The organism is Pseudomonas sp. DrBHI1 (assembly GCF_002205115.1).
GTDB lineage: Bacteria > Pseudomonadota > Gammaproteobacteria > Pseudomonadales > Pseudomonadaceae > Aquipseudomonas > Aquipseudomonas mosselii.
This window is the reverse complement of sequence record NZ_NIBE01000130.1, coordinates 1-57671: the sequence shown is the minus strand read 5'-3', so window position 1 is coordinate 57671 and position 57671 is coordinate 1. Positions and strand designations below refer to the sequence as shown.

Below are 57671 nucleotides of genomic sequence, written 5' to 3'. Positions count from 1 at the left end.
TTCAACGGACCTTCGGCCGCAACCTTCAGCAGCGTGTTGACCTCTTCAGCCGTGGTCTCGCGTTCCACTTCGAATACGCAGTCGGTCAGCGAGGCGTTGGCCAGCGGTACACGCACGGCGTGACCATTCAGCTTGCCGCGCAGTTCGGGGAAGATCTCGGCGATCGCAGTAGCCGAACCGGTGGTGGTCGGGATCAAACTCATGCCCGAGGCACGGGCGCGGCGCAGGTCCTTGTGCGGCGTATCGAGGATGCTCTGGGTATTGGTGAGGTCGTGGATGGTGGTGATCGATCCGTGGCGGATGCCCAGGTTCTCGTGAATCACCTTGACCACCGGGGCCAGGCAGTTGGTAGTGCAGGAGGCGGCGGTAACGATGCGATGCTGCGCCGGGTCGAACAGGTGCTGGTTGACGCCCATCACCACGTTCAGTGCGCCTTTCTCCTTCACTGGAGCGCAGACCACCACACGTTTGACGCCCTGATCCAGGTAGGCCTGGAGCACGGCTACCGACTTCATCTTGCCGCTGGCCTCGATGACCAGGTCGCAGCCCGACCAGTCGGTGTCTGCGATGGTCTTGTTCGCGGTGACCTGAATGCGCTTGCCGTCGATCACCACCATACTGCCCTCAGCACGGGCTTCACGGTGCCAGCGGCCGTGGACCGAGTCGAAGTTGATCAGGTGGGCATGGGTCTCGGCGTCGCCGGCCGGGTCATTGATCTGCACAAACTCGAACTCTGGCCAGTCCCAAGACGCGCGCAGCGCCAAGCGACCGATGCGGCCAAACCCATTGATGCCTACTTTGATTGCCATGTTGTTGTTCTCGCGTAGCGGTCAGGGGACGGTCAGAGGGTATTGGCGAACTGGTTGATGTAGTCGGCGTGCGCAGGGTTCTGAATTGCACGTGGGCGCAGGGCCCGGACCTGAGTAACAGCTTCCTGCACGGGAATGCCGCACTCGATCATCAGACGGGCCGCAAACAGGCCGGTGCGGCCGGAGCCGCCTTTGCAGTGAATGGCGATCGTCTTGCCAGTCATCACCAACTCTTTCAGGCGTTCCCGGTGGATCTCCCAGGCGGCAGCAAAGGGCTCGCCGGGTGCCTGGTCGTCTTCCACCGGCAGGTGGAACCATTCGAGGCCCAGCAGTTGGCACTCCTCGGGAAGCAGATCGATCTCGTTCTGCAGCAGTTCTTCACTTGGCATCAGGGTGACCAGTGCACTCGCACCGGCTTCGCGCAGCGTTGCCAGCGCCTGAGATACCGAGGTGTCCTTGGTACCTGGGCACGGAGTGAAGATCAGCTGGCCGACCAGTTCGGAATTGGCCAACACGGAATACGGGTGCAATTGCATGCTCACAAAGCCTCAAATGGATCGTTGATTGACACGCTTGGATAGTTCTTCAGCCGACTCTTTACGTTCGGAGTAGCGGTCGACCAGGTAGTCGGAGCGGTCGCGAAGCAGCAGGGTGAACTTCACCAGCTCCTCCATCACGTCGACGACACGGTCGTAGTACGCCGAGGGCTTCATGCGGCCGGCCTCGTCGAACTCCAGGTAGGCCTTGGGTACGGACGACTGGTTAGGGATGGTGAACATGCGCATCCAGCGGCCGAGGACGCGCAGCTGGTTGACCACGTTGAACGACTGGGAGCCGCCGCAGACCTGCATCACCGCGAGGGTCTTCCCTTGCGTCGGGCGCACGGCGCCCATGCTCAGTGGAATCCAGTCGATCTGCGACTTGAACACGCCAGTCATCGCGCCGTGGCGCTCTGGCGAGCACCAGACCATGCCTTCCGACCACAGCACCAGGTCACGCAGTTCCTTGACCATGGGGTGGTCATCGGGCACGTCATCCGCCAGTGGCAGGCCGGAGGGGTTGAAGATCCGCGTCTCCGCACCGAAGTGTTCCAGCAGGCGTGCCGCTTCTTCTGTCAGCAGACGGCTGAAGGAGCGTTCGCGTGTCGACCCGTACAGCAGCAGGATGCGCGGTTTATGGGTGGACTGCTGCTCGATCGCGAGCTTGTCGGCGGACGGCAGGTCGACCAGTTCGTTGTCGATGTTGGGGATGTGGTGTTCGGTCATGATTTTACTCCTGAGACAAGGCACCAGAGGGTTGATCAAACCAGCGGCGTTTGAGCCACCAGGCCACACCCACCAGTGAGATCAGCACCGGCACTTCCACCAAGGGCCCGATGACGGTGGCAAAGGCAACCGGCGAAGCGAGGCCGAAGGTAGCGATGGCCACGGCAATGGCCAGTTCGAAGTTGTTGCTTGCTGCGGTGAACGCCAGCGCGGTGGTGCGTGGGTAGTCGGCCTCCAGCAGCTTGCCCATCCAGAAGCTGATGAAGAACATCACCACGAAGTAGATGGTCAGCGGGATGGCGATGCGCAGCACATCCAGCGGCAGTTGCAGCACCATGTCGCCCTTCAGACTGAACATGGCCACGATGGTCAGCAGCAACGCCACGAGTGTCAGCGGACTGATCTTCGGAATGAAGCGTTCCTGGTACCAGGTCTCGCCCTTACTACTGATCAGGATCTTGCGGGTCAGGAAACCGGCCAGGAACGGGATGCCCAGGTAGATCAGCACCGACTGAGCGATGTCGAGGAAACTCGTCTCGATGACGCTGCCTTCAAGACCAAACAGCGGCGGCAGCAGGCCCAGGAAGATCCAGGCGTACACACTGAAGAACAGGATCTGGAAAATGCTGTTGAAGGCGACCAGGCCCGCCACGTACTGGTTGTTGCCACCGGCGATCTGGTTCCACACCAGCACCATGGCGATGCAGCGCGCCAAGCCGATGAGGATCAGGCCAGTCATGTACTCAGGCTTGTCGGGAAGGAACACTACTGCCAGCCCGAACATCAGCACCGGGCCGATTACCCAGTTCTGAACCAGCGACAGCACGAGGATGCGCTTGTCCTTGAAAACCTGAGGCAGTTCCTCGTATTTCACCTTCGCCAGCGGCGGGTACATCATGACGATGAGGCCAATCGCGATGGGGATGTTTGTCGAGCCTACCGACAGGCTGTTCAGCCACGCGGGCAATCCTTGGAACAAACTGCCCAGGGCGATACCCAGGCCCATGGCCAGAAAGATCCAGACCGTCAGGTAACGGTCGAGGAAGGACAGTCGGCTTTTGCTCATGGTGGATCTCCCTAAACGTCAGAGCGTTCCGATGCGGGCCAGCTCGACCTTGAGCTGCGCGGCATCCAGTTGTTCAAAAGGCAGTGCGAGGAATGCCTTGAGGCGTCGTTTGATCTGCTCAAGCGTGAGGTCGAAAGCCGCGTCCAATTCGGCGGCGCTACCTTGCAGGTCCGACGGATCGGAAAGCCCCCAATGGGCTTTTACTGCCGGCCCGAAGAACACAGGGCAGGCTTCGCCGGCGGCCTTGTCGCAGACGGTGATGACGAAGTCCGGTGCCAGCTCGGCGTGTGCATCGCTGGATTTGCTGCTGAGGCCATCGGTGGAAATACCGGCGCGCTGCAGCGCGGAGATGGACAGCGGATGTACCTCGCCTTTGGGCTGGCTGCCGGCGCTGTAGGCCTTCATACCGGCCGGGGCCAGGTGGTTAAACACGGCTTCTGACAGGATGCTGCGGCAGCTATTGGCGGTGCAGAGGAACAGAACTTTCATCGGTTTTGCTCGGCAATGATCAGCAGCAGGTGGCGACGCGCTGTGGGCGGTCACCCATGGCGTCCAATCGAGTGGAGCTGCTGTTCAGCCACTCGCTATTGGCCTCCAGCGTGGTTTGCAGGATCTCGCGTACCCAGGCGGGCAGCTCTGGATGCAGCCGGTAGTAAACCCATTGGCCCTGGCGGCGGTCTGCCAGCAGGTCACACGTGCGCAGCTGCGCCAGGTGGCGGGAAACCTTGGGCTGGCTTTCTTCCAGCGCACAGGTCAGCTCACAGACGCAGAGCTCTTCCTCGCGGGCGATCAGCAGCATCATCCGAATGCGGTTCTCGTCGGCGAGGCATTTGAAAACCTTGGTAGGGGTCAGTGGATCAGTCATAGCGATTCTCAGTGTTTGGTTTTCACGAGGACGAACATCTTGATGCGCTCATGGATCTCGTGAAGCGTGTGGCGGAAGGCATCGTGTTTGTCGCTGGTGATCGGATCTTCGAAGTGCCACGCCAAGCGCTCGCCCAATGCCGGCAGTAACTGGCATTCCAGCGCCGCCTTGTCGCAGAGGGTGATGACATAGTCGAAGTGTTCATCGGCGAACTCCTCGATGGACTTGCTACGCAGGCCGCTGGCATCGATACCGAGGTGCTCAAGCGCCGCGAAGGTACGGGGATCGACCTGGCCAGGCTCAGTGCCTGCGCTGAAAGCCTCGAAGCGCACAGGGTCTGTATGTCGGAGCAATGCTTCAGCGAGCTGGGAGCGAGCAGCGTTTGCGGTGCAAACAAACAGGACGCGGATCTTGCCAGTCATCACGAGGTACTCTGCGCATATGTGATTTTTCGAATATACGCTTTTTCGAATGTATCGCAACCCCTCTGAGGATGGGTGGCTTTACATGTGCATATCTGTGCACATATATTGGCGACATGACGACCAACCTGAACCTCCGCACCCAAGCCATCGACGCTGCCATCGAGTCGCTGGATGAGGCCTTCTTCAAAGCGCTCTGCGAGCCCTCCAGGGTCGCGGTGTTCAAGCGCGTGCTCCTGCTGGGCCGGGCGGATGTCGGCGAAATCGCCAAAGAGCTGCCGCAGGAGCGCTCGGTGGTCTCCAGGCACCTACAGGTGCTGCACGACGCCCAGATCGTGAAGGCCACCAAGGTGGGTCGGCAGGTGTTCTACGAAGTGAATGGTGGGGCGATCGTCGAGCGCCTTGAGGGCTTGCTCCAGCGGACCAAGGGTCTGGTGTCGCTGTGCTGCCCGTAGCTCGTGCCCTTTTTTGCTCTTATATATGCATGAGTGCGCACACATGAATAAATCGAGTCGTGCGGTGGATGTGATCGTCATCGGTGGTGGGCAAGCGGGTTTGGCGCTTGGCTGGCATTTGCAGCAACACGGCTTGGACTTTCTGATCCTGGATGAGCAGCCACGCCCGGGCGGAAATTGGCGCAACTACTACGACAGCCTGCAACTGTTCTCCCCGGCAGAGTATTCAGCGCTACCGGGGATGGTGTTTCCCGGTAATCCCCAGGGCTACCCGCTGCGAGACGACGTAGTGCAATACCTGGAGGCATACGCCGCCAAGTTTCAGCTGCCTTTTGAGGGCGGCACCCGAGTGGTGGAAGTCATGCAGAAGGAAAAGACATTCGAGGTTCGCGCGGCCAACGGATCGACCTTCACGGCGCGTGCGGTGGTCGTGGCATCGGGGGGCTTCAGCCGTCCATACACGCCAGACATTCCTGGCCAGGAAAGCTTTTCAGGTACCTGTCTGCACAGCTCGGGATATCGAACGCCTGAGGCCTTTGCTGGCCAGCGTGTCGTCGTGGTCGGCGCGGCGAACTCGGCGGTTCAAATTGCCTATGAGCTTGCCAGCGTTGCGCAGGTAGTGTTGGCGACTCGCGAGAAGATCCGCTTCTTCCCCCAACGAATCCTGGGCCTCGACTTTCATGCCTGGCTGAAACTCACCCGGTTGGAGCACACGCGATGGCTGAGTGACCAGAGCACGCCTGTGCTGGATACAGGCAAGTATCGAAAGGCCCTGGATACCGGGCGGTTCCAGCGTAAAGCGATGTTCCAGGAGGTGTTGCCCGATGGCGTTGTCTGGGTGGATGGAACCACCCATCAGGCCGACGCGCTGATTTTCGCCACGGGCTTCCGGCCGAACCTGGCGTTTCTGAGACAGCTTCCAGTCGCCGACCAGCAAGGTCGTGTCCTGCAGCGAAACGGCGTGGCAGATCAGGTGCCAGGCCTGTATTTCGTCGGGCTGCCCAAGCAGAGGAACTTCGCCTCGGCAACCCTCAGGGGTGTAGGGGCTGACGCAGGCTATCTCATGCCCCGGCTGCTTCGTCATCTGGACCGGGTTGGTTCGATGGAAAAACCCGCTCAACGATCACGCAATCCAGCCACCGACCTTCAAGACAAGCATGCTTCTCATAGACGCCAACCGTCCTGAAGCCGCAGGCCTGGCAGAGCGCGAGGCTCGCCTCGTTGAAGGTAAAAATGCGGGAGAGGACTTTCCAGAAACCACGTTCCTCTGCCTCACCGAGCAATGCTTTGAGCAGCGCCTTGCCGATGCCACGTCCGCGGACGTCACGGTGCAGATAGATCGAGAAGTCGGCGATGCCGACGTAGCACGAACGCGCGCGGTAGCTGCTCAGGTTTGCCCACGCCACTACCGCGCCGTCGACCTCAACGACCAGCACCGGATGGCGAGACATGTCGGCCACCCAGGGCTGCACATCCATAGAGGTGCGCGGCTGGGTCTCGAACGTAGAGCTGCGGTCTTCGATCCCCTGGTTGTAGATCTCGGCAATGGCCTGAACATCACCGAGTTGAGCGAGGCGGATGTGCATCTGGCTTCCTTTTCGATTGGTACGAACAACGAGCTGGATGGAGGTATCAGCTGGAGCAGATCACCCTGACCACGCCCCTGAGCTGAACAACCTACTCCATTAAGGCGATGAAGGGGATGAGCAGCGAGTCGCTAGCTCTGGTAGTGGTGCTGAAAGCAACATTGTGCGACACCCGTCCTTGAGAACGCTTCAGGAAAGCCCCGTCATGATTGCGCTGCTTCCCTGTCAAACCGTACGCTCCGAAGAAGATTACGGGATGCAGGAAGAGACGTGAATCGGGCAGCTATCGAACACATGACGGATCTGAAGAGGATGATCCAGTCGGCTATCGACGCCGGCGAGATCAGCAACCGAAGTCAGTTGCTGGCCTTAGCAGCAGAACAAGGGCTGACCGTGACTCGAAACGGCCGAGACTATGCCGGCTTCATGACGAAGAGCGAGAAACGTTTTCGTGTCCACTTCGACTTCAACGATTACGTTCCCAAGAAGCCGAAAGCAGCCCGGTTGTCTTCTCACGTTACCGAACCTGAGCAGAGCGACATTCGGGTAGACGGACCAGATGAGATCACGCCCGAGCAGCCTCACAAGGCGGGAGCAAAGGCCGTTGGCTCTCAAAAAAAGATGCCGAAAGCGCGGAGGAAAGCACGCAATCCAACGACTGGTTTCTGGATCTATGCGCTGATCGCTCATAGCAAAGACGGCAGGAGAAAAGCCTGCTACGTAGGCCAGGCCGCCCGACTGGCAAAACGCTTCAGGGAGCACTTCAATGAAAAGCGAGAGGGGCATTGCTCCTACGCTTTGCTCCGCTGGGCGGAGCACGAGCAGGTAGATGTTCAGGCTGTGGTGCTGACTTGGGCCGAAGGAACTCAAAGCAATGCAACTTATTTTGAGGGCTACTGGCTTCAGAGAGCACTCAATGCGGGCTTCCAAGCACCTGACGTCCACAACTGGGGAAACCTACCTAGGCCAGACAGTTTGCCTGGGCAACCCAAGCTCTGGCCCACTGAGCTGGTTCAATCTCGATCGCTCTCTCTGGTAGAGGTAGTCATGCAGAGAATCACCCCCAAGGCCCTCTACTTGGACGCGGTGCCGACAGGCATGGTCCAGCTCGGCCTGTCCCTCACCCTTCACGCGGATAACGCGGTTGATCGGTTCGCCTGACCATATTGATCAGCACGGAGAGGGCTAGAAAAGCCCATTTACCCTTCAGCCGCCTACGCACAGATTGCGCGCAAACGTCCAATGGTGACATCGATGATCTACGCACCGTTCCCTGGGGAATTTATTGCCTCAGCCTTACGCCGAGGAAAAGAAATCCTGGGAATACGCTGTAGGCAGAGTGATTACCAAATTACTAAAGTAAGTCCACGCTCATCCAAGGACCGCTGGCAGATTGTACTGCCGCCAGTATTTCAGGATGACGACATTGCCAAGCTGGCTTTGTACGAGAACACGCTATACCCGCTATTTTCCGTTATGGGACGTACAGTTTACTACGGCAATTACACGCCTAATCGAAACTGGAGAATATGTTTTCATTGTGTCGAGGAAGATTCAGAGACATACGGCTCGCCGTTCATTCATGTCGCCCATCTAACTCGCTCAGTGACGCTCTGCTATAAGCACGCCGTGCGACTTGCAGAAAAATGTCCATCTTGTGGAGCCTACATACACTCGCACGATCTAGCATCTATCATCGACTGTAGTGTTTATTTCCCTGACGTTTCAAACGCTGCAGGATCGCAGCATCATGATTATGCAATTTTTGTTAATTCACTTTTAGACTTTAGAGATTCGACTTACAGCCAACCCTGGGTTAATAGCACGCTTTCAGATAAATATATTCAAGTTTTACATAGCGGCGATCATTTCACGGGATATACTTCTTACAGACAAGAAATTGGTCAATTCCTAGGCATGCATTTCAATGAGACAATGAGTGATTACCTCTCACTGGATTTTTGCCTAGCTCTCGCATTTTTAGGGTTCAGGGACGCAGAGTCGCTCATGTCGATCTTGAAGCGCCCGTCCGAGGGCCCGCGTGAGCCAGTAATACGTGCGCATCCGCGCTGAGCGTCGGCTGTATGCGACAATTGGAGCCCCCTCACGAGGCACTGGGATCACGATGATGAGCAACGACGTCGGGCATCGGTCATCAACGGCTCTGAAAGTGGCCTTGCGGATCATCAGCGCTTGGCGGGCAACGCCGCATCAGGCATGCCGAATCCTGCGCATTTCACCGTCGACCTACCGACGGATAGTTCAAGGGCATACCGCTGGAAAAAGGCTCGACCTTGACCAACTACAACGCATCGGGTTCGTGCTTGAAATCCACGCAACGCTGCGAACCGTCTTCGACAGCCAGTACAACGTCCAAGGATTCCCTGGCTTCAAGAACGGCAACGAGTTTTTTGAGGGCCGCAGTCCTCTGGAGGTCATGGCTCAGGGCGACATGATCGCGATCTACGAAACCTACAAGCGCATCGAACAACTAAAGAGCTTCGCCACGATCGCCTAGGTTTGATGCAGTTCGGTCATCGCTATAGGCGCCAAACGATACGAGCCGGCGCCCCTCGTCCATTCCTCTACCGTTCGGCATTCCGCAATTGACATCATCGTCATTTCTGACGATGCTCCGTCCATGAAATATCCCGGCGGAAAAGGCAAGTGCTATCAGCGCTTGATCAACCTGATGCCACCGCATCAGACCTACATCGAGTCGCACCTCGGCGGAGGTGCAGTCATGCGCAACAAAAAAGCCGCGAAGCGCAGCATCGGATTGGATATCGATCCAGTAGTCATCGAGCGCTGGCGAAGCGAAACTTCAGCTGTCTGCGAGCTGCACCAGGTCGATGCGGTCACCTTTCTGAGCAGTTTTTCCTACGTCGGCGACGAGCTGGTGTATGTTGACCCGCCGTATGTTCCTGAAACGCGCCGCCGCTCAAAGGTCTACCGGTGTGATTACACCCAAGCCGACCACGTGAAACTGTTGGGTTGCCTGACCAGCTTGCCCTGCAAGGTGATGCTCTCAGGCTACGACAATGACCTCTACAACGAGGCGCTTCGGGGGTGGCGAAAGGTGCAATTCTCGGCCAAAACTCACGTAGAGGTACGAGAAGAGGTGGTTTGGTTGAATTTTGACCCACCAAACCAATTGCACGACTCTCGGTACCGTGGCGAAACGTTTAGAGAGCGGCAGACGATACAACGTCGCCAAGCTCGCCTACGCTCACGGATCGATGAGATGGATCCAGTAGAACGCACAGAACTGCTGCAGTGGATGCAAGAGCACTACGGAAATACAGGGGAAGCCGCTTGAGATAAGCGGATCACCTCTGAAAAAGTGACCGGCGGCTTCGAATTAGAAGGCGTCGTCAGGGAAGACGCAGGGTCACAACGTTACATCATCGAATCTGAAGGTAGGAATATCATGGCCAGCGGCGAGCACCTCAAAGCCCTTGTGCGTTCACACATCAAAGGCGATGACAGCCACTTCCTGGCTGTGGCTATGCAGATGGCCGCGCACGAGGCAAAGCAGGGACACGGAAAGCTTGCCCAGGATCTCCGTACCCTGATTGACGCTGCTCATTCAAAAAAGAGCCAGATGCCTTCTGCGAACCCGGTACCGATCGGTTTGCCCCGTGGCGAGCTCAGCAACCTGCTGGCGGTGGGTGCAGCTGGAACTCGACTGTCGGAGATGGTGTTAGACGAAAACACCCAGCAGCGGCTCGCCCGGATCATCAGTGAGCAGCGCAACTTCGAGAAAATCCGCGCGCATGGCTTATCCCCTCGTCGCAAGCTCCTGCTGGTAGGCCCGCCCGGTACCGGTAAAACCATGACCGCCTCCGCCTTGGCTGGGGAGTTGGGGATCCCGCTGTACATCGTCCGTCTCGACAGCCTGATCACCAAGTTCATGGGCGAGACAGCAGCCAAGCTTCGCCAGGTCTTTGATGCTATCCGTGATACGCGGGCCATCTACTTCTTCGATGAGTTCGACTCCATCGGTTCTCAACGGGGGCTCGCCAATGACGTTGGAGAGATTCGCCGTGTGCTTAACAGTTTCCTGCAAATGATTGAGCAGGACCAATCCAACAGCCTCATCCTCGCGGCAACCAACCATCCAGAAATTCTCGACTACGCCTTGTTCCGCCGCTTCGATGATGTTATCGAATATGGGCTACCCAACCAGAAGCAGACTGAAGCGGCACTCAAAAGTCGCTTGGCCAACTTCTCGAAGTCGATCAAAAGCTGGAAACCTTTGTCCCTGGCGGCAGATGGTTTGAGCTATGCGGAGTTGGCAAAGGCAGCGGACGACGCCATCAAAGACGCAATTATTGATGACCGTGCCTTGGTAGAGGCTGAGGACGTGGTGAGGCACCTTGAGGAGCGCAAGGCCTTCCACCAACGAAAACGAATATGAGCCAGTAGAGCTTATCGATGACGGAACATAACGCAGGACAGCGGCCACACTTTCACTTCAAGGGATTAGGAAAACCGGAAAGGTTCCAGTCCACAGCATCAGCCACACGGGACCCGAAGTACCCTCAGCGCGACCGGCAGGGTCACGCAAAAATGCTGCTGTCGCAACTGGGCATAGCCCGAGAGCAAATGACGCAAGCAGTCATTGCCCAGCGCCAAGCAGGACAAGAAAAGGGCTTTGGACTGCAGCTCGAGTTCATCAGTGAGCCAGGCTTTGAACTGGCATTTGAGAGCCTGGCGCGAGGCCCCCAAAAAATCGAGCTGTTGAACGTTCGTTACGACGAGCCAACCAAAACTAATTTCGCTACGGTGTTCGTGCCAGACGGCAAACTGAGTGCCTTCGAAAGCCTGGTGAACCAATACCTTCAGAGCAATTCGAAGAAGGGGCTGCCCAGGAACACGCTTGTTCTGAACCCCATCCAAGAAATTCGAATCGCCACCTTCGACGCATTGTGGACGGATGATCCAGCGATGCTGCCGGCCAGGGATGATGAGGCCATATGGTGGGAGTTCTGGCTTCCCGCCCGCGATGACCAGGCAGCTGTCATCCAGCGCTTCAAAGCAGTCGCGAATGTCCTGCAATTCCTGACGTCCGAACACCTGCTGACTTTCCCCGAACGAACCGTGATCAACGTATATGGCTCTAAAGCAGCCATCATGGCCTCGATGGTACTGCTCAATGAAGTTGCCGAAATTCGTCGAGCCAAGGAAACCGCCGAGTTCTTCGATGCCCTTCCGCCGATAGAACAAGCCGAGTGGGCTGAAGAGCTGGCTGGCCGCGTGACAGCGACCGAAGACAACAATCTTCGTGTATGCCTGCTCGATACTGGTGTGAACCCTGGCCATCCTCTGCTAGCCGCTCACATCGAGATGGACGACTTACACTCTGTGGATGCAGCATGGGGTGTCGATGACACCGTTGGCCACGGGACCGGACTCGCCGGCGTCGCGCTGTACGGTGATCTAGTAGAACCGCTCCTCTCCGGTGGCCCTGTCTCCATCTCACACCGGGTTGAGTCGGTGAAATTGCTTCAGGCTGCCCACGGCTCCCCCAGCGAGCCGTACGGCTCTCTCACCATGCGAGCTGTCGCATACCCTGAGATCAAAGGTCCAAACAAGCAGCGCATCTTCAGTATGGCGATCACCAGTATCGACGACCGCGACCGGGGAAGGCCTTCAGCTTGGTCCGCCGCAGTCGACATGCTCACCGCCGACTACCTAGGTGAACGCGCCAATCCGCGCTTGATGATTGTCTCGGCCGGCAATGCAAAAGCGGCTGATTACCTCCGGTATCCCCACAGCAACCTCACCGACGGTATCCATGATCCTGGGCAATCTTGGAACGCAATCTGCGTGGGTGCCTACACATTGAAGGACCGTTTGGACCCACCGAGTGCAACGTCTCATCCCTTGGCCGCACACGGTGGTTTGAGTCCCTACAGCACGACATCTCGCACCTGGACAAAAACACCTTGGCCGCTGAAGCCTGACGTCGTCTTCGAAGGGGGCAACCTCGTCCGTGATGCGCATGGCGCCTTCGAACACACTTCACTGTCCCTGTTGACGACATCGCATAAGCCCGCGGCGCGACTCTTCTCGACCACCTGGGCCACGAGTGCCGCCTCCGCTCTCGCCGCTCGAATGGCTGCTCAGATTGCGGCAGCCTATCCCGAGCTCTGGCCCGAAACCGTCCGCGCGCTGATGGTCCATTCTGCGGAGTGGACGCCACAGATGAAAGCGGATTTCCTCGCGGGGGCGTCCAAGGCCGACTATGAGGGACTGGTCCGCGCATGTGGTTTCGGTGTACCTGATCTGGGCCGGGCGATCTGGAGCGCGGCGAACTCGCTGACACTGGTCGTTGAGGACAAACTCAGGCCATTCGGCCGGCAAGGTACAAATCCCGCCACCGCAAAGGACATGCACCTTCACCAGTTGCCTTGGCCCAAGCAGTCGCTACTGGATATGGGGGATGCTGAAGTCGAAATGCGGGTCACCCTCTCCTACTTCATTGAACCCAACCCTGGTGTCCTCGAGCGCGGTGTGAGCGGGCGCTACCGCTACGAGTCCCACGGCCTGCGTTTCGAAGTTAGTCGCGAAAGCGAAGATGTGACGGCCTTCCGACAGCGCATCAACAAGAAGGCCCGCGCTGAAGAGGATGGTCTCCCCTACGTCGGCAGCGCCTCCGATGACAGGTGGTGTATCGGCGTGCGCGGCCGTCACCGCGGCTCACTGCACTCGGACATCTGGCGCGGCCCAGCTTCCGCGCTCGCAGGTCTGGGATTACTTGGCGTCTACCCTGCACCAGGTTGGTGGAAGACCTTGGTGAAGAAAAATCGGTACAACGAAGACGTGCGATACAGCCTGGTCGTGTCTATCAAGACCGAGCAGAACGAGGTAGACCTGTACAACGCAGTGTCGACGGAGATCGCAAACCGCAACGCGATCGTTACCTGAGGGTGCGGTGAAGCCTGGCGAGAGCTGGGCTTCATCCCCTAGCCCTGCCGAGATCAGACGACCCCATTGACCAAACGGCGAGCGTCGATTAATTCCTGGAGCTCGCACCTGTCAAAGCGGCTTACACGGATACCGGCAAGCTTTATCACGAGCCAATGCTGGAGAAACTTTGGGTAAGGTAAGTTTTCAATCGCCCACTGGAGCTTCCGCAGCTGAAAGTCATGCTCGTTTTCAATAAGTACAGGCAACATCTCCGAGCTTTTCTTGAGTTTGGCAATATTTCTCAGTAACCCGGATCCGCCGGGAATAGTTCTTGCTAGCTCCGACTTGGTTATTTTAGATGGTTTACCTACCCGCAATAGAATCAGGTGGCGGGCAGCGAGCATCCGGGATAAAAACTCTTCATCACGCTTTCCCCAATCAGCACGGCAGGTTCGTGCCCGCGTTGGCGGAAGCGGATGTACATTGTCAACGAGCCATGCTCTGTCATAACGATAGAGCCAGTTGTAACCAGCCCTTTCGTGGCATTTCTTATCTTTGTCCCGTTGATAATCCGCCCGGTGACTGTTGGTTGTTATTGAAGGCGATGTATGAACAACACAGCTGCCGGATTTATCCGGTCGCGGAGTATATCGAGAGTCAGAGCGTTGAAATGCCTTGAGAGAGGCTACATTTTGGCCAAGTAAAGAAAGCGCAAAAAAGAAATGAAACGGCTGAATAACCCTTTCGCGGGGGCGAAGCAACCTCAAGACCCAATCGTGGCCAATAACTAGCTGTTCGTATGGACCGTGAGAGGGCCCCATAGATAACCGATGCTTTAGGTACTGCGATAGTGCACGCTCACATAACCGGCCATTATTTATGAAGCCAAGCTCTGCCAGACAGAAACGGAGTATGCCTCGCTCAACGATTTCGCATAAAAGATCAGGGTTGCGGAGGCCCCAATTTTGCAAGTGCGACACGGTATTGCTAACCTCGGCAGGAGAATCCGTACATCGTGGTTTTGAATTCCCTTCGCCAGGAAGCACCATATAACGCCAGTCGTTACTATATTCGAATTTATAGGATATAAGCAGCTGGTCATGGAGCGGACAGGTCAACACGCCAGGAGCCACATGGATACGGTGCCAATACGGTACTCCGGAGGATCGTAAATCGTCTAAGACGCACGCAGGACAGTAACGCAATGACGAGTGCTTCAACAAACCTGACGCAGTTAGGCCGAGCCTCATCATCACTCCGCTTCCATTGTTAGACATCATGCTCTGTACCGTGGCTGAGTAGGCGCGCTCACTCAGAAATGGGCGGTATAAGGGTAAAAGCGTGTGATGCAGAATGAGATCGCTGGCAGTAATCATGCCACCTAAGCGATAAGCCAGCGCCTTTAGCCCGCACGGGAACATCGAGCCGCATGTTCGAGAATAGTAACCAAAGAGCTCGTCACTGGTTCGACGGTAGCTGGAATTTCCGATTATTCGATGATATCTCACAGCCAAGCTGTACATGGTCTCATCTGGTAATGGCTCAGGGAAGGTTAAAATTCTCTCCATCACCATTACTCCAGTTCAATCGCGGCTACCAGACCGGATCTTCATCAATCCAGCCGCGCGATAAAAGCTCCTCTTCCAAATCAGCCCCCGACGGCAAGTGAGCATCACTCGGTTTGTTCACTGCAACGACAGTTCTGCTTTTTGGTTTTGGCCGCGGCTCCTCTATTACTAATGGCTCATTCAAAAATAATTTTAGGTCGGCACGCTTTGCCCTGCGGGTGAGATCATAGTTCATCATTTTAGAGATCTGATCTTTCGTGGGCATCATGTCCTCAAAGTCATCGATCTGTTGAGGATCACCACTACGCAGGGCCTCAATCGGCTTATGAAGCATGCGCATTTGATTGTCATAGACACGCTGCAAAACACGCGTGGTGATCCCAGGAAGATTTTCAGTGATGACATAGCGCTGAGCCAACATCAGCAGCTTTACAAGAAAGTCGGTATTGCCCTGGGTAAGATCATAGATCTTAGCGCTGAGTTCATCGGTTAACGGCTCGCCCGAACCCGTCCAGTCATACTCCCAGAGTCGTTGAACTAGATGCTCCCAGAACGGAGACGTTTCACTGAATCGATCGAATGAGATCTCGCCCATGCCGACGGCCCGCCTAGCGTTACGTAGAACGCCAGAGAAAAGTGGCAACATGGCATTCGTGCCCACATAAACCAGAGGGACACCAGCATCATTTGATAAGGTGACAAAAAAATTCAGAAGCTTTTCTCTGTCATTGCCTTTATGAGAAGACTTCAAGTGCTGCATTTCGTCGATGATAATTGCACCGATATAAAATGCCTTGCACAACTGAATAATGCTGTTCAGCATCACACTGATACTTGGACGCCTAGCTACTGAGTCAGAATACTTGGCTATGCCTAGCGCGTTGTCCAACGAGGAGAAAAATGCCGCACAGAAGCCCCCAAGCGAGCCATCATGAGGGGACTCAATCTTGAGCCAAACCACTTGTGTTTCGATGAATATCCGATTGCCGTATTTGCTATGTCGAATCACTTGCGGATAGAGCTTAGCAATCGAGTCTAGGGCAGTGGTCTTCCCCATTCCACTAAGACCAATCAGCGTCATAATATTAGCCGAAGACTTGAAACCACCTCGCTCAGCACCACTCTTTTTTGGATGGCGATAACGTACAGTTTCAGGGCTAAACGGGTTTCGCCCCGTATAGCCGTACCGAATCAGCTGGCTGAAGCCGTCTTCAAGCTCTAGGTGTATCTCGAGCGGCACGACAACGTCCCTGAGCCTGTTGATACCGTGTCCGCGCAGCTTAGGCTCCAATTGAAGCTCAGCAGCATCGGGCTTTGGCGGCATGTGGCCAATGCCTCGTACCACTTCAACATCCGAAAGAATATGCGGCAGTGCTTCGATTAGCGGATTGCCATCATACTGCGGCATTCCGGTTTTGTTATAGCAGGCTTTCTCATAAGAAGGCTTCATGGGTTCGGTTCCTGAGACTCGCTTACTACCAGTTTCAAAAACGCTGCGCTTCGCGTGGACAGATGTTCTGTTACAGCATTCGTTGATTCTATACTTCGAGCACTGGGGGATTTAACTAGGTGTAACCGACCAAGCTCTGCTGTTTCAGCATTCCGCTCTACTGCGACTTCAGTACTACGCTTTTTTTGCTTGTTACTTTTGTGATCTGCTTTAGACGTAGGGCGCCCCGCTACTTTCTTCTTAGCTTTGGCCCCATCGATAATCTCATTGTGTAGACCTTTAAGCCGAACCGAATCGATCAATTCATCGTGCTTAGAATCCGGAGATTGCTGACCAGTGATGCTAAGAAAATCAACAACCTCTTCTAGACGATACCCTGCAAACTTCTTGCTCAAATATGGAACAATTGTAAGCGACAAAAATTCAGCGCCAACCTTTATCCAGCAATTCTCAATAGAGTTAGGGTCGTACCAAACCCGAACGTATTTGGTCGAGAAATTATGAGAGCGTGCAGCCCAATTTTCTCTTTCCGCTAACTCGCATGTATAAATGACGCCTTTAAACTGAATACCTGCTCGGGTTATACGACACTCTTGCGAGGGTAACAACGCGATTTTCAGCTCGGAAGGAGTGACGACTTTTGAATGAACCATGTTATGGTTCATGCCCCAATTCCATATATTCAATGGCGTCGGTTCAATCCCCTCCCTTACCATCTCTTTAGTCAAAATATGCGGAACGCGCAAATGCTTGTTGTGATGCAGTACCGCGGAGATCATCATCTGAGTAAACTCATCCAGATCCAAGATGGCATCCAACTGATAATCACGATCGCCGCGCTCCTGGCGACGTGCGTCTACGCCACCTGGAACAAACCTAATATCCACCTTATTATTTAGCAAACGAAAACGACTTTCGACAATAGCCTTCCAGTCGGGTCGGTACGGCGGAGGAATATTTAGTATAGTCCCAAGCGTATTACTCATAGTTTCGCCTGCATTGCTTAACAACTCTGCTCGGTCAGCTGTCAGCTCAACAGGCAAATGGAAGCATGGCCATTCTGACGACTCAATGGTTACACCGTACCGCGCACAAAAATCAACTTTTGGTGTATAGGCGTTATAGAGCGCATGGCGAGCTCCATTCCAGCTGGGTCCTTCTAGCCCGACGTGTAAACCAACGATCATTCGGCTGTAATTATCAACTACTACATAAACCACCGGCCGACCAATCAACCAATTGCGATTAATTCTATGCACTAGATACACATCAGCTACAGTCGAATCGATCTCGTAACGGTGACAGGGCCCTGTAACGCCTTGTGATGCGATACCGACTAATGGCCTTAAGTCTTTATTCCAATTCTTATTCCCTCGCCTTCCTTTAAGCACATACAAGTCATCATAGAATTTTTTTCCCTGATATTTGAACTGATCTAGGTTAGGGTGCGCACCTCTCACCAAGTCTCCCTTGGTACCATCTGAATTTACTGAGCAATAGAATTTATTCAACATCCAGAGGTAACAATCATTAAGCGTACCGCACTTCCGGCTGACAAATCGACCATAACAGAGGTTGATTCTACTTACATGCACTTGGTCAAGCATGATCGCTCGATCTTCAGTAACTACTCCCAAATACTTTGGCTTACGTCCAGGAACGATCCCTGACTCCCGAGACTTACTCTTTCCTCGCCCTCCACATTTAGAGGTATTCCAAAGAAAGGCATTTTTTACTTGACCTAAACTCCAGTACCTATAGAGAAGACGATAGACAACCTTTCGATCAATACCGAGAAGCTCGGCATGTCTCTTGACATCAGCACCAAAAGTTGATGTCAGCACATCCAAGGGATTCTTATTTTCGACCAGAGCCCTGATTAGCGACCAATTTTTGTCACGACTTAGCTTCTCACGCTCGCTAATCTCAGCATCAGTGCGGATCATAAAGTCCGCCGGGCTCTCTACGTTTACAGCCACTAATGCTGAGTCGATTTCTGAGCAGAGCGAGGCCGCGTCAATCAACCAAGGCTTCTTGGGATTTGCGGTCATGTCAATTACGACACATTGATCACCTGTATGACCCAGCACTCGAACTGGACCGTCGATTAGTTTAGATCCCTCTACCGGTGACAATATAGAATTGCATGAAATCTTATGCATGCTGGTCAACCTTAATATCTGCCATACCTACATCAGGGACTTTGACACTCAGCGGTTCTGCCAAACTTATCAAGCTTGCGCTCAAATCCATTTCTAACGCGCCGACCCACAGCATATGGAAGAACAAAGATTTGACCCCCACGTACTCCATGTATAAAAACCTTGCTAATTTTTGCAAGTATGACTTTAAAGGCATCACGTCGGTTGGCCCAGCAGCAATTGCAATCAGCGCTTTTCTTATATTTTTCTCATTGGCTATGAGAGGTGATATCTTGGCGTGGCTTCTAAGAACCAGTAAATTAGCGATGCGTGTCTGGGAAAGTCGCTCATATAGAACCAACCTCCACTCCACATTTCTCCGCTCCCAATAGACTCTTTCCAAATCAAGCTTATCGAGTATCCAATTTTTCTCTTCCGGCGAAGCGTCGTGAAATTCCTTAGCGTATTTCATAGAGCGCGCTACCAGCCGTTCACTTCCATCTGTGGTCAGCTGGGTTATCAGAAAATCTGTAGTCATCACCAGAGGCACTTGTGTTCCAGGATACACAGGAGGCCGAATATTCAAACTCGTGGCAATAGATTGAATTTCAGCTTGCGGGAATAACGGATATTGCTCTCGAATATCTATTATTGACTTATCGTGTTCAAGGATGACGTGATAGTGAAACTCGGCATTTGAGAGCAGGTGATGAACACGTTGAATATTAACGCCGGGGACGAGATGGGATGTCCCTCTCGATGGGAACGAACGCACCTTGATCCAAGGTACGTACTCCTCACGGACGCCTTGGCCGTCGCCGGCCGCCACCCGCTTGTCGATCTTCTGCTGCGTGATAACCCGTGGAGATACTGGCTTAGGACGCTTTGCTTGAACCTTGCTCATCGGTTAACCGGACTACCTTTCAGACAGGGCAACGCCAAGGGCATCGCTGAAAAGGAGAATCCTGCCGAGTGCAGGATCAGCCACTTCACGGTCAGTAAGCTGACTGTGATTTTGAACCCGAAAACGCGAGGCGGGTGCCTTCCCGATAAAGGGAGGCACCCGCTGTGACAGACTTTATTTTGTTGTGACAACCTTTATTTAGTCGTGGCAACCTTTATTTATTTCAGACACCACCCTTGCCTCGACAGCAGTGGCGTTATTCCACCGTCACCGACTTGGCCAGGTTACGCGGCTGGTCGACGTCGGTGCCCTTGAGCACGGCGACGTAGTACGACAGCAACTGCAGCGGAATGGTGTAGAGGATCGGCGCCAGCGCATCGTTGATGTGCGGCACGTTGATCACATGGGTGCCCTCGCCGTTGCTCATGCCGGCCTGCTCGTCGGCGAACACCACCAGCTCGCCGCCACGGGCGCGGACTTCCTGCAGGTTCGACTTGAGCTTCTCCAGCAGTTCGTTGTTCGGCGCCACGGTCACCACCGGCATGTCGTTGTCCACCAGCGCCAGCGGGCCATGCTTGAGCTCGCCGGCCGGGTAGGCTTCGGCGTGGATGTAGGAGATCTCCTTGAGCTTGAGCGCACCTTCCATCGCCACCGGGTACTGGGCGCCGCGGCCAAGGAACAGGGTGTGGTGCTTGTCGGCGAACAGCTCGGCGATCTTCTCGACCACGCCATCCATCGCCAGCGCCTCGCTCAGGCGGGCCGGCAGGCGACGCAGCTCGTCCACCAGCTCGGCTTCGACACCGGCCTCGAGGCTGCCGCGCACCTGGCCCAGGGCCAGGGTCAGCAGCATCAGCGACACCAGCTGGGTAGTGAAGGCCTTGGTCGAGGCGACGCCGATCTCCGGCCCGGCCAGGGTCAGCAGGGTCAGGTCGGATTCGCGCACCAGCGAGCTGATGCCCTTGTTGCAGATCGCCAGGCTGCCGAGGAAGCCCAGCTCCTTGGCATTGCGCAGGGCCGCCAGGGTGTCGGCGGTTTCACCGGACTGCGAGATGGAGACGAACAGGGTGTCCGGCTGCACCACCACCTTGCGGTAGCGGAACTCGCTGGCCACTTCCACCTGGCAAGGGATGCCGGCCAGGCTTTCCAGCCAGTAGCGGGCGACCATGCCGGCGTGGTAGCTGGTGCCGCAGGCGACGATCTGCACGTTGCGCACCTTGGCGAACAGCTCGGCGGCCTGTGGGCCGAAGGCCTGGACCATCACGTGGTCCTTGCCCAGGCGCCCTTCCAGGGTGCGCTGCACCACGGTGGGCTGCTCGTGGATTTCCTTGAGCATGAAGTGGCGGTAGTTGCCCTTCTCGGCGGCTTCGGCGCCTTCGTGGTACTGCACCGTCTCACGCTGGACCGGATGACCGGCCTGATCCCAGATCTGCACCTGGTCACGGCGGATCTCGGCGATATCGCCTTCTTCCAGGTACATGAAGCGGTCGGTGACCTGGCGCAGGGCCAATTGGTCGGAGGCCAGGAAGTTTTCGCCGAGGCCAAGGCCGATCACCAGCGGGCTGCCGCTGCGGGCGGCGACCAGGCGGTCCGGCTGGCTGGCGCTGATCACCGCCAGGCCATAAGCCCCGTGCAGGCGCTTGACCGCGGCCTTGAGCGCGTCGGTCAGGTCGGGAATGTCCTTGAGCAGGTGGTGGATCAGGTGGACGATGACTTCGGTGTCGGTCTGCGAGACAAAGGCATAGCCCAGGCCCCTGAGCTCTTCACGCAGCTCTTCGTGGTTCTCGATGATGCCGTTGTGCACCACCGCCACGTCGTGCCCGGAGAAATGCGGGTGGGCATTGTTTTCGGTCGGCGCGCCATGGGTTGCCCAGCGAGTGTGGGCGATGCCCAGCTGGCCGGCCAGCGGGTCGGCGGTCACGGCGCCTTCGAGTTCGCTGACCTTGCCGATGCGACGGCGACGCTCCAGCGCGCCTTGCTGGTTCAGCACGGCCAGGCCGGCGCTGTCATAACCACGGTATTCCAGGCGCTTGAGGCCTTCGATGAGGATGGCTGTGATATTGCGCTCGGCAACGGCACCAACGATTCCACACATAAGATGTTGCTCCTAGCTGATAGCGGCGCAGATAAGGGTGATGCCGCGGGCTTGAATCCGGTCGCGTGCCTCGGCGGGCAGGCGATCATCAGTAATCAGGGTATTGACGCTGCCCCAGGGCAGCTCGAGGTTGGGGATCTTGCGACCGACCTTGTCCGACTCGACCATGACGATCACCTCGCGCGCCACTTCGGCCATGACCCGGCTCAAGCCCAACAGCTCGTTGAAGGTGGTGGTGCCACGCTCCAGGTCGATGCCGTCGGCACCGATGAACAGCTGATCGAAGTCGTATGAGCGTAGTACTTGCTCGGCCACCTGGCCCTGGAAGGACTCCGAATGTGGGTCCCAGGTACCACCGGTCATCAGCAATACAGGCTCATGCTCCTGCTCGCTGATGGCGCGGGCCACGTTGAGCGAGTTGGTCATCACCACCAGACCCGGCTGGCGCCCGAGCTGGGGGATCATCGCCGCCGTGGTGCTGCCGCTATCGATGATGATGCGCGCATGCTCGCGGATGCGTCCGACCGCCGCCCGGGCGATGGCCTGCTTGTACAAGGACACCGGCTGGACTGTGTCGCCCAGCAGTTCCTGGGGCATGGTCACAGCGCCACCGTACCGGCGCAGCAGCAAGCCGTTGGCCTCCAGAGCGGCGAGGTCCTTACGGATGGTGACTTCGGAAGTTTCGAAACGCTTGGCCAGGGCGTCGACGCTCACCTCGCCCTGCTCGTTGAGCAGGGCCAGGATGTTGTGGCGGCGCTGGGGAGTGTTTCGTTTCGACATGTCAGTTTAAGTTTCGATTCGAAAGATAGTGTTGCAATCAAAACCTAAGATGAGGGATTCGTCAAGTTGCCGCTGTGCTGTGGATAGTTTTTCCCTGCCCTGACGCGGTCCCTGTAGGAGCGGCCTCTATACGACACCCAATAAAAAGCCGGCTTATTCACATAAGCCGGCTTTCGATTGAAAGTGCTGTGGATAACTCAGCTCTTCTTGAGCTTCTCCGGCCGCTTCCAGCCTTCGATGTTGCGCTGGCGCGCACGGGCAACGCCCAACTGCCCGGCTTCGACTGTCTGGGTGATGGTCGAGCCCGCGGCGGTAGTGGCTCCCGCCTGGATTTCCACAGGTGCCACCAGCGAGTTGTTGGAACCGATGAACACATCCTCGCCCATCACGGTGCGGAACTTGTTCGCGCCGTCGTAGTTGCAGGTGATGGTGCCGGCACCGATGTTAGTGCGGGCACCGATCTCGGCATCGCCCAGGTAGGTCAGGTGACCGGCCTTGGCGCCCTCGCCCAGGTGCGCGTTCTTCAGCTCGACAAAGTTACCCACATGGGCGCGGGCTTCCAGCACGCTGCCCGGACGCAGACGGGCGAACGGACCAGCATCGCTGCCCTCGCCCAGCACCGCGCCTTCAAGGTGGCTGTTGGCCTTGACCACCACGCCCTTGCGCAGGGTGCTGTCCTTGATCACGCAGTTGGGGCCGATCTGCACGTCATCCTCGATCACCACCTTGCCTTCGAGAATGACGTTAATGTCGATCAGCACATCGCGGCCCACCGTCACCTCACCACGCACATCGAAGCGCGCCGGATCACGCAGCGTGACGCCCTGGGCCATCAAACGGCGGCCTTCACGCAGTTGATAGTGCCGCTCAAGCTCCGCCAATTGACGGCGGTCGTTGGCGCCCTGCACTTCCATCGGATCTTGGGGCTGCTCGGTGGCGACCACCAGGCCATCGGCCACGGCCATGGCGATCACATCGGTAAGGTAGTACTCGCCCTGAGCGTTGTTATTGGACAACCGTCCCATCCAGTCTGCCAGCCGTGCGGCAGGCATGGCGAGGATGCCGGTGTTGCCTTCCTTGATCGCCTTCTGCGCTTCGCTGGCATCCTTGTGCTCGACGATCGCGGTCACGTTGCCCGCTGCGTCACGCACGATGCGCCCGTAACCGGTCGGATCCTGCAAGGTCACGGTGAGCAGCCCCAGCTGCTGCTCGCTGACCTTGGCCAGAAGGCGCTGCAGGGTTTCCACCTCGATCAACGGCACATCCCCGTAGAGCACCAGCACGGTATCGGCGGTGATCGCCGGCAACGCCTGGGCCACGGCATGGCCGGTACCCAGTTGCTTGTCCTGCATGACGAAGTTCAGATCGTCGGCGGCCAGGCGCTCACGGACCAGCTCGGCGCCATGGCCGATAACCACGTGAATACCTTTGGGCTGCAACTGGCGTGCGCTGTGGATAACGTGGCCGAGCATGGAGTTGCCGGCGACCGGGTGCAGGACCTTTGGCAGTGCAGAGCGCATGCGGGTGCCTTGGCCTGCGGCGAGAATGACGATATCGAGGGACATTGACTGGCTACCAATCCTGGGTGGTCAGGGACGTGACCGAAGGGAATTTCAGAAAAAGAAAAAGGGTAGCCGAGGCTACCCTTTAACTCAATCGCAACAGCGGTAAGCGGCCAAGGCCGGTTTACTTGCCTTTGCGCAATTGCTGGACAGTACGCAGCTGAGCTGCAGCCTCGGCCAGACGTGCGGCAGCAGCGCCGTAGTCGAAGTCCGAGCCTTTAGTGTTCAGCGCGTTCTCGGCAGCCTTGAGGGCTTCCTGAGCCTGAGCTTCGTCCAGGTCGGCAGCGCGCTGCACGGTGTCGGCAAGAACCTTGACCATGTTCGGCTGCACTTCGAGGAAGCCACCGGAGATGTAGTACACCTCTTGAGTGCCACCCTGCTTGGTCAGCGTGATCGGACCAGGCTTGAGATTGGTGATCAGCGGCGCGTGGCCTGGAGCGATACCCAGATCGCCCAGGTTGCCGTGCGCTACTACCATCTCGACCAGGCCGGAGAAGATCTCTCCTTCCGCGCTGACGATATCGCAATGGACTGTCATAGCCATCTGCTTGCCTCAACCTGATTAGCGCCCCTTGCGGGGCGCCGGGATTACAGTTTCTTGGCTTTCTCGATCGCTTCGTCGATGCTGCCGACCATGTAGAACGCTTGTTCTGGCAGGTGGTCGTAGTCACCTTTGAGGATGCCGCTGAAGCCAGCGATGGTGTCCTTGAGCGAAACGTACTTGCCTGGCGAGCCGGTGAAGACTTCGGCCACGAAGAACGGCTGCGACAGGAAGCGCTGGATCTTACGAGCGCGGGCAACCAGTTGCTTGTCGGCTTCGGACAGTTCGTCCATACCCAGGATCGCGATGATGTCCTTCAGCTCTTTGTAGCGCTGCAGAACATACTGAACGCCACGAGCGGTCTCGTAATGCTCGGTGCCGATCACGTTCGGGTCCAGCTGGCGCGAAGTCGAGTCCAGTGGGTCGACCGCTGGGTAGATACCCAGGGAAGCGATGTCACGGGACAGAACGACGGTGGCGTCCAAGTGGGCGAAGGTGGTGGCTGGCGACGGGTCGGTCAGGTCGTCCGCAGGTACGTATACGGCCTGTACGGAGGTGATCGAACCTTCTTTGGTCGAAGTGATACGCTCTTGCAGAACGCCCATCTCTTCGGCCAGGGTCGGCTGGTAACCTACTGCCGAAGGCATACGGCCCAGCAGTGCGGATACTTCAGTACCGGCCAGGGTGTAACGATAGATGTTGTCGACGAACAGCAGAACGTCGTTACCTTCGTCACGGAACTTCTCAGCCATGGTCAGGCCGGTCAGCGCTACGCGCAGACGGTTTCCTGGTGGCTCGTTCATCTGACCGTAGACCAGCGCTACCTTGTCGAGAACGTTGGAGTCCTTCATCTCGTGGTAGAAGTCGTTACCCTCACGAGTACGCTCACCCACACCAGCGAACACAGAGTAACCGCTGTGTTCCATGGCGATGTTACGGATCAGTTCCATCATGTTCACGGTCTTGCCGACGCCGGCACCACCGAACAGACCAACCTTACCACCCTTGGCGAACGGGCAGACCAGGTCGATAACCTTGATACCGGTTTCCAGCAGGTCGTTACCGCCCGCCTGGTCGGAGAACGATGGCGCTGGCTGGTGAATACCGCGACGCTCTTCTTCGCCGATTGGGCCGGCTTCGTCGATCGGGTTGCCCAGGACGTCCATGATACGGCCCAGGGTTGCCTTGCCGACAGGTACCGAGATGGCAGCCTTGGTGTCGACGACATCCAGACCGCGCTTCAGACCTTCGGTCGAGCCCATCGCAATGGTACGAACCACGCCGTCGCCCAGCTGCTGCTGAACTTCCAGGGTGGTTTCCGCGCCTTGTACTTTCAGCGCGTTGTAAACACTCGGCACGGCATCACGTGGGAATTCCACGTCGATGACGGCGCCGATGATTTGAACGATACGTCCGCTACTCATAGCTGGATCCTCTGAATTTTTGAACCGTTAAACCGCGGCAGCGCCGCCGACGATTTCCGAGATCTCCTGGGTGATCGCAGCCTGACGCGCCTTGTTGTAGATCAACTGAAGCTCTTTGATCAAATCACCGGCGTTGTCTGTGGCGTTCTTCATGGCGATCATCCGGGCCGCTTGTTCAGCAGCGTTGTTCTCGACCACTGCCTGGTAGACCTGCGACTCCACGTAACGCACCATCAAGCCGTCCAGCAGCTCTTTTGCGTCGGGTTCGTACAGGTAGTCCCAGTGGTGCTTGAGTTCCTGATCCGGGGTTGCCACCAACGGTACCAATTGCTCGACCGTCGGTTTTTGGGTCATGGTGTTGATGAACTTGTTCGAAACCACCGAGAGGCGATCGATGCGGCCGTCCAGGTAGGCGTCCAGCATCACCTTGACGGAGCCGATCAGATCATTGATCGATGGCTCTTCGCCCAGGTGGCTGATCGCGGCTACGACGTTGCCGCCAAAGATGCGGAAGAAAGTCGCACCCTTGCTGCCGATCACGCACAGGTCGATTTCAACGCCCTGTTCGCGGTTTTCGTTCATGTCCTTGACCAGGGCCTTGAACAGGTTGGTGTTCAAGCCACCGCACAGACCACGGTCACTGCTCACCACGATATAACCGGCGCGCTTTACAGGGCGCTCGATCATGAACGGGTGGCGATATTCCGGGTTGGCGTTGGCCAGATGACCGATCACCTGGCGGATACGCTCCGCGTAAGGACGGCTAGCAGCCATGCGCATTTGTGCCTTGCGCATTTTGCTGACCGCCACTTTCTCCATGGCGCTGGTAATTTTTTGCGTGCTTTTGATGCTCGCAATCTTACTGCGAATCTCTTTTGCGCCTGCCATGTATCACCTATCAGGTTAGCAAGCGGGGGCCGGAGCCCCCGCTGCGGCTTACCAGGTCTGGGTGGCCTTGAACTTCTCGATACCGGCTTTCATGCCAGCGTCGATTTCGTCGTTGAAGTCACCCTTCACGTTGATCTTCGCCATCAGTTCGGCGTGATCACGGTTGAAGTAGGCGATCAGAGCTTGCTCGAAGCTACCGACCTTGGCGACTTCTACGTCGGTCAGGAAACCACGCTCAGCGGCGTACAGCGACAGGGCCATGTCGGCGATCGACATTGGCGCGTACTGCTTCTGCTTCATCAGCTCGGTAACGCGCTGACCATGCTCCAGCTGCTTGCGGGTAGCCTCGTCCAGGTCCGAAGCGAACTGGGCGAAGGCCGCCAGTTCACGGTACTGGGCCAGGGCGGTACGGATACCACCGGACAGCTTCTTGATGATCTTGGTCTGGGCGGCACCACCAACACGGGATACCGACACACCGGCGTTAACGGCAGGACGGATGCCTGCGTTGAACATGGCCGATTCCAGGAAGATCTGACCGTCGGTGATCGAGATCACGTTGGTCGGAACGAACGCGGAAACGTCGCCAGCCTGGGTTTCGATGATCGGCAGGGCGGTCAGCGAGCCAGTCTTGCCGGTTACGGCACCGTTGGTGAACTTCTCGACGTACTCTTCGGAAACGCGCGATGCACGCTCCAGCAGACGGGAGTGGAGATAGAACACGTCGCCTGGGTACGCTTCACGTCCTGGTGGACGGCGCAGCAGCAGGGAGATCTGACGGTAGGCAACGGCCTGCTTGGACAGGTCATCGTAGACGATCAGCGCGTCTTCACCGCGGTCACGGAAGAACTCGCCCATGGTGCAGCCGGCGTACGGGGCCAGGAACTGCAGTGCGGCGGATTCCGAGGCGCTGGCAACGACCACGATGGTGTTGGCCAGGGCGCCAGCTTCTTCCAGCTTGCGAACGATGTTGGCAACGGTGGAACGCTTCTGGCCGACTGCAACATAAACACAGAAAATACCGGAGTCTTTCTGGTTGATGATGGCGTCGATGGCCATGGCGGTCTTGCCGATCTGACGGTCACCGATGATCAGCTCGCGCTGGCCACGGCCGACAGGGATCATGGCGTCGACGGACTTGTAGCCAGTCTGTACAGGCTGGTCTACCGACTTACGCCAGATCACGCCTGGAGCTACTTTCTCGACCGCGTCGGTCTGGGTGTTGCCCAGAGGACCTTTGCCGTCGATCGGGTTACCCAGTGCGTCGACGACGCGACCCAGCAGTTCCTTACCAACCGGAACTTCCAGGATACGGCCGGTGCACTTGGCGCTCATGCCTTCGGCGAGGGTGTCATAGGCACCCAGGACCACTGCACCTACGGAGTCTTGCTCCAGGTTCAGGGCCATGCCGAATACGCTGCCCGGGAACTCGATCATTTCGCCGTACATGACGTCGGCCAGACCGTGGATCCGCACGATGCCGTCGGAAACCGAAACGACGGTACCTTCGTTACGGGCTTGGGAGCCAACATCGAGGTTGTCGATGCGGCCCTTGATGATTTCACTAATTTCGGAAGGATTGAGTTGCTGCATTGCTCTGCTGCCCCTTCAAACTCAAGATTTCAAGGCTTCGGCCAGTTTCGCGATCTTGCCGCGAACCGAACCGTCGATTACCAGGTCGCCAGCGCGGATGACGACGCCGCCGATCAGGCTGGCATCCTCCGACGCGTGCAGGCGCACTTCCTGGCCTAACCGTGCACTGAGAACCTTGGCGAGTTTGTCTTGCTGTTCTTGGTTCAACGCAAAAGCACTGGTGACTTCCACGTCCACGGATTTCTCTTGCTCGGCCTTGTACAGGTCGAACAGAGTCGAAATCTCCGGCAGAAGCAGGAGACGTTCGTTTTCCGCGGCAACATGAATGAAATTCTGTGCCTTGGCGTCAAACTTGTCACCGCACACTTCAATGAATGCGGCGGCCTTTTCTGCGCTAGTCAGTTGCGGGGCCTTGAGCAGGCGCTGCATGGTGTCGTCTTGCGACACCGCAGCAGCCAGGCCGAGCATGGCTGACCAATTGGCCAGTTGCTGATGGGCCTGGGCATGCTCGAAGGCAGCCTTAGCGTAAGGTCGGGCCAACGTGGTCAGTTCTGCCATGATCGCCCTCGCTTAAATTTCAGCGGCCAGTTTGTTAACCAGCTCCGCATGCGCGTTTTGATCGATTGTGGCGCCAAGGATCTTTTCAGCACCGCCAACGGCCAGGGCACCCACTTGGGCACGCAGGGCGTCTTTGACGCTGTTCAGTTCCTGTTCGATCTCGGCTTGAGCCTGAGCCTTCACACGGTCAGCTTCGACGCGAGCCTGTTCACGGGCTTCCTCGACAAGCTGAGCAGCGCGTTTCTTGCTTTGCTCAATGATTTCGGCTGCCTGTGCCTTCGCTTCACGCAGTTGCTGACCCGCTTTCTCTTGGGCCAGCTCCAGGTCGCGAGCTGCGCGGTTGGCAGCGTCCAAGCCGTCGGCAATCTTCTTTTGGCGCTCTTGCAGGGCAGTGATGACCGGAGGCCATACGTACTTCATGCAGAAGAGTACAAAAATCAGAAAAGCAACGGATTGGCCAATCAGGGTTGCATTAATGTTCACGCCAACACCTCGCTCGGTCTTTGTCCATCACACCAATCAACTCGTAGGAACGAGTGATTAGCCGGCGATCTGACCAACGAAGGGGTTCGCGAAGGTGAAGAACAGAGCGATACCAACACCGATCATGGTTACGGCGTCGAGCAGACCGGCAACGATGAACATTTTGACCTGCAGCATCGGAACCATTTCTGGCTGGCGAGCAGCGCCTTCCAGGAACTTGCCGCCCAGCAGGCCGAAACCAATGGCGGTACCCAGAGCACCCAGGCCGATCAGCAGAGCAACAGCGATAGCGGTCAGACCAACTACAGTTTCCATCTTTCCTCCCGACTTTTACGTCGTATTGGTTAGGTTTTTAGTTTGAAGCGGTAAAACAAATCGTTTGGTACAGCATGCCCTTGCGGACTTTTTAAGCCCTCCCCCCAAACGGGCGGGGAAGGCTATCAGACACGCCAGGCGGTCTTAATGGTTATCTTCGTGAGCCATCGACAGGTAGACGATGGTCAGCATCATGAAGATGAAAGCTTGCAGGGTGATGATCAGGATGTGGAACACGGCCCACGCCCACTGCAGCACCACACCCAGGCCGCTGAGCCAGAGGATGCCGGCGCCGAACATCACCGCGATCAGGATGAACACCAGTTCGCCGGCGTACATGTTGCCGAACAGACGCAGGGCCAGCGAGATCGGCTTGGCGATCAGGGTGACGAATTCAAGCAGGAAGTTCACCGGGATCAGCAGGATCTGCACGAAGATATTCTTGCTGCCGAACGGGTGCAGGGTGAGCTCGCCGAGGAAGCCGCCCAGGCCCTTGACCTTGATGCTGTAGAAGATGATCAGGGCGAACACGCAGAAGGCCATGGCCAGGGTCGCGTTCGGGTCGGTGGTCGAAACCGCGCGGAACGGAATGTGCGGATCACCGGAGATCAGGATGGCCAGCTGAGGAATCCAGTCGACCGGTACCAGGTCGATGGCGTTCATCAGGAAGACCCAGACGAAAATGGTCAGCGCCAGCGGAGCAATCACCGGGCTACGGCCGTGGAAGGAATCCTTCACGCTGCCGTTGACGAAGTCCACCAGCACTTCCACGAAGTTCTGCAGACCGCTCGGCTGGCCGGAAGTCGCCTTCTTGGCCGCCATGCGGAAGATGAACAGGAAGATCAGACCCAGCGCAACGGACCAGCCGAGGGTGTCCACGTGGAACGCCCAGAAGCCCATTGCCTTGGCTTCTGCAGCCGAATGGGCGAAGCCCCAGCTGCCGTCTGGTAGTTGACCGTAGGTCAGGTTCTGCAAGTGGTGCTGGATATAGCCCGAAGCGGTTTCTGCTGCCATGGTTGCCTCAAACGCCCTAAGGTCTCGAAAGTCTTTTATTCATCAGCAGGGGCGCGAACCAGCTGACCAAAAGGGTCAGCACGAAGACGCCGAATACTGCCAACGGCGCCAATGGCTTCACTCCTGCGAAGGTCAGTGCAAACAGCACTGCCGTCAAAATCATCTTGCCTGCCTCGCCCGCGTAGAACGACTTGACGATGGCCTGCGCCGCCCGGGCTCCGCTGAAGCGAAAAGCCTTCCAGGCGAAATACACATTGGGCAGCCAGGCAATCAATCCTCCGCAGAGGCCTGAATATCCACTGACCGCCCCTTTCCACTGCCACAACACCAAGGTTGCCAGCAGCAGGACGACAAATTGAGCCAGCAGTACCGGAAAAACCGCCCAGCGATGGAAAGGCAGGCGGTTTGGCGTGCGTATTTCCATCACAACTGCTCCTCGAAAGTCGACCGCCTAGTCAGCAATGACTTGGCATAATTTGTGCCGACAAAATGCGCGCAGAGTATAGGGGTGGATTAACCCCTATTCAACTCTTCGGTAGTGATTTCCGACTGCGCGCTACAACAGGAATTGTTTCAGCGGATGTGAGCAAGCACGCCTTGCAACTCGTCAAGGGAGTTGTAGCGAATAACCAACTGGCCTTTGCCCTTGTTGCCGTGGCGAATTTGTACCGCCGAGCCCAGGCGCTCTGCCAGACGCTGTTCAAGACGGGCGATATCCGGATCAGGTTTGCTGGCCTCGACCGGCTCAGGTTTGCCATTGAGCCACTGGCGCACCAGTGCCTCGGTCTGGCGCACGGTGAGCCCGCGTGCGACAACATGACGCGCCCCTTCCTCCTGACGATCCTCCTCGAGGCCGAGCAAGGCGCGGGCGTGGCCCATCTCCAGGTCGCCGTGGGCGAGCATGGTCTTGATGGCCTCGGGCAGCGAGATCAGGCGCAGCAGGTTGGCCACGGTCACCCGCGACTTGCCGACGGCATCGGCCACCTGCTGCTGGGTCAGCTCGAACTCCTGCTGCAGGCGCTGCAGGGCCAGGGCTTCCTCCAGCGGGTTGAGGTCCTCGCGCTGGATGTTCTCGATCAGCGCCATGGCGATGGCGGCTTCGTCGGGCACTTCGCGGACCATGGCCGGCACGGTGTCCAGGCCGGCCTGCTGGGTGGCGCGCCAGCGGCGCTCACCGGCGATGATCTCGTAGCGGTTGTCGCCGATCGGGCGCACCACGATCGGTTGCATGACGCCGTGGGTGCGGATCGAGTGCGCCAGTTCCTCCAGCGCCTCGGGATCCATGTCGCGGCGCGGCTGGTACTTGCCGCGCTGGATCAGCTCGACCGGCAGCTGTTGCAGTTCATTCTGGTCGATCTTCACTGCCTGCGCTTCGAGCGCGCTGACGGAAGGACCACTGAGCAGTGCATCCAACCCACGTCCGAGACCGCGTTTCTTGATGGCCATGCGGATTCCTTAAGTTGTTTGTGCAGTGCGTGATGGACGGCGCTGACGGCGGACCAGTTCCCCGGCCAGCGCCAGATAGGCGAGCGCGCCGCGGGATTGCTTGTCGTAGGCCAGGGCCGGCATGCCGAAGCTCGGCGCCTCGGCCAGGCGGATGTTGCGTGGAATCACCGTGTCGTACAGCTGATCGCCGAAGTGCTCCTTGAGCTGCGCCGAAACATCGTTGTTCAGGCTTAGGCGCGGATCGTACATGGTCCGCAGCAGGCCTTCGATCTTCAGCTCCGGGTTCAGCCGGGCGGCGATGCGCTTGATGTTATCCACAAGGTCGCTGAGACCTTCCAGCGCGTAGTACTCGCACTGCATGGGGATGATCACGCCATCGGAGGCGACCAGGGCGTTGAGCGTCAGCATCGACAGCGACGGCGGGCAGTCGATGAGGATGTAGTCGTAGTTCTCGCGGATCGGCGCCAGCGCGTTGCGCAGGCGGCTCTCCTTCATCTGCATCTCGAGCAGCACGACTTCCGCGGCGGTGAGGTCGCGGTTGGCCGGCAGCAACTGGAAGTTGCCGTGCTCGGAATAGTGCATGGCCTGGGCCAGGTCGCATTCCCCGATCAGCAGGTCGTACACCGAGTGCTCGAGCTCGTGTTTATCCACACCGCTGCCCATGGTGGCGTTGCCCTGTGGATCGAGGTCGATCAGCAGCACGCGACGCTTGGTCGCGGCCAGCGATGCGGCGAGATTGATGCAGGTGGTGGTCTTGCCCACGCCACCCTTCTGGTTCGCGATTGCGAATACCTTAGCCATTGTTGCGTGTGTTCCCAGTCATGCCTTGCGGCGCAGTATCAGCAGATGGCGCTGGCCCTGGCAACCTGGAACGGTCAGGGCCTGCTCGCTTTCCACTGTGAAGTCTGCGGGCAATGCTACCAGTTCGTCGGCAGGATGCAGCCCCTTCATTGCAAGCCATTGCGTGCGGGTGTCACCCAGGTGGCGGGTCCAGTTGGTGAAATTCTCCATGCTGCTGAAGGCCCGGGAAATGATCCCGCAGAACGGCTGCTCGGGCTGGACCTCTTCCACCCGGCTGTGGATAACCGTGAGGTTGTCCAGTTTCAGTTCCATCTTCACCTGGGTCAGGAAGCGGGTCTTCTTGCCGTTGCTGTCCAGCACCGTTACCTGCTTGTGCGGATGCAGGATGGCCAGCGGAATGCCCGGCATGCCGCCGCCGCTGCCGACATCCAGCCAGCGCTGGGTGTCATTGTGGATAAACGGCATGACGCTCAGGCTGTCGAGCAGGTGGCGCGAGACCATCTCGTCCGGGTCGCGCACGGCGGTCAGGTTGTAGGCCTTGTTCCATTTGATCAACAGGGCCAGGTAGCCCAGCAGCGACTCGTGCTGCTGCGCGCTCAGCTCGACACCGAGCTGGCGCGCACCTGTGGACAACTCTTCGGCGTGTTGCGGGGTGACCAGGGAACTCAAGCGCTTTGCTCCAATTCGCGGCCTGCGCCGCGTTTTTTCAAGTGAATCAGCAACAGGGAAATCGCCGCCGGGGTGACGCCCGGAATGCGCGACGCCTGGCCCAGGGTCTGCGGGCGGGTCTGCCCGAGCTTGCCCTGGATCTCCTTGGACAGGCCGGAAATCGTGGTGTAGTCGATATCCACAGGCAGGCGCGTGTCTTCGCTGGCGCGCAGACGGGCGATCTCTTCCTGTTGGCGGTCGATGTAGCCGGCGTACTTGGTCTTGATCTCGACCTGTTCGGCGACCTGTGGATCGATCACTTCACCGCCGGTCGCCTCGATCAAGCCAGCGTAGTCGACTTCCGGACGGGCGAGCAGGTTGAGCAGGCTGTATTCGTGGGCCAGCGGCGTGCCGAACTTATCCACAATGGCCTGGCCCTGCGGCGTGCCCGGGCGGACCCAGGTGCTCTTCAGGCGTTGTTCCTCGCGCTCGATGCCTTCGCGCTTTGCGCAGAACGCGGCCCAGCGCTGGTCGTCGACCAGGCCCAGCTCGCGGCCTTTCTCGGTCAGGCGCAGGTCTGCGTTGTCTTCGCGCAGGATCAGCCGGTATTCGGCGCGCGAGGTGAACATGCGGTACGGCTCCTGGGTCCCCAGGGTGATCAGGTCGTCGACCAGCACACCGATGTAGGCTTCGTCGCGGCGCGGGCACCAGCTTTCACGGCCCTGGGCACGCAGCGCGGCGTTGGTCCCGGCCAGCAGGCCCTGGGCGCCGGCCTCTTCGTAACCGGTGGTGCCATTGATCTGGCCGGCGAAGAACAGGCCGCCGATGACCTTGGTCTCGAGGCTGTACTTCAGGTCGCGCGGGTCGAAGTAGTCGTACTCGATGGCATAGCCCGGGCGGACGATGTGGGCGTTTTCCATGCCGCGGATCGAGCGAACGATGTCCAGCTGCACGTCGAACGGCAGCGAGGTGGAAATACCGTTGGGATACAGCTCGTGGGTGGTCAGGCCTTCCGGCTCGATGAACACCTGGTGGCTTTCCTTGTCGGCGAAGCGATGGATCTTGTCCTCGATCGACGGGCAGTAGCGCGGGCCGATGCCTTCGATCACGCCGGAGTACATCGGCGAACGGTCGAGGTTCGAGGCGATGATCTCGTGGGTACGGGCATTGGTGTGGGTAATCCAGCAACTGACCTGGCGCGGATGCATGTCGGCATTGCCCATGAACGACATTACCGGGATCGGCGTGTCGCCCGGCTGCTCGGTCATCACCGAGAAGTCCACTGAACGGCCATCGATGCGCGGCGGTGTGCCGGTCTTCAGGCGACCGACGCGCAGCGGCAGTTCACGCATGCGCTGGGCCAGGGCGTTGGCGGGCGGATCACCGGCACGGCCACCGGAGTAGTTCTGCAGACCGATGTGGATAAGTCCGCCGAGGAAGGTGCCGCTGGTCAGGACCACGGAGTCGGCGAAAAAGCGCAGACCCATTTGCGTGACCACGCCCTTGACCTGGTCCTGCTCGACGATCAGGTCATCGCACGACTGCTGGAATATCCACAGGTTCGGCTGGTTTTCCAGGATTTCGCGCACCACCGCCTTGTAGATGGCGCGGTCGGCCTGCGCACGGGTGGCGCGCACGGCCGGCCCCTTGCGGTTGTTCAGGATGCGGAACTGGATGCCGCTCTTGTCGGTGGCCAACGCCATGGCGCCGCCGAGCGCATCGATTTCCTTGACCAGGTGGCTCTTGCCGATGCCGCCGATGGCCGGGTTGCAACTCATGTGACCGAGGGTTTCCACGTTGTGGGTCAGCAGCAGGGTTTTCACACCCATGCGTGCGGACGCAAGCGCAGCCTCGGTACCGGCATGGCCGCCGCCGATGACGATCACTTCAAAACGGGAAGGGAAATCCACCACGCACCTCGTGCCTGTTTTTGCGAATAGAGAAGGTAAGCGGACAAGTATAGGGACTTACCGCCCTTCAAAGAAACCTTCTGAGCAAAAAATGAGCAGGCTGTGGATGAGTGGCAGGTAAAAGAAAACAAAAAGGAAAAATTTAAAAAAGCTTTGTTTTTATGTTTATGTTTAGGCACCTATCCACATGTGGATAAGTTACCTAAGCCCTTTCACTGCGTGGCTTTGCCGGAATCATAACCCTGTGGTGTAGTAGGCTTGGGGGTTCTGGATAACGGCGTGTAACCTGTGGATTAAAGTGTCGATTACCCACAGGCGGGTTTGTCCTCAGAAAAAAAGGCCAGTTATCAACGGAGCTGATGGCGAGTTTTCCACAGAGCTCCTGGGCCTGAAATCTCATCTGTGGATGACGGCTTGGGCGGCGGGCCTACAGATACCGCAGACCAAGCCGGCTCTCGCCCTACCCGAATCACAGGCAAAAAAAAGCCGCTCCAGACAGAAGCGGCCTTGTTATCGAAGGGCTGTGGACTATTTGCCGATGCAGAAGCTCGAGAAAATCCTGCCAAGCAGGTCGTCCGAACTGAACGCCCCGGTGATTTCACCCAACGCTTGCTGTGCCTGGCGCAGATCCTCTGCCAGCAGCTCTCCGGCGCCAGCCAGGGTCAGTTGTGCCCGACCATGCTCCAGGTGCTCGCTGGCCTGGCGCAGCGCTTCCAGGTGTCGGCGACGGGCGCTGAAGCTGCTCTCCGCGGTCTGTTCATACCCCATGCAGGCCTTGAGGTGGTCACGCAGCAGATCCAGCCCCATGTCGTCTTCGCGGGCACTCAGGGTAATGGTTACGTGCCCATCGTCACTCTGCTCCATGCCGACATGCTCACCGCTCAAGTCGGCCTTGTTACGGATGAGCGTGACTTTTGCCACATCTGGCCGTTGGTCCAGGAACTCCGGCCACAGCGCAAAGGGGTCACTGGCTTCCGGCGCGGTCGAGTCGACGACCAGCAACACCCGGTCAGCCTCGCCGATGGCCTTGAGCGCCCTTTCCACCCCGATCTTTTCCACATGGTCATCGGTATCGCGCAGACCGGCGGTGTCGACCACATGCAGCGGCATGCCATCGATGTGGATATGTTCGCGCAGAATATCCCGGGTGGTGCCGGCGATATCGGTGACGATCGCCGCCTCGCGTCCGGCCAGCTGGTTGAGCAGGCTAGATTTGCCGGCGTTCGGCCGGCCGGCGATGACCACCGTCATGCCGTCGCGCAACAGGGCACCCTGCCCGGCTTCACGCTGCACTGTGGACAACTCGTTGCGCACATCATCGAGCATGCGCAGCACATGGCCGTCGGCGAGAAAGTCGATTTCTTCCTCAGGGAAGTCGATCGCCGCCTCGACGTAGATGCGCAAGGCAATCAGCGCCTCGGTCAGCCCATGCACGCGCTTGGAGAAAGCCCCCTGCAACGAGCGCAGGGCATTACGGGCAGCTTGCGTGGAGCTGGCTTCGATCAGGTCAGCGATGGCTTCGGCCTGGGCCAGGTCGAGCTTGTCGTTGAGAAACGCACGTTCGCTGAACTCGCCCGGGCGTGCCAACCGGCAGCCCAACTGCAGGCAGCGCTGCAGCAGCATGTCCATGACCACCGGTCCCCCGTGGCCCTGCAGCTCGAGCACGTCTTCGCCGGTGAACGAGTTCGGCCCGGGGAAGAACAGCGCGATGCCTTCGTCCAGGACCAGGCCATCGGCATCGCGGAACGGGCCATAGTGGGCATGGCGCGGGGTCAGCGTGCGGCCGGTAATGGCCTGCCCGGCCTGGCTGGCCAACGGCCCGGACAAACGGACAATGCCGACCCCGCCGCGGCCTTGGGCGGTGGCGATGGCAGCGATGGTTTCACGCACAGTGTTCATGCTCGAAAGCCTCTACAACGAATTCGTCAGATAGCAAAAACGCCCCACTAGGGGGCGTTTTTATTCACAGGCAAACAGGCTTGCCCGTCAAGCGGCAGCTTTCTTGGTCGCTGCCTCGATGCTGCGGGTGATGTACCACTGCTGTGCAATCGACAGGCAGTTGTTCACAACCCAGTACAGCACCAGACCGGCCGGGAACCACAGGAAGAAGAAGGTGAAGATGATCGGCATCATTTTCATCACCTTGGCCTGCATCGGATCCGGCGGGGTCGGGTTCAGACGCTGCTGGATGAACATGGTAGCGCCCATGATGATCGGCAGGATGAAGAACGGATCCTTGATCGACAGGTCGGTGATCCACAGCATCCACGGAGCCTGGCGCATCTCTACGCTTTCCAGCAGTACCCAGTACAGGGCCAGGAACACCGGCATCTGTACCAGGATCGGCAGGCAGCCGCCCAGCGGGTTGATCTTCTCTTTCTTGTACAGCTCCATCATCGCCTGGGACATCTTCTGGCGATCGTCACCGAAGCGTTCCTTGAGCTGAGCCAGTTTCGGCGCCACGGCACGCATGCGCGCCATCGAGCGGTAGCTGGCGGCCGACAGCGGGAAGAACAGGCCTTTGATCAGCATGGTCAGGACGATGATCGACCAGCCCCAGTTGCCGAGCAGGCTGTGGATATGTTGCAGCAGCCAGAAGATCGGCTGGGCGATGAACCACAGGAAACCGTAGTCGACGGTCAGTTCCAGGCCTGGGGACAGTTCCTTGAGCTTGGACTGGATTTTCGGACCTGCATACAGCATGGCGCTGGTTTCGACCTTGCCGCCGGCAGGAACGTTAAGCGCAGGGCCGGTGTAGCCGATGATGTAGTTGCCCTGGCTGTCCTTGCGGGTCTGGACAGCGTTGTTGTCCGATTTGCTCGGAATCCAGGCGGTCACGAAGTAGTGCTGCAGCCAGGCGACCCAGCCGCCGGTCACATTTTCTTTCAAACTGCCTTTGTCGATGTCTTTCATCGACACTTTCTTGTACGGCTCGGAAGCTGTCCACAGGGCGGCGCCCAGGTAGGTGGCCGTACCGGTCGCGGTGCTCGACGACGGGTCGGAGCTCGCGTCGCGCTTGAGCTGGGCAAACATGTTGCCGCTCCAGGCCTGGCCGCTCTGGTTGTCGATCAGGTAGCTGACGGTCAGGTCGTACTCACCGCGCTTGAAGCTGAAGCGCTTGATGTAGTTGACCCCGTTCTCGCTGAACTTCAGGTCCACGACCATCTGGTCCTGACCGTCGGCAAGCTGGAAGCTCTTCTGCTGCGCGGCGTACAGCGGGCGACCAGTGGCGCGGGCGTCCGGGCCGTTGGTGCCGGTCAGGCCGCTCTGGGCCAGGTACACGCGCTCGCCGCCGTTGTCGAACAGCTGGAACGGAATGTCCGGATGGTCCTGGCGACGTGGGTACTTCGGCAGGTTCAGCTGGACGATGTCACCACCGACTGGGTCGATAGCCAGGTCCAGGACATCGGTCTTGATCCGGATCAGGTCCTTGCTGACCGCGACCGGCGCCAGTTCAGCAGGGCTGGATTCAGCATTGGCGCTCGGCACATCGGCGCTGGCACCGGAGTTGCCGGCCGGCACGGTGTCCGGCAGGGCCGGGGCAGCATTGCTGGCAGCAGCATTCTGAGTCGGCAGGGCAGCCTGGCCATAGTCCTGGTTCCACTTGAGGACCATGACATAGGACACGATTGCCAGGGCGACGATCAGGATCGTGCGTTTAATATCCATGATTACTCGGCTATCGAAGAAGTTCGGGAGGAAGGAGCAGGTGGAACGGGATCGAAACCGCCGTCGTTCCACGGATGACAACGCCCCAGGCGACGAACGGCCAGCCACCCACCACGCAAGAGGCCATGGTTTTCGATGGCTTCATAGGCGTAACAGGAACAGCTGGGATAGAAACGACAGTGACTGGCCATCAGTGGACTGATGGCGTAACGGTAGAACTGGATCGGAACGAGGGCCAGTTTACGCATTGTGACTGTCTACCCCTGCGGAATCGGCGACCGCTGGAGAGGGCCGACTGCGGACCAGTCGCTTCCAGAGCTTGCCAAAGTGTTGGTGCAATTCTGGGTTTTCCACTTCGCCCAACCCCTTGCGTGCAACGATCACGATATCCAACCCGGCCAACATCTGCTGGTTCAGGCGGAACGAATCGCGCATCAGGCGTTTCAGGCGATTGCGTTGAACGGCGAGCTTGACGCTCTTCTTGCCGATCACCAGGCCGAGGCGTGGATGATCGAGGCCGTTCTCGCGGGCAAGGATAAGCAGGTTTTTCCCTGGAACCTTGCCGGTTGGGGAGTCGAAGACCGCTTTGAAATGCCGGGGTGTAAGCAGTCGCTTGTCCCGACTGAAGTCCTGACTCACCACCTGTACCGAAAAATCAAATGGCCAGACGCTTACGGCCTTTGGCACGGCGACGCGACAGAACGGCACGGCCGTTCTTGGTGGCCATACGGGCACGGAAACCGTGAGTGCGGGCGCGCTTGATGGTGCTTGGTTGGAAAGTACGTTTCATGGCGTGTTACCTGGGTTGGTCGACAACGGGCCGGAAGGGCCCCCTTTTTAAGAGATCGGCGATTCTAGAGAAAGCAAGCCGATAGGTCAATTTCCAACCAGCCTTTCCTTATGGAAGGTCGAGCCAGGTCGATGGGCATCCTGTTGACCTTGCTAACCTGAAAGCGGGCAAATCAAAAAAACAGAAGAGGCATATAAAAAGCTTTTCTGAAGAACTTATAGATCTTAGGTGGATAACCTTCTGTGGATAACCTTCTCAAGGCCACGATTGACGTACTGTACAGAAAATCACAACCTTGTCGGTAAGGAGTGTTCTGTCTGTGTCCCGCATGAGGAAAACCTGTGCGGGAAAAGGTGCTTTATCCACAGGTGCTTTATCCACAGCCCAGAACCCAGGGTTGTGCATAGCCCTCATGTGTCGTTATCCACAGGGCTTATCAACAGTGGCCGAAGGGTATTCAAGTCGTTTTTTGGCGGATTTACCCTGATAGTGGGTGGCGTCACGTGTGGATAACTGATCGCCCGCCCGGTACAATGGCGGTTTGTTTTTGCCTCATCCGGCTTTCAACTCAGGGGATATCCGTGTCAGTGGAACTTTGGCAGCAGTGCGTGGAGCTTCTGCGCGATGAGCTGCCTGCCCAGCAATTCAACACCTGGATCCGTCCGCTACAGGTCGAAGCCGAAGGCGACGAGTTGCGCGTCTATGCGCCCAACCGCTTCGTGCTCGACTGGGTCAATGAAAAGTACCTTGGCCGCCTGCTCGAACTGCTGGGTGAACAAGGCAGCGGTATCGCACCTGCCCTTTCCTTATTAATAGGCAGCCGGCGCAGTTCCGCAGCCCGTGCCGCACCCAACGCCCCTGTCAGTGCCGCCGTCGCGGCAACCCTCGCGCAACAGGCGCAGGTACAGCAGGCGGCGCCCGCACTCGAGCCTGTCAGCGCACCTGTGGTGGAGCCGGCGCAGGTGGCCGAAGTCGAGGAGCCCTCTTCGCGTGACAGCTTCGACAGCATGGCCGAGATCGCGAGCGCTCCGGTTGCCAGCGGTCGCACCGAGCAGCGCACGGTGCAGGTCGAGGGTGCCCTGAAGCACACCAGCTACCTGAACCGCACCTTCACCTTCGAAACCTTCGTCGAAGGCAAGTCGAACCAACTGGCTCGCGCCGCGGCATGGCAGGTGGCCGACAACCCCAAGCACGGCTACAACCCACTGTTCCTTTATGGTGGCGTCGGCCTGGGTAAGACACACTTGATGCACGCTGTGGGTAACCACCTGCTTAAGAAGAACCCGAATGCCAAGGTGGTCTACCTGCATTCGGAGCGCTTCGTTGCCGACATGGTCAAGGCGCTGCAGCTGAACGCGATCAACGAATTCAAACGTTTCTACCGTTCGGTCGATGCGTTGCTGATCGATGACATCCAGTTCTTTGCCCGCAAGGAGCGTTCCCAGGAAGAGTTTTTCCATACCTTCAACGCCCTGCTCGAGGGCGGCCAGCAGGTGATCCTCACCAGCGACCGCTACCCGAAGGAAATCGAAGGCCTGGAAGAGCGCCTGAAGTCCCGCTTCGGCTGGGGCCTGACGGTGGCCGTCGAGCCGCCGGAGCTGGAAACCCGCGTGGCGATCCTGATGAAGAAGGCCGACCAGGCCAAGGTCGAGCTGCCGCACGATGCCGCGTTCTTCATCGCCCAGCGGATCCGCTCCAACGTGCGTGAGCTCGAAGGCGCCCTGAAACGGGTGATCGCTCACTCGCATTTCATGGGCCGCGACATCACCATCGAGCTGATTCGAGAATCGCTCAAGGATCTGCTGGCGCTGCAGGACAAGCTGGTCAGTGTGGATAACATCCAGCGCACCGTGGCCGAGTACTACAAGATCAAGATCTCCGATCTGCTGTCCAAGCGACGGTCGCGCTCCGTGGCGCGTCCACGCCAGGTAGCCATGGCGTTGTCGAAAGAGCTGACCAACCACAGCCTGCCGGAGATCGGCGACATGTTCGGCGGCCGCGACCACACCACCGTGCTGCACGCCTGCCGCAAGATCAACGAATTGAAGGAATCCGACGCGGACATCCGCGAGGACTACAAGAACCTGCTGCGCACGCTGACGACCTGATGGCCGTCAGCGCAGCTAATTGAAGGCAAGGGACTAGACCATGCATTTCACCATTCAACGCGAAGCCCTGTTGAAACCCCTGCAACTGGTCGCAGGCGTCGTCGAGCGCCGCCAGACCTTGCCGGTCCTGTCCAACGTCCTGCTGGTCGTGCAAGGCCAGCAGCTGTCGTTGACCGGTACCGACCTGGAAGTCGAACTGGTTGGCCGCGTCCAGCTGGAAGAGCCTGCGGAGCCGGGCGAGATCACCGTTCCGGCGCGCAAGCTGATGGACATCTGCAAGAGCCTGCCCAGCGATGTGCTGGTCGACATCAAGGTCGACGAGCAGAAGCTGCTGGTCAAGGCCGGCCGCAGCCGTTTCACCCTGTCCACCCTGCCGGCCAATGACTTCCCGACCGTGGAAGAAGGCCCGGGCTCGCTGACCTGCAACCTGGAGCAGAGCAAGCTGCGCCGTCTGATCGAGCGCACCAGCTTCGCCATGGCCCAGCAGGATGTGCGCTACTACCTCAACGGCATGCTGCTGGAAGTGTCCACCGATACCCTGCGCGCCGTCGCCACCGACGGTCACCGTCTGGCGCTGTGCGCCATGCAGGCACCGATCGGTCAGGCTGACCGTCACCAGGTCATCGTGCCACGCAAGGGTATCCTCGAGCTGGCGCGCCTGCTCACCGATCCGGAAGGCATGGTCAGCATCGTCCTGGGCCAGCATCACATTCGCGCCACCACCGGTGAGTTCACCTTCACCTCCAAACTGGTCGACGGCAAGTTCCCGGACTACGAGCGTGTCCTGCCCAAGGGCGGCGACAAGCTGGTGATCGGTGATCGCCAGGCGCTGCGCGAGGCGTTCAGCCGTACCGCGATCCTGTCCAACGAAAAGTACCGCGGCATCCGTCTGCAACTGGCCGCCGGCCAGCTGAAGATCCAGGCCAACAACCCGGAGCAGGAAGAAGCGGAAGAAGAGATCAGCGTCGACTACAACGGCAGCTCGCTGGAGATCGGTTTCAACGTCAGCTACCTGCTGGATGTGCTGGGCGTCATGACCACCGAACAGGTTCGCCTGATTCTGTCCGACTCCAATAGCAGCGCCCTGTTGCAGGAAGCCGGCAATGACGATTCGTCCTACGTTGTCATGCCGATGCGTCTGTAACCCATAGCAGGCGACATGTCCCTTCGACGTCTCTCGGTCACCGCGGTGCGCAATTTGCACCCGGTGACCCTCTCACCCTCCCCCCGCATCAACATCCTTTACGGCGCCAACGGCAGCGGCAAGACCAGCGTGCTCGAAGCCGTGCACCTGCTGGGGCTCGCCCGTTCGTTCCGCAGCACCCGGTTGAACCCGGTGATTCAGTACGAGCAGCCGACCTGCACCGTGTTCGGTCAGGTCGAACTGGCCGAAGGCGGTACCAGCAACCTGGGTGTTTCACGGGAGCGGCAGGGTGATTTCACCATTCGTATCGACGGACAGAATGCGCGCAGCGCCGCGCAACTGGCCGAGATGCTGCCCCTGCAACTGATCAACCCGGACAGTTTCCGCCTGCTCGAAGGTGCGCCCAAGGTGCGCCGGCAGTTCCTCGATTGGGGCGTGTTCCACGTGGAACCTCGCTTCATGGCGACCTGGCAGCGCCTGCAGAAGGCCCTGCGGCAGCGGAACTCATGGCTGCGGCATGGTACACTTGATGCCGTTTCGCAAGCCGCCTGGGATCGGGAGTTATGTCTCGCCAGTGCGGAAATAGATGAATACCGTCGCAACTACATCAAGGCCTTGAAGCCTGTCTTCGAGCGTACCCTGAGCGAGCTGGTCGAACTGGACGGGCTGACCCTGAGCTACTACCGAGGTTGGGACAAGGACCGGGAACTCAACGAAGTCCTCGCAACCTCTCTCCTTCGCGATCAGCAGATGGGCCATACCCAGGCCGGGCCACAACGTGCCGATCTGCGCCTGCGATTGGGCGCGAACAACGCGGCCGACATCCTTTCGCGGGGGCAGCAGAAGCTGGTGGTCTGCGCCTTGCGCATTGCCCAGGGACATCTGGTCAGCCAGGTTCGTCGCGGCCAGTGTATTTATCTGGTGGACGACCTGCCGTCCGAGTTGGACGAGCAGCATCGCCGCGCCCTGTGCCGCTTGCTTGAAGAATTGAACTGCCAGGTGTTCATCACCTGTGTAGACCACGAATTTCTGAGGGAAGGCTGGCAGACGGAAACGCCAGTCGCCTTGTTCCACGTGGAACAAGGCCGTATCACCCAGACCCACGACCATCGGGAGTGAAGGCATGAGCGAAAATCAAACGTACGACTCCTCCAGCATCAAGGTGCTGAAAGGGCTGGATGCCGTACGCAAGCGTCCCGGCATGTACATTGGCGACACCGATGACGGCAGCGGCCTGCACCACATGGTATTCGAGGTGGTCGACAACTCGATCGACGAAGCCCTGGCCGGGCACTGCGATGACATCACCGTCATCATTCACCCGGACGAATCCATCAGCGTCCGTGACAATGGCCGTGGTATTCCGGTCGACGTGCATAAAGAAGAAGGCGTTTCCGCGGCCGAGGTCATCATGACCGTGCTGCACGCCGGCGGTAAGTTCGACGACAACTCCTACAAGGTTTCCGGCGGTCTGCACGGCGTAGGTGTCTCGGTGGTGAACGCCCTGTCCGAGCAACTGGTGCTCACCGTTCGTCGTAGCGGCAAGATCTGGGAACAGACCTACGTCCATGGCGTGCCACAGGCGCCGATGGCGGTGGTCGGTGAAAGCGAAACCACCGGTACCCACATTCACTTCAAGCCTTCGGCTGAAACCTTCAAGAACATTCACTTCAGCTGGGACATTCTCGCCAAGCGTATCCGCGAGCTGTCGTTCCTGAACTCGGGTGTCGGCATCCTGCTGAAGGACGAGCGCAGCGGCAAGGAAGAGTTCTTCAAGTACGAAGGCGGCCTGCGCGCATTCGTTGAATACCTGAACACCAACAAGACCCCGGTCAACTCCCAGGTCTTCCACTTCAACGTCCAGCGTGACGATGGCGTGGGTGTCGAAGTCGCCCTGCAGTGGAACGACAGCTTCAACGAAAATCTGCTGTGCTTCACCAACAACATTCCCCAGCGCGACGGTGGTACCCACCTGGTCGGCTTCCGTTCCTCGCTGACCCGTAGCCTGAACAGCTACATCGAGCAGGAAGGCCTGGCGAAGAAAAACAAGGTCGCCACCACTGGTGATGACGCCCGTGAAGGCCTGACCGCGATCATCTCGGTCAAGGTGCCGGATCCTAAGTTCAGCTCGCAGACCAAGGACAAGCTGGTTTCCTCGGAGGTGAAGACCGCCGTGGAACAGGAGATGAACAAGTACTTCGCCGACTTCCTGTTGGAGAACCCCAACGAAGCCAAGGCCGTGGTCGGCAAGATGATCGACGCTGCCCGGGCCCGTGAAGCGGCGCGTAAAGCCCGTGAGATGACTCGTCGCAAAGGTGCTCTGGACATCGCCGGCCTGCCGGGCAAATTGGCCGACTGCCAGGAGAAGGACCCTGCCCTTTCCGAGCTGTACCTGGTGGAGGGTGACTCCGCGGGTGGTTCGGCCAAGCAAGGCCGTAACCGTCGCACCCAGGCGATCCTGCCGCTCAAGGGCAAGATCCTCAACGTCGAGAAAGCGCGCTTCGACAAGATGATCTCTTCCCAGGAGGTCGGCACGCTGATCACCGCACTGGGTTGTGGCATCGGCCGTGAAGAGTACAACATCGACAAGCTGCGTTATCACAACATCATCATCATGACCGATGCTGACGTCGACGGTTCGCACATCCGTACCCTGCTGCTGACCTTCTTCTTCCGTCAGCTGCCGGAGCTGGTCGAGCGTGGCTACATCTATATCGCCCAGCCGCCGCTGTACAAGGTCAAGAAAGGCAAGCAGGAGCAGTACATCAAGGACGACGAGGCCATGGAAGAGTACATGACCCAGTCGGCCCTGGAAGATGCCAGCCTGCACCTGGACGAGTCCGCGCCAGCCGTTTCCGGCGTGCAGCTCGAGGCGCTGGTCAACGAATTCCGCGCGGTGATGAAAACCCTCAAGCGTCTTTCGCGCCTGTACCCGGAAGAGCTGACCGAGCACTTCATTTACCTGCCAAAGGTTTCCCTCGAGCAACTGGCCGATAAGGCGCAGATGGACATTTGGCTGAAGGCGTTCCAGCAGCGTCTGGATAATAGCCAGCGTTCTGGTCTGGCTTACAAGGCCGACTTGCACGAGGACAAGGAGCGCAACCTCTGGCTGCCTGTCGTTGAAACGACCTCCCATGGTTTGGCCAGCTATGTCACCTTCAACCGTGACTTCTTCGGTAGCAATGACTACAAGACAGTCGTTGCCCTGGGTGAAAAGCTGGGTACCTTGCTGGGCGACGGCGCCTATGTGCAGCGTGGCGAACGTCGCAAGGCTGTCACCGAGTTCAAGGAAGCCCTCGACTGGCTGATGAACGAGAGCACCAAGCGCCACACCATCCAGCGATACAAAGGACTGGGTGAGATGAACCCGGACCAGCTGTGGGAAACCACCATGGACCCGACCGTGCGCCGCATGCTCAAGGTGACCATCGAGGACGCCATCGCCGCCGATCAGCTGTTCAACACCCTGATGGGGGATGCGGTCGAACCGCGTCGCGACTTCATCGAAAGCAACGCGCTGTCGGTGTCCAACCTGGACTTCTGATCTGCTGTAGGTTCACAGAAAAGCTGCACGCTTTCACAAATAGATGACCGGCCGGGCTTCAACCATGGCCCCTGTCGGTCACCATCAAGCCCGCCTTCGCGGGCTTTTTTTTGCCTGGAATTCCTGCCGGGGCGCCCTACTCCGCTCATTGGAAAATGATGCAGATGGGGGGATTTGAGGAAGTGATTTGATGGGGCGCTGGAAGTGCTGAGAGGGTCGGCGGGCGGATCTGAGCAGCAGAGAGATTGAGAGGACTTTAAAACTAATATTTGAACACCTTAATAGTTAATTAAGCGTACGTGTTAAGTATTAATTTGAACAATTTAGTATGGAAATGGAATTTGGTGGAAGTTGCCATTTTGGATTTTTTGTAGATTTCGAAGGGATGTTGGAATAAGATCTATGACCAACTTTTCCGCTTTGCACTGAAGATTTTCAGCCAAATCAGCTGTTTGAAGCGAGAGCTTCAGACCTGATCCAAATTGCTCCAGCGATCACGAAGTGGCCGTTTAGAAATAAAGAGAGCAAGCCGATTGCTTTAGATTCTGATCAGTCATGAGAGTCATGACCAATGAGAGAAAAGGAGACCTGAAAATGTAGAAAAACGCGATCAATCCCGAGAGGACTGACCGCGCTTAGCGAAGCAGACTTGCGTCCTCAGAACCCGCAATGTCTGCTTTTTCGAAGCGACTGTCAATCCTCTCCCATTTTTTCGACCTTAGCGAGGTTACTCGACGGCACAGTGTTGCCTGTCGAAAGGCCTCACTTCGCCCGCCCTGCGCCTTGATTTTTTGGCGCAGCGTCGGCGCTCGTTTCGAGATTTTCGGAGGTGTTTCATGACAGTACGAAAGGTGGTCACGCGGCGGTCCAACCATTACCGCGGCTACTTCCCATCGCTCAAAAATAAAAAGCCTGTGCCCTGGGAGTCCCAGCTCGAAGGCGCTCTTTTTCGGCTTCTTGAGCTGTCTCCTGCGGTCATCGGCTACGTCCCGCAGCCCAGTGAGGAACGTGTTCCATCGCTCCAGGGCTACTTCAAATATTACCCAGACGTACAGGTTTTCCTCGCGGATGGGCGCGAGTGGTGGTTTGAAGTGAAGCCTCACGACCGACTGAAGATTGCCAGCGTCAGGCAGCGACTGGATGCCGCTGAGCGCTACTTCAACGCCACTGCCCGTAACTTTTCGGTGATCACTGAAAAGTTAATTGAAGCTGAACCCCTGGCTACCAATCTTAGAAGGCTGATGTATCACCGGCGCGGTCCAGAGCTTTCGCATCAGGCGTTGGAGGAGGTAATGGCGACCTTCAACGAATGGCCGCCTATGACCGTTGCAGATCTGCTCTACGTGGTTGGTGAGGGGAAAGCCTGGCGCTTGTTAGGCCTTGGGGTGGTGGGCATTGACCTTGATAGGTCAATTGACACTGACTCCCCGGTCTTCCTGCAAGGGGGGCACCGTCATGCAAACCTTTTCCCTTAGGGTGAAATTGGTCGTCATCGTTCGTGGCGTACTGATGGTGCTTGAGAAGAGGCTTATTGACCGGAAGCTGCTCTTTTTCGATGAGCTTGGTGAGCCCACGAAGCTATCCGAGAAGGAGTTCTATGAGGCCTACGAGAAGCGCGAGATCGAGATCTCCGCTGATCAGCCATACCTTGGGAGGGTTCCGTATGTGCGGAACGTCCCTCCAGATATTTCATGCTTCCCCAAAAAACATGGAGATGAGGCATTGCGTCGACGCAAGTATCTGGACGACCTAACTAAGCGCGGTAAATACAAGCTACCGGGTGACGAAGACATGATCAAGAAGCTTAGAGATATCGCCAAAAAGATTGGGGATGCGTGCGCACCCTCGGTTTCCACTATTCGACGTTGGGCAGCCAAATACATTGGCCAGAACGTAGTAAAGCTTATCCCTCAGCATGCCAAAAAGGGTCGGGCTGCCGCGATACAGGGAGAGCTCGAAGTTATTCTTGAAGGGGTGATTAATAAAACCTACCTGCAGGATACGATTCCAGCGGTCAGCGTGGTCGTTTCAGAATTCGAGGATCAGATAAAAGAGAGGAACAAAAGTCGTTTGCCTTCGGATCAGCTCAAGATCCCAAGCGGAATGACTGTCCGAAGGTACATCGCCAAGCTGGATCCGTACCTTGTGGATAAGGAGAGGCTCGGAAAACACGCAGCAGACAAGAAGCACCGTGTTGCGGCGGGTGTCCTACGTGTCCATGAGATTTTGGAACGTTGGGAAATTGATCACACCTTGTTGGACGTCCAGCTTGTGGATGAAACCTCGGGGCTGTGCATTGGGCGCCCCTATCTGACGATCGTCCTCGACCGCTTCTCTCGAATGGTGATGGGATATTTGCTCCACCTGTCGGCGCCAAATACGGAAACCGTGCTTCGTGTGATCGAACGCTCAATCCGTCCAAAAGCCGAATTGCTGAAGCGCTTTCCGAAAGTGAGAAATGAATGGTGGGCACGTGGGCTGCCGGCTCGAATAGTCCCAGACAACGCAGCGGAATTTCACGCGGGCGATCTCATCATGGGATTCAACGAGTTGGGTATCGAGATCATGTATCCCGCTTCAAGGGCCCCTCAAAGGAAAGGTGCCGTCGAACGCTTTTTCAGCACACAGAACCTGGGGCTTATCCACAACCTCCCGGGTACCACCTTCTCGAATATCCAGCAGCGTGGCGATTACGACTCGGAGAAGAATGCATGTTTCACGCTCCCTCAATTGGAGGCGGTGGTAGTGAAATGGATCGTCGATGGTTACCACCAGACTCCTCATCGGGGGCTGGACAACAGAACACCGGCTCAAGTCTGGGGGACTAGCGAGGCGAACCATGTCATCAGCCTTCCCGTCGACCTGGACTCGTTGGAGTGCATTCTGGCCAAGCGGGCCTCGGTGAAGGTTCACCATTACGGCATCGAGGTTGCCAAAGTGGGCTACCACTCTACGGAACTTGCTGAGCTCCGTATGCGTTTGGCAGACGGAGAAAAGGTAAACGTCCGCTATCGAGACGAAGCCGGGCACGTTTGGGTTCACGACCGCTTCAGAAACTTGTTCTTCAAAGTGCCCGCCAAAGATGAGCGAATGGCCGGTAAGAGCAGGGAGGTGTGGAAGGCTGCCGAGAAAGCGCTGCGAGAAAAATATAATGAGCAGCCTAGCTTCGAGGCTACGCACAGGTGCTACCAGGAAATTATGGAAGATGCAGACGAGGCCCGCCGTTCGCAGACGCTCAGAAAACGACGCGCAGCTGCCATAGCGAAAATCGACAAGGAGGGTCGAGTGACCGAAAGCACGCCTCCACCCAAGGTACTCGCTGAAGTGGAATGGACCGGTGACTCTATTCCTAACATTCCGCCAGCAGCCTTCAAGGTCTCGGTTCGTCGCCCTGCTGGGAGTTCTAAGCCATGAACGCCATCAATCTGTACGAATGCTACGAGCATGGTGAATACAGCTTTACGCTCCGCGATCGTTTTATTCACAGCCCTCAAGTCGAGCGAGCGTTGACGCGACTAGGCGATATCCACGGCGATAGTCGGCGTACCAGAGCAAGTAAAGGGTTGCTGATCCAAGGTCCAAGCGGAGTGGGCAAGAGCACATTGGTCAAGGAGTACATTCGGTCATTGGAGGAATTGGAGAGCCATGACCCACAGAAGCGGACAGTTCTGTTCGTCGAGATGCCTTCGTCTCCAACCAAAAAGAACCTGGCAGCAGCCATTTTGGCAGAGCTGAAGGATCCCTTCGCAGAGGCACGAGGACATTCGGCAGAGGTTAAATTTGCGCGAGTAGTCCTGCTGCTGAAGAACCTTGGCGTGGAGATGTTGGTCCTCGATGAGGCGCAGCACCTGGTCGATTATCGTCGTAATGGTGCGTATGAGGCAGCAGACTGGATCAAGAGTCTGATGAATGAAACCAGTATCGCGTTTGTTCTGATTGGGCTGAAGCGCACCGAAAATCTCCTGCTAGCAAACGAGCAACTGCGACGCAGGTTTTCGGCCACGGTGGCATACGATCGCTTCACCTTCTCCGCTAATACGTCTCTTCATTTCGTGATGTTGTTGCAGGCAATCGAGGGCGAACTGCCTGTTCAAACCATCAGTTTTGTAGAGCCAGCGATGATTAAACGCTTCTACCTGGCTTCCTATGGATTGATCGACTACCTCATCAAGATTGTGGACAGGGCTGTTTGGCTGGTTCAAGTCCAGGACCTTGTCGGGATTGAACTTCCTGTGCTGGCCCAGGCTTTTGAAGACGAGGTTTGGAGCTACGCCACCGAGGATCGAAACCCCTTCAGTGCGAGCTTCAATTTCCAGCCTCTGTTCGGGAAGCGGGAGCCGTTTGAGACGTTCGAAGAGAGCAGTACCTGACGGCCAAGGGCCGGGCTTATCGGCCCGGCTCTACTCCCCTGATTTTTATGTCTTCGATTTCATGGATGTGTAGGAATGTTTGGTCTTTTAATCAACCCACGACCACACCAAGACGAAAGTCTTTTGGGGTACCTGCAGCGCCTGGCGAAAGCCAACGGATTACCCAGAAAGGAACTGCTCACCGCCTTTGCACGAGCCGACGAGACCGATGTTGCGGACTGGCTGCAGATGATGGAAGGACCACTGAGCTGGCCTGCGGTATCTGCTGAGTTTCGTGATCCAAGGCCCAAGGGGGTCAAGTTATGGACGACTCATCACGCTCGTTACTGTCCGATCTGTTTGGGCGAAGCCGGTTATTGGAGAGAAAGCTGGGGCTTGACCCTGGTTACGACGTGTTCTGTCCACGGCACTGAACTCCACGGGCGGTGCCCCAACTGTCTGAAGGAAACCGATCCAAGCGCAATGAGTGCGAATAGTTGCCAAGCGTGTGGCACCTCATTGAGTGGGACCAATTTTGAGATCGCGCCGGCGAGTGATACGGCCGCCTGGCTCACCTCTGGCTTTGAAGATAGGTTTTACGCCGACTCGTTGCCAGCTGACGCGGGATTGGCGGCCCTCACCTACGAACAGTTTCACGAGTTGTCATCGCGTCTCGCTGTCAGAAGTTTGCCTACGGAAAGAACCCAGCCGCTGAAGGTTGCTGATTCGGGTTCGCTAGAGATATCGCGGCTTATGGCAAACGCGGCGGGCGTGGTTCTCATGAACTGGCCTCTCGCATTCAGAGAACTGCTGAGTGGCCTCAAGGCAGTCCATTCCGATAACGAACATTGGACGCTCAGCAGATCGTTCGGCCCGATATACCACGACATCCACCGTGATCTGGATGACTCTTGTTTTGACTTTCTTCGTCGAGAGTTCGAATCATTTCTGCAGCATGCGTGGGAAGCACCGTTAGCGAAGCGAAATCGCAATTTGAGTGAGGAGACGATTGAGAGACATCGTTGGGTGTCGTTCGATTCTGCTGCTGAAGCTTGTGGTCTCGGGGTATCAGTCATAAAACGCCTTCATCAGGAGGGACAAATCGCCTATCGGGAGAAGGTCCATGAAGATCGAGTCTTTACGGTCGTGGACCTGGATCATTTGAAGGCAATCTCGCAGCATCTCCAGGGCGTGGCTGATATGAAAGAAACCTCGACTTTGCTAAGCCTCTGTCGCAATCGGGTTAGGCAGCTGCTAGCTGGTGGTACCCTCCAGTTCTTTGGTGGAGAACCGCGCCCAGGCGAAAGGTGGCTGATTGACTGCCGCTCGATCAACGAATTGATTGATGAGAAGCTGCCTACCAGCTCTGACCAGAGCCTGGTGTCGATCAACTACTTGGCCAAGCATTCTCTGCCCAAGGGGGGTGGGTTGGTCGAGTTGGTTCAGGCAATACGTGCAGGTGAACTTCGCGCTTACGGCCCAGCTGAGAATGGCTCGGTTGCGGTAGGGGCGTGGTTACTCAAGCCGCAAGATTTTGCAGCGTGGCAACAAGCCCGAGCTGAGAACAAGAGTCCGGTCTTTCCCGGCCTGTCGGTAGTCAAGGCTGCTGCGCTGTTAGGCGTCAAAGAACAATGCGCATACGCGTTCGTTCGACTGGGTCTGCTATGGAGCACTGCTGTCGAACGAGGCCGGCGTACGCAATTGATGGTTAAGCCTCAAGCCATCGACAGATTCAGGCGTGGCTATATCTTGGGACCGGAGATTGCGGTGTATTTGGGGAAGTCGACCAGGGAGGCGTTCAAGCACCTTTGGGAGGCCAGGTTTCGCCCCGTTGCGGGGCCATCCATTCCAAACGCGGCTTGCCGGCAGTACGTTTGGGTAAGAAGCAAAAAGCTGATCGATTACCTCGCAAGTGAAGCCGCCCAGATCGACGATCCTGAAGCCATCACGTTTTTATCCACACCGATCGCTCAGCCTCGTGATTGCCGATTCAGGCATGTGGGATCAAGATAGTTAGCACGCTTTCTTTCTTGATTGCTAAAATCATCGAACCCATTTTGGAGAATCTTATGTCCCGTCTCGCTGAATTCCGCCTGCTCGAACAACAGCTCGCAGCCCAACTGGCGGAGCTGGAAGCGCTGAAAAATGACTCTGCCCTGAAGCAGGAAATGGAATTTGAAACGAAGCTGCGCAGTTTGCTCAACGAGTATGGCTACGGCCTGCGCCAAGTGGTGCTGATCCTCGATCCGCAAGCGGTGGCTTCCACTGATATGGCCCCAAAAACCTCTCGGAAACCACGCGAAGTGAAGGTCTACAAGAATCCACACAGCGGAGAGGTTGTTGAGACCAAGGGTGGTAATCAGCGTACGCTTAAGGCCTGGAAAAACGAGTATGGCGCTGAGGTAGTCGAGTCTTGGCTCGCCAATTGATTGCACTGCAGGCGGCTTCTGGCACGAGATGAATCGTGGTGCGCCCCGAATGCAAATTCCCATTCTGGGGCGTGACGAAATTTTCTGCGGGTGGTGGATTTAGAGAATTAAAACTGTCGCTAGAGGGTCCCGTCTTTCGCGGCCTGCAGCCATTTGGAGAGGAAACGCAAAACTGTCGCAATCACCCAAAACGCCGGTTCAGACTGATTCGCTAGAGAATTAAAACTGTCGCAGCCTGAAACGACGCGGCTTTCACGTGTATTCAGAGCCATCATTATCGATAGCCTGCTTACAAACATGTAATTCCTGGATCACGTGGATGACAGCTCCCAGTCGGTAAGCTTCACTCATGTCTTCATGGAGTAACAGAAATGAACACCGCTAAAAGCATTGCCGCCCTCATGCTCGTAATCGCCTCCTCATCCGCTTTAGCTGAAGGAGGATCTGATCGCTTACACGGAAAGATGATTCAGGCAAATGAGCAAGCAATGCGTGCCTACGCCGCTGCCAATGGAAAAAAACCACCTGAAGTGATCCATTATCGCTACGGAATGAAACTGGATGTGGCGAGAGTTATCAGTATGACTTCGCTCAAAGGTAGCTGCGACGTGATGCCGACACAGATGAATTACGAGGACTCAACAGGTGAGTTGAAAATCCTCGAATATCGCTCTGCTGGAATTAACTGTAGAGGTCAAAACTGACCGAAGGGACAGGGTAAGTCTTGGAGTAAGCTGACCACGACCAGCGCTGCAGCTGGTCGGCTGGCCGGCAGAAGCCCTTCCCCCGGGGCATCTTGCATTACGTGTCAGGATAACTGGCAACTACTTGATCGTCCCCACTCTTGGTGAGGCCGATGACTTGATAGGCGTGTTTCATGCCATCAACCTCCATACCTGGTGAGCCAGCGGGCATGCCAGGTACCGCGACGCCTGCCAGGTCGTTGCGCTTTATGAGCTCCTGCACCTGGGCTGCGGGGACGTGACCTTCCACAAACTTGCCATCGATAACCGCGGTGTGACACGAAGCCAGCCTCGGAGCTACTCCTAGCTCTTGCTTCACCGCCCTCATGTCCGTTTCAACGTGGTCGACGACCTTGAAGCCGTTTGCCTCCAAGTGCGCTATCCATTTCTTACAGCAACCGCAATTAGCGTCCCGGTGCACATCGATAGTCAGGGGCTCCGCAGCAAAGGCGGCTGAGGCGATTAGAAGTGACGCTGCGGTACTTAAACCGAGGAAGCGGCGCTTACTTGTCATGAGTGTGCTCCTTCCCGTCTTTGTGCACATGGGTTTTGGGAGTAGAACCTGTGTGGTGGTCCGAGTGCGCCTCGCCGGACTCGTGTTCACCGTGGTGCTCCGCTACTGATGAAGACTCCGAATGCGAACTGCCATGATCATGACTTTCCTCAGCCACGCCGTTTGCTGCGGAATCATCATGATTTCCATGACCTGATTTCGCACCACCGTGTTGGCCTTCATGGTTATGCATATCGCTTTCGCCACCGCCATGTTGGTGACCACCACTGGAAGCGACCATCATCTGGTACTGCTCAGCATTGAGTTGCGGTAGCTGGTCCAGGAACGCGACGATTCCCCAGATGTACTGGTCGTCCATGCTCTTACCCCAGGCTGGCATGCCTGTCGCTTTGATACCGTGCTTGATGGTCCAAAACGCAGCAGCAGGGTCACCGCTTACACCTATCTCGGTGAGGTTTGGTGGGGATGGGTATAGGGCTTGGCTGAGTTCAGTTTTCTCCACCCCTGGCGCGAGGTGGCAACCGATACACATGGCGTTGTAGTTGCCTGCCCCTGCTTGGATGAGAGCAGGATCTTTAAGGTTTGGCACCTCAATGTCGCTTGCTCGGACTTCAATCGAGCGATCCCGCGCCATGGCCAAAAACGCATGCACAGCGGGGAAGTGTGGGTCGTCCGCACCAACGTTCACGAGACCGAAGTAAGCAGCACCTAGCACTGCTGCGCTAGTAACAGCACCTGCCGCCACCAGCGTTGTAATTGTTTTTTTCATGTTGAGTTCTCAAAACCACATCCGAATACCGGCCACAAAACGAGCTTCGTCCACGTCCCCGCCTTCATCCCGAATGAAATCGGCGGTTTTGCCGTAGGAACGGCTCCAGGTGACACCTATGTATGGCGCGAACTGGCGAACAATCTCGTACCGTAACCGCAGCCCGACTTCGGTGTTTGCCAGGCCAGAGCCGACGCCGCGTTCCGGGTCGTTCTTGCCATAAAAGTTGGCCTCAGCGGTTGGCTGAAGAATTAAACGATTGGTTAGCAAGATGTCGTACTCGCCCTCCAGACGGGCAGCGGTTTGACCGTTCTCGCCGATAAAGGCGGTGGCTTCAGCTTCGAAGTCATACAGGGCCAGGCCCTGAATACCGAACGCAGCCCAGGTCTGCGGATCCTCCGGTTTGAAATCCTGCCGGACGCCGGCGACAACATCCCACCACGGGCTTACCGAGCGGCCATAGAGGAGCTGCAGCTCAGCATCTTCAGTCACACCATTGGTTCGTTCACCTTCCGAGCGAATCCAGAGCCTATTGATATCGCCGCCCACCCAGCCGGATGCATCCCAAGCAAGCGTGCTACCTTCATCGGCATCTTGGTATTCCAGTTGGTCTAGCAAGAAAAAGCTGTTGAACCCGCTGTCATCCATTTTGTGCCCGTCAAGCGGGGGGAAGGCAGCCTGCCGGTCGGCATCAGTCAGCACCGGGATTGGCGTACGGCTGGTCGGGGTCGGCGAATCAGCGTTCCCGTTTCCCATCGTGGAATGACCCATCGCGCCATGATCCATGCCTTCCATGGACCCGTGATCCATGCCTTTCATGCTTCCATGGTCCATCTTGCTGTGGTCCATCGAGGCGGGTTTCGCTTTGGGCTGGCCATGGCCCATTTTGCTGTGATCAACGGGTGCAGGTTGCGTGGGTTGCTTGCTCGCGCCCATCTGGCTGTGGTCCATGCCCGGCATCGCAGCCTGTGATGAGGCGTGGTCCATCTGCATGGCACCGTGGCCCATTGCCGAGTGGTCCATTCCGGAATGATCCATTTCAGCGGCGAAGCTGGGCGAAACGCCCAGCACACCTAAAGAAACGGCGAATGCCAGCAGCGATGGTCGTGCAACGCTATTGGCCATTTTTCCCTGCCTTAGCTTTGTCGCTGCCATGCGATTCCATCATTTTGCTGTGATCCATTCCTTCCATGGAACCATGATCCATGCCCTCCATAGAGCCATGATCCATGCCTTTCATGGAGCCGTGATCCATGCCTTCATGGTTCATGCCCTGGGCTTGCTTGCTCTTCGAGCCGTTCGATTGCGCCGCGTTGGACGACTTTTGAGAGTGCTGATCATGGTTGTCACTGGACCAGGAAGACGGGGCGTACACCGCGAGCAGGCCAACCATCGCGGCAGAGAGGAAAAAGGCGCTTCGTTTCATTGGTTTGCTCATCTCGTATCTCCAGTTCATTCGTCCACGCGGACTTCTCGGAACATGCCCATCTCCATGTGGTACATGAGGTGACAGTGATAGGCCCAGCGCCCGAGTGCATCTGCGGTTACGCGATAGCTTCGTTTCGAGCCAGGCGGCATATCGATCGTGTGTTTTCGCACCATGAAATTGCCGTCCTCATCCTCCAGGTCACTCCACATGCCGTGCAGATGGATGGGGTGAGTCATCATGGTGTCGTTGACCAAGGTAATACGCAGGCGCTCGCCGTACTTGAGCCGCAGCGGCTCTGCGTCAGAAAACTTGATCCCATCGAAGGACCAAGCGAACTTTTCCATATGCCCGGTAAGGTGCAGTTCGATTGTCCGGCCAGGTTCCCGGCCGTCAGGGTCGATGAAGGTGCTACGCAAATCCGAATACGTGAGAACCCGACGCCCGTTATCGCGAAGCCCGATCCCCGGATCGCTCAGCTTTGGCGTAGGGGTCATGGTCTGCATATCGACCAGAGGGTTGTTTGTTTCGGAGGCGGGATGGTTCTGCATGGCACCGCTGGCGGCCATATTGCTTTGGTCCATACCGGTCATGTTGCCGTGGTCCATGCCAGCCATCTTGCTATGGTCCATACCGGCCATGCTGCCGTGGTCCATGCCAGCCATCTTGCTATGGTCCATACCGG

At 57.5% G+C, this 57671-nt stretch carries 55 protein-coding genes and 2 pseudogenes (1 of these 57 running past the window's edge); 18 read left to right on the top strand and 39 right to left on the bottom strand.

Annotated elements, in window-relative coordinates:
- The 7 genes from CC207_RS24235 to CC207_RS24205 all read right to left on the bottom strand — a co-directional run.
- Positions 1 to 809, bottom strand: part of the annotated coding region (locus CC207_RS24235) for an ArsJ-associated glyceraldehyde-3-phosphate dehydrogenase (RefSeq protein WP_088852894.1) (this coding region is incomplete at its 3' end). Its footprint begins 94 nt before the window's first position; 809 of its 903 annotated nt are in view.
- Between the two features lie 32 nt (positions 810 to 841).
- The gene (locus CC207_RS24230; protein ID WP_023628530.1) at positions 842 to 1345 is read right to left on the bottom strand and encodes a cyclin-dependent kinase inhibitor 3 family protein; all 504 of its coding nucleotides are present in this window, start codon (positions 1343 to 1345) and stop codon (positions 842 to 844) included.
- Positions 1346 to 1357: 12 nt separating this feature from the next.
- The gene (arsH, locus tag CC207_RS24225) at positions 1358 to 2074 is read right to left on the bottom strand and encodes an arsenical resistance protein ArsH (protein ID WP_023628529.1); all 717 of its coding nucleotides are present in this window, start codon (positions 2072 to 2074) and stop codon (positions 1358 to 1360) included.
- A 4-nt stretch (positions 2075 to 2078) separates the two neighbouring features.
- The gene (arsB, locus tag CC207_RS24220; protein WP_023628528.1) at positions 2079 to 3140 is read right to left on the bottom strand and encodes an ACR3 family arsenite efflux transporter; all 1062 of its coding nucleotides are present in this window, start codon (positions 3138 to 3140) and stop codon (positions 2079 to 2081) included.
- Between the two features lie 18 nt (positions 3141 to 3158).
- Complete coding sequence (locus CC207_RS24215) at positions 3159 to 3629, bottom strand: arsenate reductase ArsC (RefSeq protein WP_088852893.1); 471 nt, start codon at positions 3627 to 3629, stop codon at positions 3159 to 3161.
- A 19-nt stretch (positions 3630 to 3648) separates the two neighbouring features.
- Positions 3649 to 4005, bottom strand: coding sequence for a metalloregulator ArsR/SmtB family transcription factor (locus CC207_RS24210; protein WP_088852892.1), 357 nt, complete (start codon positions 4003 to 4005; stop codon positions 3649 to 3651).
- A gap of 8 nt (positions 4006 to 4013) precedes the next feature.
- On the bottom strand, positions 4014 to 4427 hold the full coding sequence (locus tag CC207_RS24205; protein WP_088852891.1) for an arsenate reductase ArsC: 414 nt from the start codon (positions 4425 to 4427) through the stop codon (positions 4014 to 4016).
- A 116-nt stretch (positions 4428 to 4543) separates the two neighbouring features.
- Between CC207_RS24205 and CC207_RS24200 the strand changes: the two genes are divergently transcribed.
- Positions 4544 to 4882 carry a helix-turn-helix transcriptional regulator gene (locus CC207_RS24200; protein ID WP_023628526.1) on the top strand — a complete coding sequence of 113 codons (339 nt, stop codon included), beginning with the start codon at positions 4544 to 4546 and terminating at the stop codon, positions 4880 to 4882.
- A 43-nt stretch (positions 4883 to 4925) separates the two neighbouring features.
- Positions 4926 to 5969: pseudogene (locus CC207_RS24195) on the top strand (flavin-containing monooxygenase); the annotation flags it as partial.
- On the opposite strand, the gene CC207_RS24190 reads toward CC207_RS24195, so the two are convergent.
- Positions 5944 to 6468, bottom strand: coding sequence for an arsinothricin resistance N-acetyltransferase ArsN1 family A (locus CC207_RS24190; protein ID WP_123902525.1), 525 nt, complete (start codon positions 6466 to 6468; stop codon positions 5944 to 5946). The pseudogene CC207_RS24195 and the gene CC207_RS24190 sit on opposite strands and share 26 nt — an antisense overlap.
- A 270-nt stretch (positions 6469 to 6738) precedes the next feature.
- Here CC207_RS24190 and CC207_RS24185 point away from each other — a divergent pair, with 270 nt between their 5' ends.
- The 6 genes from CC207_RS24185 to CC207_RS24165 all read left to right on the top strand — a co-directional run bounded on the left by CC207_RS24185 (position 6739) and on the right by CC207_RS24165 (position 13401).
- Positions 6739 to 7629, top strand: a complete 891-nt coding sequence (locus CC207_RS24185) for a GIY-YIG nuclease family protein (protein ID WP_237750120.1) — start codon at positions 6739 to 6741, stop codon at positions 7627 to 7629.
- Positions 7630 to 7722: 93 nt separating this feature from the next.
- Entirely contained in the window at positions 7723 to 8541 is an 819-nt protein-coding gene (locus CC207_RS26900) for a hypothetical protein (protein ID WP_123902527.1), read from the top strand.
- Between the two features lie 55 nt (positions 8542 to 8596).
- Positions 8597 to 8986, top strand: a complete 390-nt coding sequence (locus CC207_RS24180; RefSeq protein WP_038707634.1) for an antitoxin Xre-like helix-turn-helix domain-containing protein — start codon at positions 8597 to 8599, stop codon at positions 8984 to 8986.
- Positions 8987 to 9109: 123 nt separating this feature from the next.
- Complete coding sequence (locus CC207_RS24175; RefSeq protein ID WP_023628520.1) at positions 9110 to 9787, top strand: DNA adenine methylase; 678 nt, start codon at positions 9110 to 9112, stop codon at positions 9785 to 9787.
- Positions 9788 to 9898: 111 nt separating this feature from the next.
- Entirely contained in the window at positions 9899 to 10888 is a 990-nt protein-coding gene (locus CC207_RS24170; RefSeq protein WP_023628519.1) for an AAA family ATPase, read from the top strand.
- 188 nt (positions 10889 to 11076) lie between these two features.
- A complete protein-coding gene (locus CC207_RS24165) occupies positions 11077 to 13401 on the top strand; it encodes a S8 family peptidase (RefSeq protein ID WP_031314391.1) in 2325 nt (774 codons plus the stop codon).
- A 53-nt stretch (positions 13402 to 13454) separates the two neighbouring features.
- Here CC207_RS24165 and CC207_RS28035 read toward each other — a convergent pair whose 3' ends face one another.
- The 26 genes and pseudogenes from CC207_RS28035 to rpmH all read right to left on the bottom strand — a co-directional run bounded on the left by CC207_RS28035 (position 13455) and on the right by rpmH (position 39960).
- Entirely contained in the window at positions 13455 to 14150 is a 696-nt protein-coding gene (locus CC207_RS28035) for a TnsD family Tn7-like transposition protein (protein WP_237750121.1), read from the bottom strand.
- A 333-nt stretch (positions 14151 to 14483) separates the two neighbouring features.
- Positions 14484 to 14951 (bottom strand): annotated as a pseudogene (locus CC207_RS28455) (TniQ family protein); the annotation flags it as partial.
- A gap of 25 nt (positions 14952 to 14976) precedes the next feature.
- Complete coding sequence (locus CC207_RS24155; RefSeq protein WP_023628516.1) at positions 14977 to 16401, bottom strand: ATP-binding protein; 1425 nt, start codon at positions 16399 to 16401, stop codon at positions 14977 to 14979.
- The gene (locus tag CC207_RS24150; RefSeq protein WP_256582347.1) at positions 16398 to 18452 is read right to left on the bottom strand and encodes a Mu transposase C-terminal domain-containing protein; all 2055 of its coding nucleotides are present in this window, start codon (positions 18450 to 18452) and stop codon (positions 16398 to 16400) included. The genes CC207_RS24155 and CC207_RS24150 overlap by 4 nt, the downstream gene beginning before the upstream one ends.
- Positions 18453 to 18555: 103 nt before the next feature.
- Complete coding sequence (locus tag CC207_RS24145; RefSeq protein WP_052062234.1) at positions 18556 to 19446, bottom strand: TnsA endonuclease N-terminal domain-containing protein; 891 nt, start codon at positions 19444 to 19446, stop codon at positions 18556 to 18558.
- Between the two features lie 256 nt (positions 19447 to 19702).
- Positions 19703 to 21538, bottom strand: a complete 1836-nt coding sequence (gene glmS, locus CC207_RS24140; protein WP_088852889.1) for a glutamine--fructose-6-phosphate transaminase (isomerizing) — start codon at positions 21536 to 21538, stop codon at positions 19703 to 19705.
- Positions 21539 to 21550: 12 nt separating this feature from the next.
- A complete protein-coding gene (locus tag CC207_RS24135) occupies positions 21551 to 22318 on the bottom strand; it encodes a DeoR/GlpR family DNA-binding transcription regulator (RefSeq protein ID WP_028690016.1) in 768 nt (255 codons plus the stop codon).
- 197 nt (positions 22319 to 22515) lie between these two features.
- Positions 22516 to 23883 carry a bifunctional UDP-N-acetylglucosamine diphosphorylase/glucosamine-1-phosphate N-acetyltransferase GlmU gene (glmU, locus tag CC207_RS24130; RefSeq protein ID WP_028690017.1) on the bottom strand — a complete coding sequence of 456 codons (1368 nt, stop codon included), beginning with the start codon at positions 23881 to 23883 and terminating at the stop codon, positions 22516 to 22518.
- Positions 23884 to 24004: 121 nt separating this feature from the next.
- The gene (locus CC207_RS24125; RefSeq protein WP_028690018.1) at positions 24005 to 24424 is read right to left on the bottom strand and encodes a F0F1 ATP synthase subunit epsilon; all 420 of its coding nucleotides are present in this window, start codon (positions 24422 to 24424) and stop codon (positions 24005 to 24007) included.
- Between the two features lie 44 nt (positions 24425 to 24468).
- Positions 24469 to 25845: a F0F1 ATP synthase subunit beta gene (atpD, locus tag CC207_RS24120; RefSeq protein ID WP_028690019.1), complete on the bottom strand. Its 1377-nt coding sequence runs from the start codon at positions 25843 to 25845 to the stop codon at positions 24469 to 24471.
- A gap of 27 nt (positions 25846 to 25872) precedes the next feature.
- The gene (atpG, locus tag CC207_RS24115) at positions 25873 to 26733 is read right to left on the bottom strand and encodes a F0F1 ATP synthase subunit gamma (RefSeq protein WP_028690020.1); all 861 of its coding nucleotides are present in this window, start codon (positions 26731 to 26733) and stop codon (positions 25873 to 25875) included.
- A gap of 48 nt (positions 26734 to 26781) precedes the next feature.
- Entirely contained in the window at positions 26782 to 28326 is a 1545-nt protein-coding gene (atpA, locus tag CC207_RS24110) for a F0F1 ATP synthase subunit alpha (RefSeq protein ID WP_028690021.1), read from the bottom strand.
- Positions 28327 to 28347: 21 nt separating this feature from the next.
- A complete protein-coding gene (locus CC207_RS24105) occupies positions 28348 to 28884 on the bottom strand; it encodes a F0F1 ATP synthase subunit delta (protein ID WP_023628561.1) in 537 nt (178 codons plus the stop codon).
- A 12-nt stretch (positions 28885 to 28896) separates the two neighbouring features.
- Positions 28897 to 29367 (bottom strand): F0F1 ATP synthase subunit B, encoded by a 471-nt coding sequence (locus CC207_RS24100; protein WP_023383136.1) that lies wholly within the window; start codon positions 29365 to 29367, stop codon positions 28897 to 28899.
- A 57-nt stretch (positions 29368 to 29424) separates the two neighbouring features.
- Positions 29425 to 29682: a F0F1 ATP synthase subunit C gene (gene atpE / locus CC207_RS24095; protein ID WP_003097235.1), complete on the bottom strand. Its 258-nt coding sequence runs from the start codon at positions 29680 to 29682 to the stop codon at positions 29425 to 29427.
- 144 nt (positions 29683 to 29826) lie between these two features.
- Positions 29827 to 30696, bottom strand: coding sequence for a F0F1 ATP synthase subunit A (gene atpB / locus CC207_RS24090; protein WP_028690022.1), 870 nt, complete (start codon positions 30694 to 30696; stop codon positions 29827 to 29829).
- A gap of 16 nt (positions 30697 to 30712) precedes the next feature.
- Entirely contained in the window at positions 30713 to 31120 is a 408-nt protein-coding gene (locus CC207_RS24085; RefSeq protein WP_008092225.1) for a F0F1 ATP synthase subunit I, read from the bottom strand.
- A gap of 149 nt (positions 31121 to 31269) precedes the next feature.
- Positions 31270 to 32142 (bottom strand): ParB/RepB/Spo0J family partition protein, encoded by an 873-nt coding sequence (locus CC207_RS24080; RefSeq protein WP_028690023.1) that lies wholly within the window; start codon positions 32140 to 32142, stop codon positions 31270 to 31272.
- 9 nt (positions 32143 to 32151) lie between these two features.
- Complete coding sequence (locus tag CC207_RS24075) at positions 32152 to 32943, bottom strand: ParA family protein (RefSeq protein WP_028690024.1); 792 nt, start codon at positions 32941 to 32943, stop codon at positions 32152 to 32154.
- 18 nt (positions 32944 to 32961) lie between these two features.
- Positions 32962 to 33612, bottom strand: coding sequence for a 16S rRNA (guanine(527)-N(7))-methyltransferase RsmG (gene rsmG / locus CC207_RS24070; RefSeq protein WP_088852888.1), 651 nt, complete (start codon positions 33610 to 33612; stop codon positions 32962 to 32964).
- A complete protein-coding gene (gene mnmG, locus CC207_RS24065) occupies positions 33609 to 35501 on the bottom strand; it encodes a tRNA uridine-5-carboxymethylaminomethyl(34) synthesis enzyme MnmG (protein WP_062360049.1) in 1893 nt (630 codons plus the stop codon). Before mnmG ends, rsmG begins: the two co-directional genes overlap by 4 nt.
- Before the next feature lie 528 nt (positions 35502 to 36029).
- Positions 36030 to 37400 (bottom strand): tRNA uridine-5-carboxymethylaminomethyl(34) synthesis GTPase MnmE, encoded by a 1371-nt coding sequence (gene mnmE / locus CC207_RS24060; protein WP_028690027.1) that lies wholly within the window; start codon positions 37398 to 37400, stop codon positions 36030 to 36032.
- Between the two features lie 87 nt (positions 37401 to 37487).
- The gene (gene yidC / locus CC207_RS24055; protein ID WP_028690028.1) at positions 37488 to 39170 is read right to left on the bottom strand and encodes a membrane protein insertase YidC; all 1683 of its coding nucleotides are present in this window, start codon (positions 39168 to 39170) and stop codon (positions 37488 to 37490) included.
- A gap of 2 nt (positions 39171 to 39172) precedes the next feature.
- A complete protein-coding gene (gene yidD / locus CC207_RS24050; protein WP_011536514.1) occupies positions 39173 to 39418 on the bottom strand; it encodes a membrane protein insertion efficiency factor YidD in 246 nt (81 codons plus the stop codon).
- On the bottom strand, positions 39411 to 39812 hold the full coding sequence (gene rnpA / locus CC207_RS24045; RefSeq protein WP_011536515.1) for a ribonuclease P protein component: 402 nt from the start codon (positions 39810 to 39812) through the stop codon (positions 39411 to 39413). Before rnpA ends, yidD begins: the two co-directional genes overlap by 8 nt.
- 13 nt (positions 39813 to 39825) lie before the next feature.
- Positions 39826 to 39960 (bottom strand): 50S ribosomal protein L34, encoded by a 135-nt coding sequence (rpmH, locus tag CC207_RS24040; protein WP_003253163.1) that lies wholly within the window; start codon positions 39958 to 39960, stop codon positions 39826 to 39828.
- Between the two features lie 581 nt (positions 39961 to 40541).
- On the opposite strand from rpmH, the gene dnaA reads away from it, so the two are divergent.
- The 10 genes from dnaA to CC207_RS23990 all read left to right on the top strand — a co-directional run bounded on the left by dnaA (position 40542) and on the right by CC207_RS23990 (position 54238).
- Entirely contained in the window at positions 40542 to 42068 is a 1527-nt protein-coding gene (gene dnaA, locus CC207_RS24035) for a chromosomal replication initiator protein DnaA (protein WP_062360044.1), read from the top strand.
- Positions 42069 to 42108: 40 nt separating this feature from the next.
- Positions 42109 to 43212, top strand: coding sequence for a DNA polymerase III subunit beta (dnaN, locus tag CC207_RS24030; protein WP_028690031.1), 1104 nt, complete (start codon positions 42109 to 42111; stop codon positions 43210 to 43212).
- Positions 43213 to 43227: 15 nt separating this feature from the next.
- Positions 43228 to 44331, top strand: coding sequence for a DNA replication/repair protein RecF (gene recF, locus CC207_RS24025; protein ID WP_028690032.1), 1104 nt, complete (start codon positions 43228 to 43230; stop codon positions 44329 to 44331).
- Positions 44332 to 44335: 4 nt separating this feature from the next.
- On the top strand, positions 44336 to 46756 hold the full coding sequence (gene gyrB, locus CC207_RS24020) for a DNA topoisomerase (ATP-hydrolyzing) subunit B (protein WP_028690033.1): 2421 nt from the start codon (positions 44336 to 44338) through the stop codon (positions 46754 to 46756).
- Positions 46757 to 47592: 836 nt separating this feature from the next.
- Positions 47593 to 48231, top strand: coding sequence for a TnsA endonuclease N-terminal domain-containing protein (locus CC207_RS24015; protein ID WP_011953077.1), 639 nt, complete (start codon positions 47593 to 47595; stop codon positions 48229 to 48231).
- Positions 48212 to 50170, top strand: a complete 1959-nt coding sequence (locus tag CC207_RS24010) for a DDE-type integrase/transposase/recombinase (protein WP_011953078.1) — start codon at positions 48212 to 48214, stop codon at positions 50168 to 50170. The genes CC207_RS24015 and CC207_RS24010 overlap by 20 nt, the downstream gene beginning before the upstream one ends.
- Complete coding sequence (locus CC207_RS24005; RefSeq protein WP_010951429.1) at positions 50167 to 51126, top strand: TniB family NTP-binding protein; 960 nt, start codon at positions 50167 to 50169, stop codon at positions 51124 to 51126. The genes CC207_RS24010 and CC207_RS24005 overlap by 4 nt, the downstream gene beginning before the upstream one ends.
- 75 nt (positions 51127 to 51201) lie before the next feature.
- Positions 51202 to 53118, top strand: coding sequence for a TniQ family protein (locus CC207_RS24000; RefSeq protein WP_010951430.1), 1917 nt, complete (start codon positions 51202 to 51204; stop codon positions 53116 to 53118).
- A gap of 56 nt (positions 53119 to 53174) precedes the next feature.
- Entirely contained in the window at positions 53175 to 53534 is a 360-nt protein-coding gene (locus CC207_RS23995) for a histone-like nucleoid-structuring protein, MvaT/MvaU family (protein WP_010951431.1), read from the top strand.
- Between the two features lie 371 nt (positions 53535 to 53905).
- Positions 53906 to 54238, top strand: a complete 333-nt coding sequence (locus CC207_RS23990; RefSeq protein ID WP_011953079.1) for a DUF2790 domain-containing protein — start codon at positions 53906 to 53908, stop codon at positions 54236 to 54238.
- A gap of 97 nt (positions 54239 to 54335) precedes the next feature.
- On the opposite strand, the gene CC207_RS23985 is transcribed toward CC207_RS23990, so the two are convergent.
- The 5 genes from CC207_RS23985 to CC207_RS23965 all read right to left on the bottom strand — a co-directional run.
- Positions 54336 to 54791, bottom strand: coding sequence for a DUF411 domain-containing protein (locus CC207_RS23985; protein WP_011953080.1), 456 nt, complete (start codon positions 54789 to 54791; stop codon positions 54336 to 54338).
- On the bottom strand, positions 54781 to 55560 hold the full coding sequence (locus CC207_RS23980; RefSeq protein WP_011953081.1) for a cytochrome c: 780 nt from the start codon (positions 55558 to 55560) through the stop codon (positions 54781 to 54783). Before CC207_RS23980 ends, CC207_RS23985 begins: the two co-directional genes overlap by 11 nt.
- Positions 55561 to 55569: 9 nt before the next feature.
- Positions 55570 to 56685, bottom strand: a complete 1116-nt coding sequence (locus CC207_RS23975; protein WP_011953082.1) for a copper resistance protein B — start codon at positions 56683 to 56685, stop codon at positions 55570 to 55572.
- On the bottom strand, positions 56675 to 56998 hold the full coding sequence (locus tag CC207_RS23970; protein WP_012269845.1) for a hypothetical protein: 324 nt from the start codon (positions 56996 to 56998) through the stop codon (positions 56675 to 56677). The genes CC207_RS23975 and CC207_RS23970 overlap by 11 nt, the downstream gene beginning before the upstream one ends.
- 14 nt (positions 56999 to 57012) lie before the next feature.
- Positions 57013 to 57671: multicopper oxidase domain-containing protein (locus CC207_RS23965; protein ID WP_158216151.1), on the bottom strand; the 659-nt coding region annotated here is incomplete at its 5' end.

Bases quoted from the DNA above. Each gene is read 5' to 3' on its own strand.
- CC207_RS24200 (WP_023628526.1), top strand. From the start codon at position 4,544: ATGACGACCAACCTGAACCTCCGCACCCAAGCCATCGACGCTGCCATC.
- atpB (WP_028690022.1), bottom strand. From the start codon at position 30,696: ATGGCAGCAGAAACCGCTTCGGGCTATATCCAGCACCACTTGCAGAAC.
- recF (WP_028690032.1), top strand. From the start codon at position 43,228: ATGTCCCTTCGACGTCTCTCGGTCACCGCGGTGCGCAATTTGCACCCG.
- atpG (WP_028690020.1), bottom strand. From the start codon at position 26,733: ATGGCAGGCGCAAAAGAGATTCGCAGTAAGATTGCGAGCATCAAAAGC.
- CC207_RS24215 (WP_088852893.1), bottom strand. From the start codon at position 3,629: ATGAAAGTTCTGTTCCTCTGCACCGCCAATAGCTGCCGCAGCATCCTG.
- atpA (WP_028690021.1), bottom strand. From the start codon at position 28,326: ATGCAGCAACTCAATCCTTCCGAAATTAGTGAAATCATCAAGGGCCGC.
- CC207_RS23990 (WP_011953079.1), top strand. From the start codon at position 53,906: ATGAACACCGCTAAAAGCATTGCCGCCCTCATGCTCGTAATCGCCTCC.
- atpD (WP_028690019.1), bottom strand. From the start codon at position 25,845: ATGAGTAGCGGACGTATCGTTCAAATCATCGGCGCCGTCATCGACGTG.
- CC207_RS24230 (WP_023628530.1), bottom strand. From the start codon at position 1,345: ATGCAATTGCACCCGTATTCCGTGTTGGCCAATTCCGAACTGGTCGGC.
- CC207_RS24010 (WP_011953078.1), top strand. From the start codon at position 48,212: ATGCAAACCTTTTCCCTTAGGGTGAAATTGGTCGTCATCGTTCGTGGC.
- CC207_RS24005 (WP_010951429.1), top strand. From the start codon at position 50,167: ATGAACGCCATCAATCTGTACGAATGCTACGAGCATGGTGAATACAGC.
- gyrB (WP_028690033.1), top strand. From the start codon at position 44,336: ATGAGCGAAAATCAAACGTACGACTCCTCCAGCATCAAGGTGCTGAAA.
- arsH (WP_023628529.1), bottom strand. From the start codon at position 2,074: ATGACCGAACACCACATCCCCAACATCGACAACGAACTGGTCGACCTG.
- CC207_RS23970 (WP_012269845.1), bottom strand. From the start codon at position 56,998: ATGAGCAAACCAATGAAACGAAGCGCCTTTTTCCTCTCTGCCGCGATG.
- dnaN (WP_028690031.1), top strand. From the start codon at position 42,109: ATGCATTTCACCATTCAACGCGAAGCCCTGTTGAAACCCCTGCAACTG.
- CC207_RS23995 (WP_010951431.1), top strand. From the start codon at position 53,175: ATGTCCCGTCTCGCTGAATTCCGCCTGCTCGAACAACAGCTCGCAGCC.
- CC207_RS24150 (WP_256582347.1), bottom strand. From the start codon at position 18,452: ATGACCGCAAATCCCAAGAAGCCTTGGTTGATTGACGCGGCCTCGCTC.
- CC207_RS24145 (WP_052062234.1), bottom strand. From the start codon at position 19,446: ATGAGCAAGGTTCAAGCAAAGCGTCCTAAGCCAGTATCTCCACGGGTT.
- glmS (WP_088852889.1), bottom strand. From the start codon at position 21,538: ATGTGTGGAATCGTTGGTGCCGTTGCCGAGCGCAATATCACAGCCATC.
- CC207_RS24000 (WP_010951430.1), top strand. From the start codon at position 51,202: ATGTTTGGTCTTTTAATCAACCCACGACCACACCAAGACGAAAGTCTT.
- CC207_RS24125 (WP_028690018.1), bottom strand. From the start codon at position 24,424: ATGGCTATGACAGTCCATTGCGATATCGTCAGCGCGGAAGGAGAGATC.
- CC207_RS24190 (WP_123902525.1), bottom strand. From the start codon at position 6,468: ATGCACATCCGCCTCGCTCAACTCGGTGATGTTCAGGCCATTGCCGAG.
- glmU (WP_028690017.1), bottom strand. From the start codon at position 23,883: ATGTCCCTCGATATCGTCATTCTCGCCGCAGGCCAAGGCACCCGCATG.
- CC207_RS24080 (WP_028690023.1), bottom strand. From the start codon at position 32,142: ATGGCCATCAAGAAACGCGGTCTCGGACGTGGGTTGGATGCACTGCTC.
- arsB (WP_023628528.1), bottom strand. From the start codon at position 3,140: ATGAGCAAAAGCCGACTGTCCTTCCTCGACCGTTACCTGACGGTCTGG.
- CC207_RS24205 (WP_088852891.1), bottom strand. From the start codon at position 4,427: ATGACTGGCAAGATCCGCGTCCTGTTTGTTTGCACCGCAAACGCTGCT.
- yidD (WP_011536514.1), bottom strand. From the start codon at position 39,418: ATGCGTAAACTGGCCCTCGTTCCGATCCAGTTCTACCGTTACGCCATC.
- CC207_RS24180 (WP_038707634.1), top strand. From the start codon at position 8,597: ATGAGCAACGACGTCGGGCATCGGTCATCAACGGCTCTGAAAGTGGCC.
- rpmH (WP_003253163.1), bottom strand. From the start codon at position 39,960: ATGAAACGTACTTTCCAACCAAGCACCATCAAGCGCGCCCGCACTCAC.
- CC207_RS23980 (WP_011953081.1), bottom strand. From the start codon at position 55,560: ATGAAAAAAACAATTACAACGCTGGTGGCGGCAGGTGCTGTTACTAGC.
- CC207_RS24075 (WP_028690024.1), bottom strand. From the start codon at position 32,943: ATGGCTAAGGTATTCGCAATCGCGAACCAGAAGGGTGGCGTGGGCAAG.
- mnmE (WP_028690027.1), bottom strand. From the start codon at position 37,400: ATGAACACTGTGCGTGAAACCATCGCTGCCATCGCCACCGCCCAAGGC.
- CC207_RS24105 (WP_023628561.1), bottom strand. From the start codon at position 28,884: ATGGCAGAACTGACCACGTTGGCCCGACCTTACGCTAAGGCTGCCTTC.
- CC207_RS23975 (WP_011953082.1), bottom strand. From the start codon at position 56,685: ATGGCCAATAGCGTTGCACGACCATCGCTGCTGGCATTCGCCGTTTCT.
- CC207_RS23985 (WP_011953080.1), bottom strand. From the start codon at position 54,791: ATGACAAGTAAGCGCCGCTTCCTCGGTTTAAGTACCGCAGCGTCACTT.
- yidC (WP_028690028.1), bottom strand. From the start codon at position 39,170: ATGGATATTAAACGCACGATCCTGATCGTCGCCCTGGCAATCGTGTCC.
- atpE (WP_003097235.1), bottom strand. From the start codon at position 29,682: ATGGAAACTGTAGTTGGTCTGACCGCTATCGCTGTTGCTCTGCTGATC.
- CC207_RS24165 (WP_031314391.1), top strand. From the start codon at position 11,077: ATGACGCAAGCAGTCATTGCCCAGCGCCAAGCAGGACAAGAAAAGGGC.
- CC207_RS26900 (WP_123902527.1), top strand. From the start codon at position 7,723: ATGATCTACGCACCGTTCCCTGGGGAATTTATTGCCTCAGCCTTACGC.
- CC207_RS24175 (WP_023628520.1), top strand. From the start codon at position 9,110: ATGAAATATCCCGGCGGAAAAGGCAAGTGCTATCAGCGCTTGATCAAC.
- CC207_RS24015 (WP_011953077.1), top strand. From the start codon at position 47,593: ATGACAGTACGAAAGGTGGTCACGCGGCGGTCCAACCATTACCGCGGC.
- CC207_RS24170 (WP_023628519.1), top strand. From the start codon at position 9,899: ATGGCCAGCGGCGAGCACCTCAAAGCCCTTGTGCGTTCACACATCAAA.
- CC207_RS24155 (WP_023628516.1), bottom strand. From the start codon at position 16,401: ATGAAGCCTTCTTATGAGAAAGCCTGCTATAACAAAACCGGAATGCCG.
- CC207_RS24135 (WP_028690016.1), bottom strand. From the start codon at position 22,318: ATGTCGAAACGAAACACTCCCCAGCGCCGCCACAACATCCTGGCCCTG.
- CC207_RS24085 (WP_008092225.1), bottom strand. From the start codon at position 31,120: ATGGAAATACGCACGCCAAACCGCCTGCCTTTCCATCGCTGGGCGGTT.
- CC207_RS24210 (WP_088852892.1), bottom strand. From the start codon at position 4,005: ATGACTGATCCACTGACCCCTACCAAGGTTTTCAAATGCCTCGCCGAC.